This is a genomic window from Flavobacterium sp., assembly GCF_013822155.1.
GTDB lineage: Bacteria > Bacteroidota > Bacteroidia > Flavobacteriales > Flavobacteriaceae > Flavobacterium.
Window position 1 is genome coordinate 1 of record NZ_PNJW01000010.1, and the last position, 57,671, is coordinate 57,671.

General features: G+C 33.0%; 60 protein-coding genes (1 of these 60 running past the window's edge). 43 read left to right on the forward strand and 17 right to left on the reverse strand.

What is annotated here, in order from left to right; all coding sequences use genetic code 11:
- Positions 1–877: hypothetical protein (locus tag C0512_RS04130; RefSeq protein WP_290859127.1), on the reverse strand; the 877-nt coding region annotated here is incomplete at its 3' end.
- Between the two features lie 185 nt (positions 878–1,062).
- Here C0512_RS04130 and C0512_RS04135 point away from each other — a divergent pair.
- The 11 genes from C0512_RS04135 to C0512_RS04185 all read left to right on the forward strand — a co-directional run bounded on the left by C0512_RS04135 (position 1,063) and on the right by C0512_RS04185 (position 10,756).
- A complete protein-coding gene (locus C0512_RS04135; RefSeq protein WP_290859129.1) occupies positions 1,063–1,863 on the forward strand; it encodes a sulfite exporter TauE/SafE family protein in 801 nt (266 codons plus the stop codon).
- A 1-nt stretch (position 1,864) separates the two neighbouring features.
- Positions 1,865–2,482, forward strand: coding sequence for a class I SAM-dependent methyltransferase (locus tag C0512_RS04140; RefSeq protein ID WP_290859131.1), 618 nt, complete (start codon positions 1,865–1,867; stop codon positions 2,480–2,482).
- Positions 2,479–3,456, forward strand: coding sequence for a putative sulfate exporter family transporter (locus tag C0512_RS04145; RefSeq protein WP_290859133.1), 978 nt, complete (start codon positions 2,479–2,481; stop codon positions 3,454–3,456). Before C0512_RS04140 ends, C0512_RS04145 begins: the two co-directional genes overlap by 4 nt.
- Positions 3,457–3,553: 97 nt before the next feature.
- Positions 3,554–5,134 carry a L,D-transpeptidase family protein gene (locus C0512_RS04150; protein WP_290859135.1) on the forward strand — a complete coding sequence of 527 codons (1,581 nt, stop codon included), beginning with the start codon at positions 3,554–3,556 and terminating at the stop codon, positions 5,132–5,134.
- A gap of 36 nt (positions 5,135–5,170) precedes the next feature.
- Positions 5,171–5,953, forward strand: a complete 783-nt coding sequence (locus tag C0512_RS04155) for a DUF2490 domain-containing protein (RefSeq protein WP_290859137.1) — start codon at positions 5,171–5,173, stop codon at positions 5,951–5,953.
- 120 nt (positions 5,954–6,073) lie between these two features.
- Positions 6,074–6,607, forward strand: coding sequence for a porin family protein (locus C0512_RS04160; protein WP_290859138.1), 534 nt, complete (start codon positions 6,074–6,076; stop codon positions 6,605–6,607).
- Positions 6,608–6,822: 215 nt separating this feature from the next.
- On the forward strand, positions 6,823–8,238 hold the full coding sequence (locus C0512_RS04165; protein ID WP_290859140.1) for an MBL fold metallo-hydrolase: 1,416 nt from the start codon (positions 6,823–6,825) through the stop codon (positions 8,236–8,238).
- A gap of 137 nt (positions 8,239–8,375) precedes the next feature.
- Entirely contained in the window at positions 8,376–9,779 is a 1,404-nt protein-coding gene (locus C0512_RS04170) for a rhodanese-like domain-containing protein (RefSeq protein ID WP_290859142.1), read from the forward strand.
- A gap of 99 nt (positions 9,780–9,878) precedes the next feature.
- A complete protein-coding gene (locus tag C0512_RS04175; RefSeq protein WP_290859144.1) occupies positions 9,879–10,241 on the forward strand; it encodes a rhodanese-like domain-containing protein in 363 nt (120 codons plus the stop codon).
- Positions 10,242–10,264: 23 nt separating this feature from the next.
- The gene (gene trxA, locus C0512_RS04180) at positions 10,265–10,564 is read left to right on the forward strand and encodes a thioredoxin (protein ID WP_290859146.1); all 300 of its coding nucleotides are present in this window, start codon (positions 10,265–10,267) and stop codon (positions 10,562–10,564) included.
- Positions 10,565–10,756 (forward strand): DUF6132 family protein, encoded by a 192-nt coding sequence (locus C0512_RS04185; protein ID WP_290859148.1) that lies wholly within the window; start codon positions 10,565–10,567, stop codon positions 10,754–10,756.
- 81 nt (positions 10,757–10,837) lie between these two features.
- Here the strand turns inward: C0512_RS04185 and C0512_RS04190 are convergent, their stop codons facing one another.
- From C0512_RS04190 to C0512_RS04220, 7 genes are all read right to left on the reverse strand, one after another.
- Entirely contained in the window at positions 10,838–11,248 is a 411-nt protein-coding gene (locus tag C0512_RS04190; protein ID WP_290859150.1) for a cytochrome c, read from the reverse strand.
- A gap of 19 nt (positions 11,249–11,267) precedes the next feature.
- Entirely contained in the window at positions 11,268–11,816 is a 549-nt protein-coding gene (locus tag C0512_RS04195) for a hypothetical protein (protein ID WP_290859151.1), read from the reverse strand.
- Between the two features lie 7 nt (positions 11,817–11,823).
- Positions 11,824–13,200 carry an NrfD/PsrC family molybdoenzyme membrane anchor subunit gene (gene nrfD, locus C0512_RS04200; protein WP_290859153.1) on the reverse strand — a complete coding sequence of 459 codons (1,377 nt, stop codon included), beginning with the start codon at positions 13,198–13,200 and terminating at the stop codon, positions 11,824–11,826.
- Between the two features lie 19 nt (positions 13,201–13,219).
- Positions 13,220–14,161, reverse strand: coding sequence for a 4Fe-4S dicluster domain-containing protein (locus tag C0512_RS04205; protein WP_290859155.1), 942 nt, complete (start codon positions 14,159–14,161; stop codon positions 13,220–13,222).
- A 168-nt stretch (positions 14,162–14,329) separates the two neighbouring features.
- Positions 14,330–15,169, reverse strand: coding sequence for a DUF5777 family beta-barrel protein (locus C0512_RS04210; RefSeq protein WP_290859157.1), 840 nt, complete (start codon positions 15,167–15,169; stop codon positions 14,330–14,332).
- Between the two features lie 15 nt (positions 15,170–15,184).
- A complete protein-coding gene (locus C0512_RS04215) occupies positions 15,185–15,532 on the reverse strand; it encodes a cytochrome c (protein WP_290859159.1) in 348 nt (115 codons plus the stop codon).
- A gap of 112 nt (positions 15,533–15,644) precedes the next feature.
- The gene (locus tag C0512_RS04220; RefSeq protein WP_290859161.1) at positions 15,645–16,529 is read right to left on the reverse strand and encodes a c-type cytochrome; all 885 of its coding nucleotides are present in this window, start codon (positions 16,527–16,529) and stop codon (positions 15,645–15,647) included.
- 315 nt (positions 16,530–16,844) lie between these two features.
- Between C0512_RS04220 and C0512_RS04225 the strand changes: the two genes are divergently transcribed.
- From C0512_RS04225 to C0512_RS04240, 4 genes are all read left to right on the forward strand, one after another.
- A complete protein-coding gene (locus tag C0512_RS04225) occupies positions 16,845–17,048 on the forward strand; it encodes a hypothetical protein (protein WP_290859163.1) in 204 nt (67 codons plus the stop codon).
- Between the two features lie 207 nt (positions 17,049–17,255).
- The gene (locus C0512_RS04230; protein WP_290859165.1) at positions 17,256–19,373 is read left to right on the forward strand and encodes a ribonucleoside triphosphate reductase; all 2,118 of its coding nucleotides are present in this window, start codon (positions 17,256–17,258) and stop codon (positions 19,371–19,373) included.
- Positions 19,354–19,521, forward strand: coding sequence for an anaerobic ribonucleoside-triphosphate reductase (gene nrdD / locus C0512_RS04235; RefSeq protein WP_290859166.1), 168 nt, complete (start codon positions 19,354–19,356; stop codon positions 19,519–19,521). The genes C0512_RS04230 and nrdD overlap by 20 nt, the downstream gene beginning before the upstream one ends.
- The gene (locus tag C0512_RS04240) at positions 19,505–20,188 is read left to right on the forward strand and encodes an anaerobic ribonucleoside-triphosphate reductase activating protein (protein WP_290859168.1); all 684 of its coding nucleotides are present in this window, start codon (positions 19,505–19,507) and stop codon (positions 20,186–20,188) included. The genes nrdD and C0512_RS04240 overlap by 17 nt, the downstream gene beginning before the upstream one ends.
- A 1-nt stretch (position 20,189) precedes the next feature.
- On the opposite strand, the gene C0512_RS04245 is transcribed toward C0512_RS04240, so the two are convergent.
- The gene (locus C0512_RS04245; protein ID WP_290859170.1) at positions 20,190–21,434 is read right to left on the reverse strand and encodes an aminotransferase class I/II-fold pyridoxal phosphate-dependent enzyme; all 1,245 of its coding nucleotides are present in this window, start codon (positions 21,432–21,434) and stop codon (positions 20,190–20,192) included.
- A gap of 178 nt (positions 21,435–21,612) precedes the next feature.
- Between C0512_RS04245 and C0512_RS04250 the strand changes: the two genes are divergently transcribed.
- From C0512_RS04250 to C0512_RS04270, 5 genes are read left to right on the forward strand one after another with little or no spacing between them, the layout of a single operon-like run.
- Positions 21,613–22,047 carry an Rrf2 family transcriptional regulator gene (locus tag C0512_RS04250; protein WP_290859172.1) on the forward strand — a complete coding sequence of 145 codons (435 nt, stop codon included), beginning with the start codon at positions 21,613–21,615 and terminating at the stop codon, positions 22,045–22,047.
- Between the two features lie 40 nt (positions 22,048–22,087).
- Positions 22,088–23,020 (forward strand): quinolinate synthase NadA, encoded by a 933-nt coding sequence (gene nadA, locus C0512_RS04255; protein ID WP_290859174.1) that lies wholly within the window; start codon positions 22,088–22,090, stop codon positions 23,018–23,020.
- Positions 23,021–23,024: 4 nt separating this feature from the next.
- Complete coding sequence (nadB, locus tag C0512_RS04260) at positions 23,025–24,569, forward strand: L-aspartate oxidase (RefSeq protein WP_290859176.1); 1,545 nt, start codon at positions 23,025–23,027, stop codon at positions 24,567–24,569.
- Positions 24,553–25,002 (forward strand): cytochrome c, encoded by a 450-nt coding sequence (locus C0512_RS04265; RefSeq protein WP_290859178.1) that lies wholly within the window; start codon positions 24,553–24,555, stop codon positions 25,000–25,002. The genes nadB and C0512_RS04265 overlap by 17 nt, the downstream gene beginning before the upstream one ends.
- A complete protein-coding gene (locus tag C0512_RS04270; RefSeq protein ID WP_290859179.1) occupies positions 24,999–26,330 on the forward strand; it encodes a cbb3-type cytochrome c oxidase subunit I in 1,332 nt (443 codons plus the stop codon). Before C0512_RS04265 ends, C0512_RS04270 begins: the two co-directional genes overlap by 4 nt.
- On the opposite strand, the gene C0512_RS04275 is transcribed toward C0512_RS04270, so the two are convergent.
- From C0512_RS04275 to C0512_RS04285, 3 genes are all read right to left on the reverse strand, one after another.
- Positions 26,302–28,299 carry a TonB-dependent receptor gene (locus C0512_RS04275; protein WP_290859181.1) on the reverse strand — a complete coding sequence of 666 codons (1,998 nt, stop codon included), beginning with the start codon at positions 28,297–28,299 and terminating at the stop codon, positions 26,302–26,304. The genes C0512_RS04270 and C0512_RS04275 overlap by 29 nt on opposite strands.
- 54 nt (positions 28,300–28,353) lie before the next feature.
- Positions 28,354–29,193, reverse strand: coding sequence for a hypothetical protein (locus tag C0512_RS04280; RefSeq protein WP_290859183.1), 840 nt, complete (start codon positions 29,191–29,193; stop codon positions 28,354–28,356).
- Between the two features lie 162 nt (positions 29,194–29,355).
- Positions 29,356–29,718, reverse strand: a complete 363-nt coding sequence (locus tag C0512_RS04285) for a hypothetical protein (RefSeq protein WP_290859185.1) — start codon at positions 29,716–29,718, stop codon at positions 29,356–29,358.
- Between the two features lie 122 nt (positions 29,719–29,840).
- Between C0512_RS04285 and C0512_RS04290 the strand changes: the two genes are divergently transcribed.
- The 10 genes from C0512_RS04290 (at position 29,841) to C0512_RS04335 (ending at position 38,360) form a co-directional block, all read left to right on the forward strand.
- The gene (locus C0512_RS04290; RefSeq protein WP_290859187.1) at positions 29,841–30,326 is read left to right on the forward strand and encodes a c-type cytochrome; all 486 of its coding nucleotides are present in this window, start codon (positions 29,841–29,843) and stop codon (positions 30,324–30,326) included.
- Positions 30,327–30,362: 36 nt separating this feature from the next.
- Positions 30,363–32,339, forward strand: coding sequence for a Sec-dependent nitrous-oxide reductase (nosZ, locus tag C0512_RS04295; protein ID WP_290859189.1), 1,977 nt, complete (start codon positions 30,363–30,365; stop codon positions 32,337–32,339).
- A gap of 54 nt (positions 32,340–32,393) precedes the next feature.
- Positions 32,394–33,401 carry a nitrous oxide reductase accessory protein NosL gene (locus C0512_RS04300; RefSeq protein ID WP_290859191.1) on the forward strand — a complete coding sequence of 336 codons (1,008 nt, stop codon included), beginning with the start codon at positions 32,394–32,396 and terminating at the stop codon, positions 33,399–33,401.
- A 12-nt stretch (positions 33,402–33,413) separates the two neighbouring features.
- On the forward strand, positions 33,414–34,640 hold the full coding sequence (locus C0512_RS04305) for a nitrous oxide reductase family maturation protein NosD (RefSeq protein WP_290859193.1): 1,227 nt from the start codon (positions 33,414–33,416) through the stop codon (positions 34,638–34,640).
- Positions 34,637–35,344 carry an ABC transporter ATP-binding protein gene (locus tag C0512_RS04310; protein ID WP_290859195.1) on the forward strand — a complete coding sequence of 236 codons (708 nt, stop codon included), beginning with the start codon at positions 34,637–34,639 and terminating at the stop codon, positions 35,342–35,344. Before C0512_RS04305 ends, C0512_RS04310 begins: the two co-directional genes overlap by 4 nt.
- Positions 35,341–36,108: an ABC transporter permease subunit gene (locus C0512_RS04315; RefSeq protein ID WP_290859197.1), complete on the forward strand. Its 768-nt coding sequence runs from the start codon at positions 35,341–35,343 to the stop codon at positions 36,106–36,108. The genes C0512_RS04310 and C0512_RS04315 overlap by 4 nt, the downstream gene beginning before the upstream one ends.
- Before the next feature lie 19 nt (positions 36,109–36,127).
- Entirely contained in the window at positions 36,128–36,499 is a 372-nt protein-coding gene (locus C0512_RS04320; RefSeq protein WP_290859198.1) for a group III truncated hemoglobin, read from the forward strand.
- Between the two features lie 98 nt (positions 36,500–36,597).
- Positions 36,598–37,320 (forward strand): iron-sulfur cluster repair di-iron protein, encoded by a 723-nt coding sequence (gene ric, locus C0512_RS04325; protein WP_290859200.1) that lies wholly within the window; start codon positions 36,598–36,600, stop codon positions 37,318–37,320.
- Positions 37,321–37,416: 96 nt separating this feature from the next.
- Positions 37,417–37,857 carry a hypothetical protein gene (locus C0512_RS04330; RefSeq protein ID WP_290859202.1) on the forward strand — a complete coding sequence of 147 codons (441 nt, stop codon included), beginning with the start codon at positions 37,417–37,419 and terminating at the stop codon, positions 37,855–37,857.
- 68 nt (positions 37,858–37,925) lie between these two features.
- Positions 37,926–38,360, forward strand: coding sequence for an Rrf2 family transcriptional regulator (locus C0512_RS04335; protein WP_290859204.1), 435 nt, complete (start codon positions 37,926–37,928; stop codon positions 38,358–38,360).
- A 1-nt stretch (position 38,361) separates the two neighbouring features.
- Here the strand turns inward: C0512_RS04335 and C0512_RS04340 are convergent, their stop codons facing one another.
- From C0512_RS04340 to C0512_RS04355, 4 genes are all read right to left on the reverse strand, one after another.
- Positions 38,362–40,164, reverse strand: a complete 1,803-nt coding sequence (locus C0512_RS04340) for a hypothetical protein (protein ID WP_290859205.1) — start codon at positions 40,162–40,164, stop codon at positions 38,362–38,364.
- Between the two features lie 180 nt (positions 40,165–40,344).
- Positions 40,345–40,899 (reverse strand): fasciclin domain-containing protein, encoded by a 555-nt coding sequence (locus C0512_RS04345; RefSeq protein ID WP_290859207.1) that lies wholly within the window; start codon positions 40,897–40,899, stop codon positions 40,345–40,347.
- 85 nt (positions 40,900–40,984) lie between these two features.
- On the reverse strand, positions 40,985–42,199 hold the full coding sequence (locus C0512_RS04350; protein WP_290859209.1) for a hypothetical protein: 1,215 nt from the start codon (positions 42,197–42,199) through the stop codon (positions 40,985–40,987).
- A complete protein-coding gene (locus tag C0512_RS04355) occupies positions 42,199–42,795 on the reverse strand; it encodes a Crp/Fnr family transcriptional regulator (RefSeq protein ID WP_290859211.1) in 597 nt (198 codons plus the stop codon). The genes C0512_RS04350 and C0512_RS04355 overlap by 1 nt, the downstream gene beginning before the upstream one ends.
- A 119-nt stretch (positions 42,796–42,914) precedes the next feature.
- Here C0512_RS04355 and C0512_RS04360 point away from each other — a divergent pair, with 119 nt between their 5' ends.
- The 13 genes from C0512_RS04360 to C0512_RS04420 all read left to right on the forward strand — a co-directional run bounded on the left by C0512_RS04360 (position 42,915) and on the right by C0512_RS04420 (position 55,735).
- Positions 42,915–43,250 carry a hypothetical protein gene (locus tag C0512_RS04360; protein WP_290859213.1) on the forward strand — a complete coding sequence of 112 codons (336 nt, stop codon included), beginning with the start codon at positions 42,915–42,917 and terminating at the stop codon, positions 43,248–43,250.
- Between the two features lie 57 nt (positions 43,251–43,307).
- Positions 43,308–43,505, forward strand: a complete 198-nt coding sequence (locus C0512_RS04365) for a hypothetical protein (protein ID WP_290859215.1) — start codon at positions 43,308–43,310, stop codon at positions 43,503–43,505.
- A 75-nt stretch (positions 43,506–43,580) separates the two neighbouring features.
- Positions 43,581–45,179, forward strand: a complete 1,599-nt coding sequence (locus C0512_RS04370; RefSeq protein ID WP_290859216.1) for a hypothetical protein — start codon at positions 43,581–43,583, stop codon at positions 45,177–45,179.
- A gap of 153 nt (positions 45,180–45,332) precedes the next feature.
- Positions 45,333–46,328: a DUF3365 domain-containing protein gene (locus tag C0512_RS04375; protein WP_290859218.1), complete on the forward strand. Its 996-nt coding sequence runs from the start codon at positions 45,333–45,335 to the stop codon at positions 46,326–46,328.
- A gap of 44 nt (positions 46,329–46,372) precedes the next feature.
- A complete protein-coding gene (locus C0512_RS04380) occupies positions 46,373–46,837 on the forward strand; it encodes an isoprenylcysteine carboxylmethyltransferase family protein (protein WP_290859219.1) in 465 nt (154 codons plus the stop codon).
- 94 nt (positions 46,838–46,931) lie between these two features.
- Entirely contained in the window at positions 46,932–48,392 is a 1,461-nt protein-coding gene (locus C0512_RS04385; RefSeq protein WP_290859220.1) for an FAD/NAD(P)-binding oxidoreductase, read from the forward strand.
- 46 nt (positions 48,393–48,438) lie between these two features.
- Positions 48,439–48,567 carry a hypothetical protein gene (locus C0512_RS04390; protein ID WP_290859221.1) on the forward strand — a complete coding sequence of 43 codons (129 nt, stop codon included), beginning with the start codon at positions 48,439–48,441 and terminating at the stop codon, positions 48,565–48,567.
- A gap of 161 nt (positions 48,568–48,728) precedes the next feature.
- Complete coding sequence (locus tag C0512_RS04395) at positions 48,729–50,042, forward strand: TolC family protein (RefSeq protein ID WP_290859222.1); 1,314 nt, start codon at positions 48,729–48,731, stop codon at positions 50,040–50,042.
- Positions 50,043–50,047: 5 nt separating this feature from the next.
- Positions 50,048–51,127, forward strand: a complete 1,080-nt coding sequence (locus C0512_RS04400) for an efflux RND transporter periplasmic adaptor subunit (RefSeq protein WP_290859224.1) — start codon at positions 50,048–50,050, stop codon at positions 51,125–51,127.
- A 78-nt stretch (positions 51,128–51,205) separates the two neighbouring features.
- Positions 51,206–54,406 carry an efflux RND transporter permease subunit gene (locus C0512_RS04405; RefSeq protein ID WP_290859225.1) on the forward strand — a complete coding sequence of 1,067 codons (3,201 nt, stop codon included), beginning with the start codon at positions 51,206–51,208 and terminating at the stop codon, positions 54,404–54,406.
- Positions 54,407–54,448: 42 nt separating this feature from the next.
- Positions 54,449–54,754, forward strand: coding sequence for a hypothetical protein (locus tag C0512_RS04410; RefSeq protein ID WP_290859226.1), 306 nt, complete (start codon positions 54,449–54,451; stop codon positions 54,752–54,754).
- Between the two features lie 90 nt (positions 54,755–54,844).
- A complete protein-coding gene (locus tag C0512_RS04415; protein ID WP_290859228.1) occupies positions 54,845–55,033 on the forward strand; it encodes a DUF2892 domain-containing protein in 189 nt (62 codons plus the stop codon).
- 132 nt (positions 55,034–55,165) lie between these two features.
- The gene (locus tag C0512_RS04420) at positions 55,166–55,735 is read left to right on the forward strand and encodes a cytochrome b/b6 domain-containing protein (protein WP_290859230.1); all 570 of its coding nucleotides are present in this window, start codon (positions 55,166–55,168) and stop codon (positions 55,733–55,735) included.
- 63 nt (positions 55,736–55,798) lie between these two features.
- On the opposite strand, the gene C0512_RS04425 is transcribed toward C0512_RS04420, so the two are convergent.
- Positions 55,799–57,671, reverse strand: partial view of a TonB-dependent receptor gene (locus C0512_RS04425; protein ID WP_290859231.1) — the 3' portion only. 539 nt of this gene lie beyond the right edge of the window; only the last 1,873 of its 2,412 coding nucleotides appear in the window; its start codon lies beyond the right edge, outside the window; it ends in the stop codon at positions 55,799–55,801.

A 57,671-nucleotide genomic window follows, 5' to 3' on the forward strand; every position in this document is an offset into this window, starting at 1 on the left:
CTAAAAATGCAAGAAATAAAATAATGAAGAAATCAAAATGATTAAAAGCATAAAAGAGTAATAATAATATTTCCTTTTTAAGAGAATAAATAAATGTTGAAATAAAGTTTTCTTTTTCTTGGCTTTTGGAAAACAAGTTAAATTTTTTAGAAAATAATGCGTCGAGTTCGGTTCTTTTTAAATTATTAATTTCAATGATATCTGATTGTAAACTGAATTTAAATTTTGAACCCAATATTTCAAGTTTATGAATGCTGTCTAAACCATTTCTTAAAAGGGTATTGATTTCTTTATAATCACCATTTAATTGCATGAATTGATTAAAATAGATTGTTCTGGCAGCAGTATCTTTAGGCGAAATATAGAGTTCTTTTGAAGTGAATAAGGAATCGATTTTATTTTGACTACTACTTAAAACATCATTGTTTCCTTTTATTTTTATTAACTGATTTTCAATCCGATTTGAAATTTCGTTCAACATTAAGGAAGTTACTGTCAAATTTCGATAGGTTAAGTAATTTTCATCTTGATCAATAACACCCATTAGTGCGGACTTTTTAAGCTCCACAACATAATCTAATTCAAGTGTAAAGCCCTTATAATCAACGCCTTGTTTTAAAATGTTTTTTGCTTTTTGAATTTCTATTTCAATTAAATTGAATAAAATATTTTGATTTCTAATCAATAAATTATTGTCGTAATTTGATTGACTAGAAATCTTTCCTGCTTTTGTCAATTGATTTAAATCAAGATAATAATCTAATTTTAAATCATCTAAACTAATTTTAGAAGAATCTGTTTCATTGGTTTTATCTTGTGCTATAGCACTTAAAGAAAGGCATAAAAAAAGAAAAAAAAGCAGTTTATTTATTTTCATTGGTTACTAATGAATTTGGTTTTTTATTCGTTTATTTAACAAATAGATAGCTGAAAATAGGCTAAGAAAATTATTCCTTGTCTTCTTATTTCTATTCAAATTTAAGCTTTTTTTTATTATATTTATATGTAACAAAAGTTACTTTGAAAAAAAAGTAAACCTTTACTTTTGTTTAAACATTTTTTATGGATTTTTCTCAGTTTATTGGTTGTTTTTTAGCAGTATTGGTAGGTATTTCATTAGGTTTGATTGGAAGTGGCGGTTCAATTTTATCGGTGCCAATTTTAGTTTATATCTTGAAGGTGGAACCTGTTTTAGCAACAGCATATTCTTTATTTATAGTGGGTGTTACCGCTTTAGTAGGAGGCATTCAAAAGGCCAGACAAAAGTTAGTGGATTTTAAAAAAGTTCTTCTTTTTGGAATCCCAACAATCTTAGCTGTTTTTATTACTCGTAAATATATTGTTCCAAACATTCCGGATGTTCTTTTTTCCACTTCTTCTTTTTCCGTAACAAAATCAGTTTTTATAATGATTTTGTTTGCAATAGTGATGATTTTTGCCTCCATTCGAATGATAAAACCAATAAAAATAATTGATGTTGAAACCAAAAGAGAGATTAATTTTTTTCAAATCATTTTTCAAGGGTTATGGATCGGACTTGTGGCTGGTTTTGTGGGAGCGGGTGGTGGTTTTTTAATTATTCCGGCACTTTTTTTCTTGGCTAAAACACCCATGAAAATTGCGGTTGGAACATCTTTATTGATAATTGCATCACAATCATTAATTGGCTTTTTAGGTGATTTAAGTTCTAATCAGGATTTTGATTGGAATTTATTATTTTTCTTTTCTTTGTTCTCTGTGGTTGGAATTTTTATTGGTAATTATATCTCAAAATTTATTTCCGGTGAAAAATTGAAAACCGGTTTTGGTTGGTTTGTTTTAATAATGGGTTTTTATATCATTTTGAAAGAATTAGTTTTGTAATATGGAAAAAACAAGAAAACAACATTGGGAAACTATTTATGAAACCAAAAAATTTGAAGAAGTTAGTTGGTATCAGGCTGTTCCGGAAGTAAGTCTAACAATTATATCAGAGTTCGGAATAGAAAAAGATAGGGCGATTATTGATATTGGTGGAGGAGACAGTTATTTGGTAGATTTTCTTTTAAATCAAAATTATACTGATATTAGTGTGTTAGATATTTCAGAAAAGGCCTTGCAAAGAGTGCAGAATCGTTTAGAATCTAAAGCGGAAAAAGTCCATTGGATTACATCAGATATTACTGAATTTAAACCCTCCAAAAAATATGATTTTTGGCATGATCGGGCTGTTTTTCACTTTCTGACAGAACCTAACTATGTAAAAAAATATGCTGAAATTGCCGCTGACAATATTTCTGAAAAGGGAATAATGGTTATTGGAACCTTTTCAAAAAATGGTCCGTTAAAATGTTCAGGGATTGAAATAAAACAATATAATGAAAAGGAAATGAGTGCCGTTTTTGAACGTAATTTTGAATTGGTTAACTTCCGTGAAGTAATTCATAATACGCCTATGCAATCAGAACAACATTTTATCTTTTGTGTATTTCGTAAAAAATGATACAAAAAACGAATTTTTCCGGTATTTTATTTACACTTGCAATCGCAATTGTTGTGTTCATTTCAACACATTTTTTTTCTTTTTTAAACAGCATTCTTCTTGGGCTATTATTTGGAATTGTACTAGGAAATACAGTTAAAATACCGCTTTATTTTCAACCCGGAATTGCTTTTATGGGCTCTAAAATGCTTGAATTATCGATTGTTTTTTTAGCTTTTGGCATCAATTATACCCACATGGGAAAATTGGGTTGGGAAAGTTTTATCATTATTGGATTTGTCGTTTTTTCAATGTTACTTATTACTGTTTATTTGGCCAAGAAAATGAATTGTCCGAGCTCTGTAGGATGGTTAGTGGGGTTTGGTACTGCAATTTGTGGATCTAGTGCTATTGTAGCTTTAGCTCCCAGTATTAATAAAAATAAAGAAGATGTTGGGGTGGCAATGGCTGTTGTCAATTTATATGGCACAATAGGAATGTTAGTTTTACCTCTTTTGTTAACTGCTTTTTCTTTTTCAACGTTGCACAGTAGCTTGATTCTTGGAGGAACGTTGCATTCTGTGGGCAATGTAGTGGGAGCCGGATATGCTATGACTTCTGAAATTGGGGAACAATCATTGGCCATAAAATTGGCACGAGTAGCACTGCTTTCCCCTGGTTTAATTTTCTTTAATTATCTCACACAACGTAATTCCGGTAAAAATTGGAAACAACACCTGCAATTACCATGGTATTTATGGTCTTTTATGGCAATAACAATTATTGTTTCTATTTTTGATTTTCCAAAATTAGTTATTGACGGAGCTTCAGAAATTGGAAAAATAATTTTAACATTCGCAATGATTGCAATTGGACTTAGAGTTAGTTTTGCAGCATTGTTACAATCGGGTAAACGAGGATTGGTGTTTGGATTACTACTTTTTATTATTCAACTATTTTTGGTATTCATTGGTTTTTTATTGTTTAAGAATTAATGATTTCTTAGTATTTTTTTATTTGATAATAATCTTTTCAAAGAAAAAACTACAATAGAAATTTAGTTTGTTCTAATTTTATCAAAAAATTTAAACAATGCGAAATTTATATTTGTTACTCTTAATTGTAGTTTTAGGAATGCCAACAATTTCCTGTAACTCAAAAGACAAGAAAGAGTTAATTGCTAAAAATAGTGAAATAGCTTTTCAAAAAAGCAATATTCCGGTTGATAGTTTAACCATCAAATCTTTTTTTAAATCGTATCCAAAAGTTCAGCAGTATGAAAAAGATGTTTTTGAATTATACCAAAAACATCAATATAACCAGATTTGGTATGATGATAAGGGAATTATTGAACTTGGGAATACGCTTTACAGTAGATTTAAAGAACTTGATAAAGAAGGAGTCGTTGCCGTTTTTCCTTATGAAAGTATAATTGATAGTATTTTTGAAGAGACTGTTGACAATAAGTTATCACAAACAGATTCGGAGCTCTTAATTACCACGTTGTATATTTTTTATGCTGAAAAAGTAGTTAAGGGTATCGATGAAGAAACTTCCAAATCATTGGAATGGTTATTACCTCGTAAGCAAATTTCGTATACCAGCTTGTTGGATTCGATAATGCTTCATCCTGACGATATTAGTAAACAGAAAAAAGTACTATTTTATCAATACTACAAATTACGCGATGTACTTCAAAAATATCGTGAAATAGAAAAAAAAGGGGGTTGGGTGAACGTAGAAGTTAATGCTGATTTCAAGGTTTTTAAACCGGGTGATTCTGCTGTTGCAATTCGCCAAATCAGAGACCGATTATTTATAACCGGCGAACTCAAACAAAATAATCAGAGTACTATGTATGACAATGAATTGGTAGAAGCAATTCAGAAGTTTCAACAACAGAATGGTAAAAATCCAACAGATAAAATAGAACTTTCAACGATTAAATTATTGAACATTTCTGTTACTGAACGGATAAAAAAGATTTTGGTGAATATGGAACGTTGTCGTTGGTTATCGCCTGAAATGGTCAAAGCAAATGAATATGTGGTGGTAAATATTCCTTCTTATAAATTGTTTTTTGTTAGAAACGGTAAACAGGAATTAGTTTCGCCTGTCGTAGTTGGTAAGGCAATGAATAAAACCGTAATTTTCAGTGGCTCTATGAGTTATATTGTTTTTAGTCCGTATTGGAATGTACCAACAAGTATTATCAAAAAAGAAATTAAACCGGCTATGGCTAAAAACAAAAATTATTTGGCTTCCCATAATATGGAGTGGAATAATGGTAATATTCGACAAAAACCCGGTAAAAATAATTCGTTAGGTTTAGTTAAATTTATTTTTCCAAATTCCAATAATATCTATTTGCATGATACACCTGCTAAAAGTTTATTTGAAAAAGAAACCAGAGCTTTCAGTCATGGATGTATTCGTGTTGGAAAAGCAAGAGATTTAGCTCTCACCATTTTAAAAGATGATCCAAATTGGACAACGGAAAAAATAGATGCAGCTATGAATTCAGGGAAAGAGAAATGGTATACGTTAAAAAATAAAATTCCGGTTTACATAGGTTATTTTACGGCATGGGTGAATACAAATGGCGAAATTAATTTTTATGATGATATTTATGAAAGAGATAAACGATTATTAAAATTGATTTATACAGAATAAATAATATAATTATTGATTTTTAATAAATTAAATGTGATGATTAAAAAATCCTTACTTGTTTTCCATTTTAAAGCAATTAATTTTATTGTCATATTATTCTTTAGTTCATTCAATTTGTTTTCGCAAACTGAAAATCAATTTACCAATGAATTTCAGTTTAATAGAAATATTGGTAGACTTACGGCAATGGAATTTGATTTAGGTCAAGGTTTTACAAGTGGGGAAGAAGAGAACAATCCGTTTTATAAAAATTCACAAATTTCTGCTCGTCTTTGGCTTCATTATTTTGCCAATAAAAAATGGAAATTATCCGGATTTGCGGCTTTTTTCTATAATCGGGATGTACCTGAAATTTCTCAAAAAAAATCTCCAGAAGTTCGATTTGCTTTTCAAGGTATTTATTATATTAATAGAACCGATTATGTGCTTACCAATAGATTGCGGATAGAAGACAGAATACTCGGAAATGCAGAAGGAACTGTTGATATCGTTTATCGTTTTCGGGAAATGGTCAAATTAGTTTACCCAATTTCGTATGTGCAGATTGGGAAAGGATCGTTATATGGAATTGCTTCAGAGGAATTGGTTTTTAAAACCAAAGGCTCTACTACCGGCGAAGGTTTTTTTGACCGAAATCGTTTTACATTAGGATTAGGTTATTCGTTTACGGATACTATCCAATTTGAGTTGACTTATATGAATGAATATTTGCCAAGAAATGCAACCGATAAAATGTATAATGTTCTATCTACAACGCTAATTTTTAATGATTTAATTTATGCCTTGAAACGCAAAAGTGGAAGTATTCAGGCTTATTAAGTTGTTTTCAAAGGAAATTTTTCTTGAAGTTTGTAAACTTTTTATTTAAAAATTAGTCAACTTTTTATTACGATAATTTATTATTTACTATATTTGATAGAATCTTAAACAACAAATAGTATGAAAAAATTAATTTTTGCAATTATCGTTTTATTTTCTTTTTCTACGGTTCAAGCTCAAGTAGTTCAGTTTGGATTAAAAGGAGGTTATAACAGTGCTACATTATCTGGATTAGATGGCAATAAAGCCTTGTCAGGGTTTCATGTCGGTGCATTAGCTGAGATTGACATTGTGTTTATGTCTATTCAACCGGAGTTGGTTTATTCCACACAAGGTTCTGCTTTTGACGGTGGAGATGATGTAAAATTAGATTACTTAAATGTGCCAATTATGGCGAAATTAAACTTATTAAAAATTCTTTATTTAGAAGCCGGTCCGCAATTTGGATTTTTAATGAGTGCAAAAAGCGGTTCTGATGATATTAAAGACAGTGTTGAAACTACTGATATTTCAATTGGAGCAGGTTTAGGGGTAGAGTTATTTGATAAGTTTGATATAGGACTTAGATATAATTTTGGAACAACGGATGTCTTTAAAGAAGGAGATAGTGTAAAAAACAATGTATTACAATTTGGAATATCCTATAAATTTTAACCGGTAGTTATAAAGAAAATATTTTTTGATTATTACTAATTTAAAAGTTGTCTGAATTTATATTCAGGCGACTTTTTTTTTAATAATTTCCAAATAGCTATTTAACAAAAGTTACTAATTCAAAATAAGTAAAGTTTTAAATTTGTAAATAACAAACTGATTAATGTCATCATTTTTCAGATTAACTTATTTTAATTTTACATAAATTTTAAAACATGAAAATAGAACAAATTTATACCGGATGCATTGCTCATGCAGCGTATTATTTAGAAAATAATGGCGAAGTAGCCATTTTTGATCCTTTGCGGGAAGTTCAGCCTTACATTGATAGAGCTCGAAAAGACAATGCTAAAATAAAGTATGTTTTTGAAACTCATTTTCATGCTGATTTTGTTTCCGGACATTTAGATTTAGCTAAAAAAGAAGGAGCAACAATTGTTTATGGACCAACCGCTAAACCCGGTTTTGAAGCTTTAGTAGCGGAAGACAATCAAGTGTTTAAAGTGGGTAATTATCAAGTGAAAGTGCTTCATACTCCTGGGCACACGATGGAAAGTACGACTTATTTACTGATTGATGAAACGGGCAAAGAACATGGAATAATTAGTGGCGACACGTTGTTCATTGGTGATGTGGGACGACCTGATTTGGCTCAACATGTCATTGCAGATTTGACGCAAGATAAATTAGCCCGTCATTTGTTCCATTCCTTGCGAACTAAAATTATGCCCTTGTCTGACGATTTAATTGTATATCCAAATCATGGTGCCGGTTCTGCTTGTGGAAAAATGATGAGCAAAGAAACAACCGATACATTGGGCAATCAAAAGAAAACAAATTATGCTTTGCGTCCTGATATGACAGAAGATGAATTTGTAAAAGAATTGCTAACCGGATTAACTAATCCACCGGGGTATTTTCCAAAAAATGTTTTGATGAATATTCAAGGATATGAAAGTTTGGATTTAGTAATGGAAAGAGGTAAAAAAGCATTTAATCCTAATGAATTTGAAGTAGTTGCAAATGAAACGAGAGCTTTAATTTTAGATACACGTCGTCCCGAAGATTTTGCCAAAGGATTTATTCCAAACAGCATCAATATTGGTTTAGAAAGTAATTTTGCGATGTGGGTTGGAGAACTCATTGCGGATATAAAACAAGAAATTTTATTAGTTACTTATCCCGGTAAAGAAGAGGAAAGCATTATTCGATTATCCCGTGTTGGTTATGACCACGCAATTGGTTATTTAGACGGTGGTTTTGATTCATGGCTAAAATCAGGAAAGGAAATTGATCAATCAAACAGAATTACAGCAGAAGAATTAGCCGTTCAAATGGGACATAAAAAAGTCATTTTAATTGATGTGAGAAAGAAAAGTGAATATCTTTCAGAACATGTTGAGAATGCCATCAATATTCCACTAAACGAAATTAGTAATCGAATGGCAGAAATTCCAAAAGACAAACCGTTTGTGTTGAGTTGTGCCGGAGGTTATCGAAGCATGATTGCCGCTTCCATTTTAAAACAACGCGGATTTGAAAATTTCACAGACGTGATTGGCGGTTTTGGTGAAATTAAAAAAACAACTGTTCCTATCACGGATTATGTTTGTCCAACAACGCTTTTATAATTATAAATAAAACATAATATAATGCTAAAGCTCTGTCTGTTTAGATAGAGCTTTTTTAATTTTCGTTATATTTGTAACTAAAGTTACAGCACATATTTTTATTGTATTGTAATTTTACATTTCTTAATAAAATTGATATGAAAATAGAACAAATTTATACCGGTTGTTTAGCACAAGGAGCTTATTATATTGAAAGTAAAGGTGAAGTAGCAATCATTGACCCATTGAGAGAAGTTCAACCTTATCTTGATAAAGCGGAACAAAATAACGCAAAAATAAAGTACATTTTTGAAACACATTTTCATGCAGATTTTGTGAGTGGTCATGTTACTTTATCAGAAAAAACAAATGCTCCAATTATTTTTGGTCCAACGGCAAGCCCAACTTTTAAAGCTCATATTGCTAAAGATGGTGAAGTTTTTAAATTAGGTGAAATTACAATCACAGCTTTGCATACTCCTGGTCATACTATGGAAAGTACAACATATTTATTGAAAGATAAAAACGGTAAAGATTATGCTATTTTTAGTGGAGACACTTTATTTTTAGGCGATGTGGGCCGACCCGATTTAGCTCAAAAAGCAGCCGATATGACACAAGAACAATTAGCCGGTTTATTATATGATAGTTTGCGAACTAAAATAATGACCTTAGCAGATGATGTAATTGTTTACCCGGCTCACGGTGCAGGTTCTGCCTGTGGTAAAAATTTAAGTAAGGAAACCGTGGGAAGCATAGGCGATCAGAAGGCAACCAATTATGCTTTACGGGCAAACATGACTAAAGAAGAATTTGTTAGGGAAGTAACGGATGGTTTATTACCACCACCGGCTTATTTTCCAATGAATGTTCAAATGAACAAAGAAGGTTATGGTAATGTGGAGAATATAATCAATGAAGCTAAAGCTTTTGAGCCAAAAGTTTTTGAAACCGTAGCCAACGAAACGGAAGCTTTAGTGTTAGATGTTCGCCATCAAGATGATTTTGCTAAAGGGCATATTCCAAAATCAATTTTTATTGGACTGGATGGTGGTTTTGCTCCTTGGGTAGGTGCTTTGATTTTAGATTATAAACAGCCTATTTTATTGGTAACTCCGGAAGGGAAAGAAAACGAAACCATCACCCGATTAGCCCGTGTGGGATACGATAACACCATTGGCTATTTAAAAGGTGGATTTGAAACATGGAAAAAAGCAGGAATGGAATATGATACCGTGTCAACCGTTGATGCAGAAGTTTTAGAAGAAAACATGAAACTTCATGTTCCTGTCTTTGATGTAAGAAAACCGGGTGAATATGCGTCTGAACATATTGTTGATGTGCCTTCAGCTCCTTTGGATTTTTTAAATGAACATTTGGTTCAGTTTCCTAAGGAAGAACCGTTTTACATTCATTGTGCCGGAGGGTATCGAAGTATGATTGCAGCTTCCATCTTAAAATCCAGAGGATATCATAATGTAATTGATGTGAAAGGTGGCTATGCAGCCATAAAAAATACAACGATAAAACGGACAGCTTATGTTTGTCCAAGTACTTTGTAGAATGTGCTGAGTTACTGAGGCACTAAGGTTCTAAGGTTTTTTTAGACACCGCTTAGTACCTCAGAACCTTAGTGCCTTAGAACCTAAAAATAAAAAAATATGAAAAAATTAGCCTTATTGTTAGTAATTGCTATAATGACAATTTCATGTCAATCGCAAAATAATTCTAAAATAAAAGTAATTCCGGTAACAGAATTCAAAACTGAAATTGCAAAAGGAGAAGTACAACTTATCGATGTTAGAACACCTGAGGAATTTTTAGAAGGAGCCATTCCAAAAGCTTCAAATATAAATGTAAATGATGAATCATTTGAAGCAGAGATTCAAAAATTAGACAAAACCAAACCGGTTTATGTCTATTGTAGAAGTGGTGCCAGAAGCCAAAAAGCTGCAAAAAAAATGATTGAATTAGGATTTATTCAAGTGATTGACTTAGAAGGCGGATTTTTGAGTTGGAAATAAATTTTAAAATAAAAGTTTAACTTATGAAGACTTTTCAGGATATAATCAATTCAGAAACACCTGTTCTTGTTGATTTTTTTGCAACATGGTGTGGACCTTGTCAAATGCTTGCACCAATTTTAAAAGAAGTTAAAGATAGTTTAGAAGATCAAATTTCGATTATTAAAATTGATGTGGATAAGAATGAACAGTTAGCGGCACAATACCAAGTGAGGGGAGTTCCTACGATGATGCTTTTTAAAAAGGGTAAACAATTGTGGCGACAATCCGGGGTGTTATCTAAAGAACAAATTATTCAAATTATACAGGAAAAAAGCAATTAAATGAACAAAAAAGCAATCATAATTACCGCTATTGGAGTACTAGTCGGTGCAATTTCCGGTTATTTATATTATCATTTTGTAGGTTGTGCCAGTGGAACTTGTTCCATCACGTCTAAACCATTGAACAGTACATTATATGGAAGTTTAATGGGCGGACTGTTGTTTAATTTGTTTGTGAAAACTGAGAAATAATTTAAATAATAAAAAAAGCTCTTTTGATTATTCTTCAAAAGAGCTTTCTAATTTCAACTTAATTAACGAAGGATTTATTTCTTATAATGTTCTCATATAAGCCACTAACTGCCAACGTTCAGTATTACTTAATTTTTCTTTGAATGAAGGCATTGGTTTTCTTCCGGCAGTAGTATAATAATATAATTCACCGTCTGTTTTTGCTTTAAATTCTTTTGAAGTAAAATCACCACAGGAGATATCAATTTTTTCTGCTTTTGTTCCGTCACCTAAACCTTTTACTCCGTGACAGGATTTACATTCTCTTGCCCAAATTGCTTTTCCTTCTTTAATTGCATTTTCATCCGCTTTTATTGGACTTTTTAATTTTGCATCTGCTGCAGGAACTTTCCATTCTTTTCCTTTTGGTTTTGCTTGAGCATTGTTTGTTTGACTAACGAACAAGGCAGCAACAAGTGTAAATCCGAAAATAATCTGTTTTAATTTTTTCATTTGTAATTTATTTATTGGGTTAATCTTTATTTATTGTTCTTAATTTTCTAATTCTAAAAATTTGAAATACGGCATAAAATAATGTTCCCCATACAATTCCGATTGCTAATAATGACGCAACTATAAAATATATCGGAGCTTTATCCCTTCCTCCTGAAATAGAACGTTCACCTACATTCGAGTTATCACTTGCAATTATCATGCCCCATTTTATTTCACTTTTTGTTTCAGTATTCATGTAGTTCTCATCATCTTCGATTTTTGCAATGAAAACTAACTTACCATCAGGTGAAGGAATATCTTGTGGTACTTCAAAACTGGCTTCACCGATAGAATCTGTTGCAATAGGCTCGCCAATAGCCAAATTACTATATAATCTTTTTACAAATAAACCAACGCTAACTTCCTGGACAGGTTTACCTTCTGAAGTGACTAATGCTTTGCAAACATTAACAGAGTCTACTTTTTCAAATGACAGTGTAATAACAGCTTCTTTTTCTTGTCCAAAGACACTTGCAATACTCAAAAACAGAGCACAATTTACTAAGAAATATTTAAATTTTTTCATCTCTGGATTATTTATAGTTAAAAATTTCTTCTTTTCCTTCTAATTTACCTTCAGCAACTTCCCAAACGGAAATGATAGGAAAATATCTTGAAAATAGTGTAACAATTAGTAACATCGCAGCAAAGGTTGAAGCAACAATTGTCCATTCAATCAAACTAGGACTATAATGGGTCCAAGAAGCTGGGACATCTTGAATAGGTAAATAGGGTGAAGATAATCCAGGGATTACAATTAGATAGCGTTTCCACCACCCGGCTATAAATACAGCAATTGCTATGATAGTAAGCGGTAATGGTTTTCTCATTGCTTTGAATAATGGAAATATACTGGGAACTACAATACCAAAAAACACAACTGACCAATAAAAAAGAGCTTCTTCACCAACAAATAAGTTCAACAAATGATTGGCATGTAATCCTGACATTTTATAGGCTGGAACTAAATATTCATTGATATTAAAATAGGCATAGATTAATCCCATCAAGACCATCGCTTTTCCTAATTTATCAAAATGCATATCTGTAAGATATTTTTCTAATTTATATGCCTTTCTGAAAATGAATATTGCAATAATCATTGCGGCTACTCCTAATAAAAAGGCTCCGGAAACAAAATAGGCTCCAAAATTTGTACTATCCCATTCAGATCGTAACGTTGTGGCAAAAAGCCATGCAGTAACAGTGTGAATCGATATACCTAGCGGAATAACTAAAATAGTCAATACTCTAACTGTTTTTTTAAGTATTTTCCATTGTTCAGGACTTCCTTCCCAACCAAATGATAGAAAACTATACATTTTTAATTGCCATTTTGGTAAATTTTTCAAATGATTTTTGCAAGTTGACAAAGAAGGTATTAATGGAATAAACAGTAAGATTAAACTTGTCACTAAATAGGTCATAATGACTATAATATCCCAAATAATAGGAGATTGAATCCGGCCATGTGTGACTAAAAAATACAATCGATCGGGTCTTCCCATAGCAGCAACAATACTTACACCAGCGAGCATAATTGCTCCTACTGCAATAACTTCTGCAATTCTCGAAAGCGGTCTGTACCATTCAAAATGAGTGAGTTTCAACACTGCTGACATCAAAACACCAACTAAACTTAGGGCTACAAAAAACACAAAGTTTGATATATAAACGCCCCACATGGTATAATCTCTTAGTGAAACAGTTACATATTTACTTTTGGTTTCTTGAATATAATAGGCATATACTCCCGCTAAACAAACCAGTAGAAGAAAACCAATCCATATTTTACCGGCTTTACCAATTTTTTCAATTGGGCGAAGTAAATCATTTTTCATAACCATATACTCTTCCTGTGTAAAGGTTTCGTATTGTGTTGAATCTGTTTTAATAATATCTTTAGACATAATTTAAATTTTTAAAGATTTACTCTTTGGTATTATGAGCTTCAGTGGCATCTTCAAACGGGAAATTACGTTTTACCGGAGGTAAATAATAAACCCTTGGTTTTGTTCCCAATTCTTCAAATTGTCGATACCCGGCTCTGTCTTCTAATAATTTTTTAAGTCTAAAGGTATCTTCACCGTTAGTGACAACATCTTCTAATTCATCTCCATGAAATATTGCACCATTAGGACATTCAACAACGCATGCCGGAAGTAAACCTTGAGCGGAACGGTCTGTACAAAAATCACATTTTGCAACAGTCCCTTCTTGTGCATAAGGAGTTGCACAGAAATTTTCAGCCGAAGTGTCATTTTTGTGCTCTTCAGTAAATTTAACTTGTTCGGGTCTTCCAAAATTGAAAGTACGGGCTGAATAAGGACAAGCTGCCATACAAAATTTACAGCCAATGCATCGATCTGCATCTACCGCAACAATACCATCTGAACGTTTAAATGTTGCATCTACGGGACATACTTTTGTACAAGGTGGATTATCACAATGATAACACATGGTCGGGAACCAATAAGGTGAAGCCAAAGGAGAATCCTGCATTTTTTTTACCTTAATGTATTCAATAGGAGCTAAGATATGATGAGCAGTTTGACATCCTTCAATGCATTTTCTTTCATTGGCACATCTACCTAAATCAATTACGCGTATGAATTTTTTACCTTCAATTCCTTGCCGAACTTCTTCTTTTGTAAATTTATCATTTGCCGCATGGTGATCAACATGTGAACTATCGATTTCTATCAATTTACCATCAGCGGTTAGCACTTTAACTTTTTTGCCGGTAGTTTTTGGAATTTCATTATCAGAAATAGCACTTGTAATAGCCGTTCCGGCTAATGCAATTCCTCCCAAGGCTCCTAATTTTAGGAAATTCCTACGGTTTGATTTGTTGTTATCTTCAGTTGCCATAATTTTATTGATTAGTATTGAATTAATTTCTATTGAGCTGAATTTGGTATTCAAAAAATTCAATTTTAGATTTGAACGCTCAATATTTTTTTAAAAAAACAATTCAGCAAAAGAAAATCGATTTGAGTAAAAGTTAGATTTCTTTTGCTGAATTATATGAATTTTTGACTACCAAGATTTCATAATGTTGAAGCCTATCATGAATTCACCATTAAAAAATTCGTTTTGGTTGTACATGATATTTTGTTGGTTTACAATACCTTTTGAATTACTTATGAATAATTGAAAGGCATGTTGAACAGCACCATATTCAATCCCGATTCCAAAACCTGGTTTAGGTGTGTTTTGCTCATACTTCATTAAAGGAGTTGTAAAATCTACGATAATTGATAAATCTTGCATAAACGTATATTTACCTCCGGCTCCTAAAGCCAACATGTCGTTTTGCATTGTACTTTCTACTAAATTGTAGTGAGAGTAACTTGGGGCCAATAGAAAGGATACTGATTTGCTCATCCTTCTGGTAAGTATTAACTGGTTGAAAAATGACCAACGGTCTGAAGTGTATTCAAACTCTTCTTTTGGAAGTGCACTAACAGTCCAATTTCCGTAATAGGTCAAGTTAAAAGGCATTTTACCATTAACAGTTTGTTTGAAAATTGCCGCTTTCAAGTTAAAATCTTGTAAACGGTTTTCTTTTGATGTTCCAAAACCTACTGTAATTCTGTCTGTTACAGCATATGTTAATGCCAATCGAATGTTGGCAACACCCCAAATACCTATCATATCATTAGACCCATCAACCATTCCGAAACGGTGGTTCATGATAAACTCAACAGTACCTTTTGAATATACTCTATCAGTTTGATTGTCTACTAATGATGAACTTTCAAAAGCTGCTTTTTCATATTCTACTTCAACAGGTACAATAGTATCAGTTGTTTCCTGTGCAAAAATGCTCAAAGGAAAAAAAGACAAAACTGCAACGAATAATTTATATAATTTCATGATTATCTTATTAAATTAGTTATTAAGTGCTCCTTGATTAATCCATTTTTGAACTAATGTTATTTTTCCATCACTCAAAGCACCATTAGGGGGCATTAAAGGAGCACCATCACCAATTAATGATTTATATAAATCACTTCCATTTGCATTTTCAGGGACAACCCAACCCTCATTAATTAGTATATTATACGAATTAGGATTAGTTAAATCTGGTTCGACAGAACCTGGATTGTGACACCCAATACAACTTTGATTAAAGATTGGTTGGATATCAGTACTATAAGAGACAACATCCGGGATGACAATATTTTCAGGAGGTAATTCATCATAGTAACAAGATGAAAAGGAGAGAGGGAGTACCAATCCTATAGCAATTATTAATAGTTTTTTCATTTTTTTCATTTTTAAGTTTTTCAATACTATTCTCCTTATTCAATTAATAAGGAGAATAGTTGATTTAGTTTACTATTTGTAATTAATTAGGATAAGCAACATTATCGTTCAACGCTTTAAGTAGATTTTTCATTTCACTTAAAGAGGTAGGAGTGTGGCCCATTGCAGTACCAAGTTGTCCGGAAAGCACTTTAAACTGCAATTCGTATGGTTTAGTTCTAGCAAACTTACCTACTGAAGTAGTTCCACCAAAAAGAATAAGTTTACCATCTGTTCCATGACAACTGGCACATTTATTTGTGTAAAAAGTATTTCCGCTTGCTGCATTACCATCTCTACCTATGTCACTAAAAGCTAAAGTTCCGCTTGGATAAGTTCCTGTAGTGTTTATTTGATATAATTGGTCAGTATCTAAAGCACCTTCTTTTAAGAATTTAACTAAATCCCAAATTTGAGCATCGGACAAAATCACACTATAATCCGCATGATTGTTTCCGCCTAAAGCAGGATTTAAACCGTCAGCTGTTCTTGCAGGATCAACGGCAGGCCCGCCAAGGTTTTTAATTTTGTCAAAAATGACTCTTTTATCAGAATATTGTAAATTAACGAGTTGAATAGCAGCCACATCAGGTCTGGCAGCTTGGGGACCTCTGTTGATATAAGAACCGTATCTTCCTTTCAAATCCCAACCGTGACAAGATTTACATCTGTAAAATTCATTATAGTCATTAATGTGTGCTGGATCAACAGTAGCATCGTTTGGAACAAAATCATCTGTGCTTCCGGTTTCCGCTTTTCTAAAATCATTAAATAATTTATAACCACTTACTACATCAGCAGCTTCATAGCTAGCTAAATCCGGATCAACAGGTACAGTTGTATCTGTTCTGTCATCATGAGTACATCCCACGAATGCTAAAGAGAGACCAATCATTAAAAACACTGGAATTTTAAAAAACGTTTTCATATTAAATTGAATTAAGTTGATATTTATTAGTTAATTCTTAGGTATCAGAATTATACTTCAAATATAGTTTAACAAAATATTATGAAATATGATATATATCATATAATTTTAAATCATAATTATCAGATTTACATGAAAAGACATTAACTACATAAAAAAAGTTGATTCTTAATTTTCAATTGGATTAAATCTGAACAAAAGTAATTAATAGACTAAATAACTTAAAATTCTATTAAAATAGTTGTCAAATGTTCGATGGTATTCAATAAATTATATATTTGTACTAATCATTTGTAAATAATTAAAACCTATATCATGAAAAAATTAGTTTCCTTAATGGCTGTTGTTGCATTTTTATTCACTTCAAGTGCTTTTGCTGGAGAGCCAAAAGAAAAAGAAAAGAAAAAAGAGAAAGCTAAAACTGAAAAGTCTTGTTCAACTGAAGAGAAAAAATCTTGTGGAACAGAGAAAAAAGGTGGATGTTGTTCTTCAAAGAAAACGGAAGAGAAAAAAGCATAATAACTTAAATTGTTATTTTAAAGTGTTCGAGAAATCGAGCACTTTTTTTTGTAGTTATTTTATTCTTAATCTAATACGATTTTATAAATTATCAACAAAAAATAACTATAACTTGTTCATTACTTTCTTTTCAAAACGGATATAAATATCCTATTAGGATTAAATTTGTCAAAAGCATTTCGTTTAATTCTCACCAAAACAAGTTATATGGAAAAATATGTTATCAAAAGAAACGGTGCCTTTAAACCGTTTGAAGCTTTCAAAATAGAAGAAGCCATTCAAAAAGCATTTCAGAGTGAATCACAGGAATATGACCAAGCAGTTTTAAATAAAGTAGTTATTTTATTAGATAGGAAAGAAACTTGGTCGGTTGAAGAAATTCAGGATACAATTGAAAAAGTATTATTTGAATTTGGACATTATAAGGTGATGCGTTCGTTTATGTTGTATCGTCACACCCGAAAATTACAACGGGAACACATACTTGGATTAAATGACGACACGACCTATGTTGACAGTACTCAAACCATAGAAGAATATATCAGTCAAACGGATTGGCGAATTAATGCTAATGCCAATACATCTTACTCTAATGCGGGCTTGGTAAACAATGTTGCAGGAAAAATAATTGCCAATTATTGGTTGGACAAAGTGTACTCTAAAGAAGAAGGATATGCTCATCGAAATGGAGATGTCCATATTCACGATTTAGATTGCTTGACGGGTTATTGTGCCGGTTGGAGTTTACGCGTTTTATTGAATGATGGTTTTAACGGTGTTCGAGGTCGTGTGGAAAGTAAACCACCTTCCCATTTTAGGGAAGCTTTAGGTCAAATGGCTAATTTCTTAGGAATTTTGCAAAGTGAATGGGCAGGTGCTCAGGCGTTTAGTTCATTTGATACCTATTTAGCTCCCTACGTTTTTAAAGATAATCTAAATTTTGAAGAAGTTTTGAAAGCGGTTCGCAGTTTTGTTTATAATTTGAATGTGCCAGCCCGTTGGGGACAATCGCCGTTTACAAATATTACGTTAGATTGGGTCGTTCCTGCCGATTTGAAAGAGCAAATTCCTACTCGTAACAATGAACATTTATTTTTAAACAAGCAAGTAAATGATTTAGAGATCAGAGCAAAAAATAGGGGAGTAGATTCCGTTATCGAAATGCGATACGAACATTTTCAGCCGGAAATGAACCTTATTAATAAAGCTTATTATACCGTAATGACTGAAGGTGATGCAAACGGACAACCATTCACCTTTCCAATTCCTACCGTTAATATTACAGAAGATTTTGATTGGTATGGTGAGAATACAGATATCTTATTTGAAAACACAGCTAAAATAGGTTCCTCTTATTTTCAAAATTTTATAGGAAGCCAATATTCAATTGATGAAAATGGTCAAAAGGTTGAAAATCCAAATGCGTATAAGCCCAATGCTGTTAGAAGCATGTGTTGTCGTTTGCAACTTGATTTACGAGAATTACTTAAAAGAGGAAATGGATTATTTGGCAGTGCAGAAATGACCGGAAGTATTGGAGTAGTAACGATTAACATGGCTCGATTGGGTTATTTAAATGCTGATAACATGCTGATGTTGTACCAACAATTAAATCGATTATTGGAAATTTCAAAATCAACCTTAGAAAAGAAAAGAATATTTATTCAGGAAATGTACGACAGAGGATTATATCCTTATACCAAACGTTATTTACCTCATTTTCGTAATCATTTTTCAACCATTGGAGTGAATGGAATCAATGAAATGATCTTAAATTTCACGAAAGGCAAACACGATATTACCAGTTCATTCGGAACAGAAATGGCCACAGAATTGTTAGAATTCATTAGAAATCGAATGAAGGAATTCCAGGAACAAACGGGTAATTTATACAATTTAGAAGCCACACCGGCCGAAGGAACGACCTATCGCTTTGCCAAAGAAGATAAAAAACGATATGACGATATTATTCAAGCCGGTGAAGGAGAAAATATTTACTATACCAATAGTTCTCAAATCCCGGTTGATTTCACAGAAGATCCGTTTGAGGCTTTATTGATGCAAGATGATTTACAGTGTAAATATACCGGAGGAACAGTTTTACACCTATATATGAATGAAAAAATAAGTACACCCGAAGCTTGTCGAAATTTTGTCAAAAAAGTGATTACGAACTTTAAATTGCCATATATTACCGTTACTCCCGTGTTTAGTGTATGTGCCGTTCATGGTTATTTAAACGGTGAACACGAATACTGTCCAATATGTGATGAAATCTTAATAGAAAAACTTAAAACTGAAAAAAATGAACACAACTGCCGCTAAAATTGTTTTGGAACAACACAATGAATTACGAACCAAATGCCTTGTTTATACTCGGGTGATGGGTTATCACCGGCCTGTTGAAAGTTTTAACATTGGCAAAAAAGGCGAACACAAACAACGCACACATTTTAATGAAACTAAGTGCTAAAAAAATAATTCATAGTATTACTGCTTTTACATTATTGGATTACCCTGATAAAACCTCCTGCATACTTTGGTTTGCCGGATGTAATATGAAATGTAGTTATTGCTATAATCCGGAGATTGTTTTCGGGAAAGGAAGTTATTCCTTTCCCGAAATAATTTCTTTTTTACAAAAACGTAAAGGGCTACTCGATGCTGTCGTTTTTAGCGGGGGTGAATGTTTATTGCACAAAGAATCCATTGTATTAATGCAAGTTATTAAAGAAATGGGTTTCTTGATTAAGGTGGACACAAATGGGAGTAAACCAGCCCGATTAGCTGAAGCTATAGAATTAAAGCTAATAGATTATGTTGCTCTCGATTTTAAATCAACTAAAGAGAAGTTCAAATCTATAACCGAATCAAATTTATATGAAACATTTTTAGCTAGTTTAGCTATTTTAAAACAATCAACAATTCCTTTTGAAATAAGAACAACGGTTCATTCAGAACTATTAAACCAAAATGATTTGGAAGAAATGATATCGGTTTTACAAACGAATAATTATGCCGGAAACTATTTTATACAACCTTTTCGCAATGGAGTAGAAACCCTAAAAAAAATGAACGCCTCAAAATATGAAGCGTTCAATGATTTATCAACTGCTGATAATTGGATTCAAATGCGGTAATTTAAGAATGAATTGCCATGGAGTTTTTAAGTTTCTCCAAAAATAAACTCAAATGATCTACTTCAACATGTTCCATTAATACGATTTTATACCATTCATTATCAGCATTATGTTTTTGTGGAACTAAATCAAATTGATGAGCCAATTCTTCCGGAATATAGCTTGATTTGATAGTCACTATATTCATGTTTGGTTCTCTAAAATACGGAATGTTCAAATCTGTTAATTGTTGGCATAACCAATCGGTTCGCATTTGTAACACTTTTACTTTTTCAAACCAACCATTTGGTCCGTAAGTAGCTAAAATCATCCAAACGGCAACAGCATTAGCTCCGGAACGGCTTCCTGACAAAGTTAAATCCATTCCTTCTACATATTCTGCTTCTTTGGTTAAAACATTTTCAATTAAGCCTTTTCTACATAAAAAAATACCGGTACCATAAGGTGCTTGCAACATTTTATGTGCATCAACAGTAATGGAGGATACTTTTGGATTTCTAAAACTTAAGGTAGTCTCCTGGGATAAAAAGGGGTATACAAATCCACCATAAGCCGCATCAATATGGAGTTTATAGTCAAGATTGTGTTTTTCTAAAATTGTTGTATAATCAGTTGGGTTGTCAACAGAACCAAACATGGTAGTTCCCATATTACAAACCACAATAAAGTATTTTTTACCTTTTGAAATAGCTTCAATTAGTAAATTTTCAAAGGCAACTGTATCAATTTTTCTATTTTCAAATGCGACAGGCACATTAATCCAATCAATTAACAATAAATTGGAACCTTTTGCAATTGAATAGTGTGTGTCCTCCGAAGCTATTATAGCAATTTCTGAAGGGTTTGCACCAAATGATTTCATGAAATAATTTCGATATAGCCACAACGCCTGAATATTTGCTTCAGTTCCGCCCGAAGCAATATAACCGTCATATTCTTTTTTTGCAGAGCCAAAAATATCGATTGCTAAAATATCAAGTGTTTCTCTTTCAATTTCTTGAGTGCCTTTAAAAGCAGTTTCTGAAGTTCCGGTTGTATGGCAACCAATGTGATTTGGATTTGCAACATATGTCATTAATACCGGAGCATCCTTCAAAAATGGAGCATCGTCATAAAATACTTTTCCATCTAATTTTGAAGCCGGATAACCCAATGAAGCATCTTTTGAAAAATCAACATTTTGACGTAAAGCTTCTTGAATGCGAGCAATTCGTTCTGTAGCAGTTAGCTTTTTCCAATAATTCATAAATATCCAATTTAGAGGACAAATTTCAGTTTTTTAGTCATTAATCAATATGATTTAAATCATGTTTTTATTTAATTAATCAGAATATTTTTGGCGAGTAAATTTTAGTACATTTAAAATCATTGGCTACTATTTCTTTTAAAAAAGTAGAAATAGAATTATCTTTGATAAAAAAAATATGTTTTCAAAAACGTGTGAGTATGCCATTCGGGCAACCATTATAATAGCATTAGAATCCCAATTAGGAAATAAAGTGAGTTTACGTGAAATTGCCCGTAAGATTGATTCACCTGAATCGTTTACGGCTAAAATTCTACAAAAATTAGCTAAAAATAAGTTGGTTGAATCATCTAAAGGCAATGGAGGAGGATTTTTCGTTTCGAAAGAAATGTTGTCAAAAGTTAAACTGGGACAAATAGTTTTAGTTTTCGATGGTGATGCATTATATAATCGTTGTAGTTTAGGTTTGCAAGATTGTTCAGAAATTAAACCTTGCCCTTTTCATAACCAATATAAACCTATCAGGGAGCAATTAAAAAAAGCATTGGATTCTACCGATTTGACTAATTTAATATCAGGTTTAAAAATAGGCGAGACATATCTTAAAATTTAAAAAATTTATTCTTTAATAAGACAAAAACATCCTATTACAAATGAAAGTGATTGACAAATGGAGCGATAAAATAAAGAAGTTACAAAAAGAGAAAAATGCAGTTATTTTAGCACACTATTATCAGCAACCTGAAATTCAAGAAATTGCAGATTTTGTTGGTGATAGTTTGGAACTTTCTCGCAAAGCTGCCGAATCAAAAGCGGATATCATTGTTTTTGCCGGAGTATATTTCATGGCGGAAACAGCTAAAATTCTAAATCCTTCAAAAAAAGTTCTTGTACCGGATGTCAATGCCGGTTGTTCTTTGGCAGATGGATGTCCGCCTGATCAATTTAAAGATTTTCTTAAAAATTATCCAAATCATACCGTAATAACTTATATCAATTGTTCGGCAGAAATTAAAACATTGAGTGATATTGTTTGCACCTCATCCAATGCTAAAAAAGTAATTGAATCAGTACCAAAAAAACAACCTATTGTTTTTGCTCCTGATAAAAATTTAGGTAACTATTTAAATAAAGAAACCGGAAGAAATATGGTTTTGTGGGAAGGTTCTTGTATTGTTCACGAAGCTTTTTCATTGGAGAAATTAATTGATTTATATCAAAAAAATCCTGATGCAGTCATAATTGCTCATCCGGAATCGGAAGCTCATATTTTAAAAACGGCACAATATATTGGTTCAACTTCCGGAATGATAAATTATGTAAAATCATCACCCGAGAACAAATTTATTGTGGCAACCGAAAACGGTATCTTACACAAAATGAGACAAGAAGTCCCTGATAAAATTTTGATTCCGGTACCATCTAAAGAAGATAATACGTGTGCGTGTAGCGAATGTGCTTTTATGAAATTAAATACCTTAGAAAAACTCTACCAATGTTTGTTAAATGAATCAAATGAAGTTTTATTGGAAAAAGAAATAATGGAAAAAGCTAAAATTCCAATTCAACGAATGCTTCAACTTTAAGATTATGAAAACGTGTGATGTTTTAATATCAGGAACCGGAATTGCAGGACTTTCATTGGCTCTTCAGCTTAATGAAAAACGACCTGATTTGAAGATTGTTTTAATGACTAAAAATGAACCTGATGAGACAAATACTTCTTTAGCACAGGGTGGAATTGCAGCTGTTTGCGATCGAATTAGGGATAGTTTTGATGAACATATTCAAGACACTTTAAATGCAGGTCAAGGTAAATGTAATCCAAAAGTGGTAGAAATGGTTATCAAACAAGCTCCACATCGGTTACAGGAATTAATCAAATGGGGAGCAGAATTTGATACCGAAAAAGATGGTCATCTTGCCATGGCTTTAGAAGGCGGACATAGTCATAATCGGGTAGTGCATTACAAAGACAAAACCGGTTGGCATATTCAAGAAGTCTTGTGGGCAAAAATTAAAACTCAACCCAATATTGAAGTGATTCCACATGCTTTTTGTGTTGATTTATTGACTGAAAATCAAGAGGAAGATAAACAAGTAATAGGAATGTCTTATATAAAAGATTCAAATCCTACGATTGATATCATTTTTGCAAATACCATTGTTTTGGCTACGGGAGGAAGCGGACAAGTATTTCAATTTACGTCTAATCCGGAAATTGCCACCGGAGATGGAGTTGCTTTGGCTTTTAGAGCAGGAGCATCTATCAAAGATATGCAATATGTTCAATTTCATCCTACGGCATTATATGAAGAAGATAAAAGCAATTTATTTCTAATTTCTGAGGCAGTCCGAGGCTTTGGCGGATATATTGTCAATAAAAAGGGAGAACGTTTTTTATTTGAATTCGATTCCAGAGGGGAATTAGCTACCCGAGATATTGTTTCAAAAGCCATCACAAACGAGTTAGATAAATCGGGTGATGAATTTGTTTATTTGGATCTTAGGCATTTAAATCAGCAAGAATTTCAAGCTCATTTTCCAACAATTTATGCCCGGTTTATAGAAGTAGGATTATATCCGGAATCAGATTTAATCCCAATAGTTTCTGTAGCTCATTATCAATGTGGAGGTATTGAAGTGAATGAAAACGGACAAACTTCACTTAAAAGTTTATATGCTTTAGGCGAATGTTCTTGTACTGGTTTGCATGGTGCTAATCGTTTGGCTTCTAATTCATTATTGGAAGCATTGGTGTTTTCCTATAATGCATCAGAACGAATAATATTTGAAAATAAAGTTTCTACTAAACGGTACAAACTATCCCAAATCAGAAGTATTGAAACCCATGAGATAATAAGTCCATCTGTGTTGGGTGTTTTTAAGAATAAAGTTAAAAGCTTGATGAATTATAGCGTTTTACACGGGACAGAAGTTGAAAAGCAAGAAGTAATAATTCAACTCACTAAAATTCATTTTGATTTATTAGAATGTGTAGATTATTATTTTCGATGCCGAAACTGTTGTGAACTGGAAAATATGTTACAAACATCTTTAATTATCATGAATCAATCTTTAAATTTTCCTTTATCTAACAACTCAAATTTGAATGACCATGCTTGTATTTGTTAAAAAAAGTAGTGTATTTTCACCAATCAGAATTTTCATTTTTTTAAGTGTTTTGTTTATAATCTATTCTTTTTCTATCTATTTGAAACCATTGCGAGAAAAAGATAATATAAATGTAAAAAATTCCAAACAAGCTGCTGCAGGTAAAGATGTTTGGCAAAAAAACAACTGCCATACGTGTCACCAATTGTACGGCTTAGGTGGCTATTTGGGTCCGGATTTAACCAATGTAACATCAAAACCAGGTTATTCGGAGGTGTTTTTAAAAGCAATAATTAGTAACGGAATAAGTCGGATGCCTGCTTTTGATTTGACAAATCAGGAAATGGAGGACTTACTTGTTTTCTTGCAAGAAATTAATGAAACAGGAACCGCTAATCCACAAGATTACTCTCCACAATTAAACGGAACATTTACATTAGATAATTTAGAATGAAATCAGGAACTTGGCTACTTCGTTTAGCATTACTATTGCTTTTTTTAGGGCTATTATTTGGCTTTTTAGCTTCGTTTGCCTACCGTTTAACCGATGCTAAATCTGGAATATTGGGATTTCTCACTTTGCGACCCTTGCACGTTACCAGTGCCTATTTTGGAGTGGTTTTAGGTGGATTAGGTTGCGTAGCTTTGGCTATTCAAAAAGAATCCATCAAACGCATTTCCTTCCATCTTTTAAAAATACATTTGTTGTTGTGGTTGATCGCTTTAGCAGGAATATTTTACGGCTACTTTACCGGTGATTTTGGAGGTAGGGAGTATTGGGAATTCCAACCCATTTGGGCGTTACCCATTCTGATTTCTTATTTTGTATTTCTACTGTTTTATTTAAAAAATGCCGGTTCCTATAAAAATTGGCCGGTTTATAAATGGATGTGGTTTACCGGACTTGTTTTTTATGCCTTTATTTTTATTGAAAACTACCTTTGGATTTTCCCTTATTTCAAAGAACATTTAATGGCCGATATGACCATTCAATGGAAAGTAAACGGTTCGATTGTGGGAGCTATCAATCAAATGATTTATGGTTTGGCGTTTTATTTAATGACTAAGATTTCAGGTGATGAAAAAATGGCTACGAGTAAATTAGCTTTTGCCATGTACTTTTTAGGATTTTTTAATTTGATGTTTAATTGGGGGCATCACATTTACATTTTGCCCACTGATCGTTACATTCATCATATTTCATATATCGTAAGTATGACCGAATGGATTATTTTAATTCGTATTTTCTACCATTGGAACCAACAATTGAAAGAAAATAAAGCACATTATTACTTTTTTCCTTACCGATTTTTAATGGCTTCTGATTATTGGGTAATGATCAATTTGGCGATTGCTTTATTCATGTCAATTCCCGCTTTCAATTTATACACACATGGCACGCAAATTACCGTTGTTCATGCCATGGGAACAACCATTGGAATTAACACTATGATTGTTTTAGCCGGTGCTTTTTATTTCATTAAACCCGCTTTTGAAAGCTTGAAAGCCTTGAAAAGAATGTCGATACTCTTTTGGACTTCGCAAATAGCTTTGCTTCTTTTTCTTTTTACATTATCCGGAATGGGTATTCAACGAGCCTTGTGGCAAGCCGGAATCACAGAAGGTGTTTTTGGGCAAATGATGCAAAACAGTCGTCCCTGGATGATTGGATTCATCATCACAGGGACGCTTTTGTTTATTAGTTTGGGAAGTGTGGTTTTATATTTACTTTTTTATTCCTTCAAAGGAAAAGTTAATTTCCGATTGCATAAGAGAGATTGATAAATACATTTCGTCCCATTCTGGGAATGTTATTCCAATCGGTAAAAGTTGAATAATACTTATCGAAAATATTTTCAACACCTGCATTGACTAATAATTTCTGTGAAGTCCATTTAAAATTGTAACCGGCAGAAAAATTTAAAATAGCATAATCCGGTGTACTGTTTTCTCCATAATACGGACTGTAATTAGTTTGTGTGGCATTGCCACGAACGTTTATTTCCGTTTGAAACAGATTCTTTTTATACTGAACTTGACTTTGGTATTGCAGCGGACTGATAAAAGGCAGATTTCGTTCTTCGGAATCTTTTCCATAACTGTATTGCAATTTATTATTCCATGTGAGATAATCGGTCAATCGATAATCAAATTGAAATGAACTATGCATTAAATTGGCATACGAAAGTTGATTGTAAATTTTCACTCCACTAGCTCCGATAGTCATGGGTAGTATATTGTTATCCGGTATTCCAATAATATAATCCAATAGATGAAATGCAGAAAAGGTAATGCCGGTTTTTATTTTTTCGTTTTTAAACCAAACATCAAAACTTCCTTCAATCGACTTTTCGTTAGATAAATTTGGATTTCCAATATAATCAAACAAATCAAAACTATTGAAAATATAAAATGCATAACCTTCCGTTACAGAAGGTGCCCGTTCGCCATAGCCGGAACCCACTGAAAAGTTCCAGTTATTGATTTGATGTTTGTATTGCAACGAAATACTTTTCAATAATCGATTCTGTTGGTCGGCCATTTCAGGATAGAAAATTTGTAAACTTTCCAGTCCAAATTCATTCGCAACTTTGTTTTGATGATAGCCAAAAGAACCATTCAATTTTAGCGAGTTATGGCAAGAAAATTCCAATTCATCTTCTAAATAAATACCGTTATAAAGTGTTCGAACATCCGGCCAAGTATACATAAACATGGTATTTTCATTCGGATCGTTCGGATACATAGTCATTTCGGCAATGGAACGATTGTAAAAACCATTCAAATTAAATTGCATATGATGCTTGTTTATGGTTGCTTTTCCTTTTGAATAAAAACCGTAGGTATCACTCCAGCCTGGCATATCCATTCGGATAGGAACATCAGGTCGTTTGGAATCATCCATAAAATGGGTAATGGTGTTGTAATACAACTTATTTTCCCAATGATTGATGAGTCCCGATTTTGGAACTACTTCGTATTTAAAAGAAGTGATTAATGCACGTGCCAACGAAATATCCATTGGTAAAGCTGGATAACCCACATCATTGGCTTCATCAAAAATAACCGAACCTTCAATTAATTTATTTTGAAATTTATAACCGGAAACTATAGAAGCATTCATTTTTTGAAACTGTGAATACATAATTTCTTTATCATTTCCTGCATAATAATTGTCGGCTTTTCGATAGGTTAGATTGGCATCGGCATACAGTGAGCTGTCTTTGTAATGTACCATTCCGCCTAAAATGCGTTGTTTGTTGTTGAATTCAAATCCACTGCTCAAACTTCCGGACCAACCTAAATTGGCTTGATTGCTGCGAAGTCGTTTTAAATCCAATGAACCGCCAATGGTTGGTCCGTGACAACTTCCTTCTTGACCGGATGAAATTGTAGCTTCCGAAAGATTGGAGATTTCTACATACGAAGTTACAGGATCCATTTTATCGGTACAAGCTCCAAATATCCGCATGCCATCAATGGTGACAATCGTTCGCTCAGTTGCCATGTTGTTAATCATGGGTTCCCAAGCATAACTTCCACGTTTAATCATATCTATTCTACCCGATTGTTGAAGGTATTCATCTAAACTAGCTAATGGTTTTACTTGTTTTTCATTTAATTGCGTAGGTTTTCCAATAAGAATTACTTCAGTTAGATTTACGGGCAAAATGCTATCTTTCACTTGTTCTTGTGCCAAACTCAAGGTTGTAGTCAAAAGAACGAATACAACATAAAATTGATTTTTCATGGAAAGGAGTAAAAGGCCAAAAGTTTATATAACTTTTGGCCGTTAATACTGTATTTAAAATTCTATATCAAAATAGATACTACTTTCAGTTGTAGTTTCAGTAATTGCTTCCCCTTTTAAAACTTCATTGGAATCATTTAACAATTGAAGATTAATTTTCCAGTAACCCGTCATGGTTAGTGATAGTTTACCATGATAAAATTCATCAGAGGCAGATTGGGTTAAATCTACATTATTTGGTGAACCATGATTTCCCATGCTCGGCATTCTTGGATCAATTTTAAGTTTGTAGTTATTAACTACCGGAAAGCTCATCATGTTTTCCATTTTAAAAATAAGTGCTGTCATATCGTTTATTGCCACTTTTGGATGATGAGGTTCAACATAGGCAACAATATATTTTGCATTATCTGATCCGGTAAAAGATTTAACTCTCACATCCGTAGATGCAGGAACATCAATAACCGAAGTAGCTGTATAAGCTGCTCCATCAATGGTGTAATCTAATTTTAAATCCCAGAATTCAGTTGCATTTTGAGGCATTTGAAACACAATATAGCCTTCATATAATGTGCCTTCCGGAGTGATTTTTTCAACAGCAGATTTTGGACATGAATGGGTCATCATCATCATATGCATTAGTGGCATCCATTCAATAGAGGCATTTTTAATGTATTCGTTGGTTGAATTGTTTTTAATTCGTAGAGATATTTCGTTGTAACCTTGTTCCAAATAACCAAGATGCGAATACAATTCGATAGTATGTGTGTCGTTAGTAATTTCTTTGAATTTAGTCAAACCATCTAATTCGTTAACCGGTGTTGAATCATCATCAGAAGAACAGGAAGCAAATAAAGCTAGAGCAAAAAGGAAAAATATTTTATAAAGTTTCATTGTAAATTTAATTTTGAGTTATAGAAATAGTAACCACAAGCCCATAAAGCAATGAGTTGGAATTCACCGATTTTATCGGCTTATGGTAAAAATAAAGTACTAGTATTATAGTTGGATTAGAATTTAATCCGGTTTAGAAATTTTAAAATACTAAAAGGAAGATTACACAGTGGGCGGATGAAAAATGCTGGTACTATGTAATCGAAAGTATAGTCTGGAATAAGAAATAGAAACCTGATGTTTTTCAACATAAATTCGATTGAATTTAAATTCAGGAATGGTTTCTAAGAATAATAATTCTAAGGTAATATTACTTTTTGACTCTTGTGAAGCCGGAATATTTTCTTCAGATGCTTTGGCTAACTCTGCTTTTAAATGACATTTACCATTACAATTTAATGCCGGTTTTGCCTTGTTTTCACACAATTCTTTTGAGATATAATCATAATTCACCACATAATTCAAAACCGGAAATATCGGTCTGAATAAAAAGAAGAAGGTGACTATGATAATAAAATATTTCAAAACGAGCTATTAATTTATGGGGCAAAGATAATAGTAAAAAAAACATGATTTGTATGATTGCAATCATAAATTTTCGAATAATTACTCAGGAAATTTGTGTCATAATTTTTAACTTAAATAATATGAACAAATTGTATGCATTAGTATTTGGATTACTCTTATTCATCTCGTGTGGAAAAGATAAAACCAATGCAGGAGAGGATTTCTCAAAGTCTTCTTCAACAGAAACTTCTTCTGAAACATCTTCAGATCCCGCTTCTTATGATCCAAAACGTGGTGAAGGTAAATTTACTACCGTTGATTTGGGAACCGGTTTGGATGTTGCAATGGCTGCAGAAGGTGAAAAAGTAGCCGGCGTAAAATGTATGTCTTGTCACAAATTAACCGATGAACGTTTAGTAGGACCTGGTTGGAAGGGTGTTACAGAACGCAGAACTCCGCAATGGATTATGAATTTTGCTACTAATCCAGACCCAATGATTGACAAAGATCCTGAATTACAAGCCCAATTAGAATTGTGTTTGTTAAGAATGCCTAATCAATCAATTACGGATGATGATGCTAGACATGTTTTGGAATATATGCGTCAAAATGATGGCGTGAAGTAATTTGAATTAATTAAAATCAATATAAATCGAAAGTATATGAAAACAAATTTTTTAAAAATTACTTCTGCAGTAGTTATGATTGCTGCATTCATGGGTTCTTGTAAACCCAAAAATACAAGTGATACAGTTAGTGGAGATGCAGCTCAAAAAGCATACGTTGCTCCAGGTAAATATGACGAATTTTATAACTTTGTTTCCGGTGGATTCAGCGGACAATTAAGTGTTTATGGACTTCCAAGTGGAAGATTATTTAGAGTAATTCCGGTATTCTCTGTTGACCCTGAAAAAGGATGGGGATATAGTGAAGAAACCAAACCCATGTTGAACACCTCACACGGATTTGTGCCTTGGGATGATTTACATCACACCGAAATGTCGCAAACCAATGGTGAAGTTGATGGACGTTGGGTTTTTGGTAATGCCAACAATACGCCTCGTATTGCTAGAATTGATTTAAAAACATTCAAAACCGCTGAGATTATAGAGTTGCCTAACAGTGGTGGAAATCACTCTTCACCATTTATTACTGAAAATACAGAATATGTGGTTGCTGGAACACGTTTTAGCGTACCCGGTGATTATGAAAATGGTGATGTGCCAATCAATACCTATAAAGAAAATTACAAAGGACACATCAGTTTTGTAAAAGTGGGCAAAGAAGGTGAAATGGATATCGCTTTTCAAATTATGACGCCCGGTGTAAACTTTGACTTATCGCATGCCGGTAAAGGTAAATCTCACGGTTGGTTTTTCTTTTCTTGCTACAATACTGAACAAGCCAATACTTTGTTAGAAGTTAATGCTTCACAAAAAGATAAAGATTTCATTATGGCTGTTAACTGGAAAAAAGCAGAAGAGTACGTAAAAGCCGGAAAAGGCAAAAAACAAAAAGTACGTTATGCTCACAATACATGGGATGAGGCTACACATTCTGCAAAATCAGAAATTAAAACAGAAGTTTTAGTGTTAGATGCTGCTGAGTTAAAAGATATTTGCTATATGATTCCTTGTCCAAAATCTCCTCACGGTTGTGATGTGGATCCAACAGGGGAATTCATTATTGGTTCAGGTAAATTAGCTGCATTAATTCCTGTATTCAGTTATGATAAGTTGCAAAAAGCCATCAAAGACAAATCATATGAAGGTGAATATGGAGGAATTCCGGTTTTAAAATATGAATCAGTTTTACATGGTGAAGTGCAAAAACCGGGTCTTGGGCCATTACATACTGAATTTGACGGAAAAGGAAATGCCTATACAACCATGTTTGTATCTTCAGAAGTGGTTAAATGGGATATTAAATCGCTAAAAGTATTAGACAGAGTTCCAACGTATTATTCTGTTGGTCATTTATGTATTCCTGGTGGGGATAGTAAAAAACCATTTGGTAAATATTTAATTGCCTATAACAAAATTACCAAAGACCGTTATTTACCTACCGGACCTGAATTGGCTCAAAGTGCTCAGATTTATGACATAAGCGGTGATAAAATGCAATTGATATTGGATTTTCCAACGATTGGTGAACCTCATTATGCTCAAGCAGCACCCGCCGATTTAATTCGAAACAACGGTCAATTGAAATTCTATAAATTGGAAGAAAATAAACACCCGTATGTCACAAAAGGTGAAAAAGAAGCCAAAGTAGTTCGTGAAGGTAACAAAGTGCATGTTTACATGACATCTATGCGTTCGCACTTTGCACCGGATAATATTGAAGGTGTGTTTTTAGGTGATGAGGTTTATTTTCACGTAACTAATCTAGAACAAGATTGGGATGTACCTCACGGATTTGCAGTAAAAGGTGCCGATAATGGCGAACTTTTAATCATGCCGGGAGAAACCACAACTTTGAAATGGGTTCCGGACAGAGTGGGAACATTCCCATTCTATTGTACCGATTTCTGTAGTGCATTACATCAAGAAATGCAAGGTTACCTCCGTGTATCTCCAAAAGGTTCAAACGTTCCTTTACAATATAGTATAGGTACAAATTTACCGGCTAGTAAATAATTTTATTTATAGGGAGCATCTGTTTCCGGATGCTCCCTTTTTTATCAAATCAAAATGAAAACAATCAAAATATCTTTACTTTCAAAAGTGCTACTTTTGATTGTAACAGGCTTGTTTTTGGGTTCGCTCTATTTTCCAATGTGGCAAATAGATTTAGATGCACCGCAATATCCGGAAGGTTTAAATTTAAAACTTTATGCTAATAAAATTGGAGGTGATGTAGAAATTATTAATGGTTTAAACCATTATATTGGTATGGCAACACTGCATACCGAAAACTTTATTGAATTTAAAATTTTGCCCTATATTATTGGGGCTTTCGGTATATTTGCTTTATTAGCGTCTTTAATTGCTAAGAGAAAATTTGTCGTAGCTTTATTTGTTTCTTTTATACTTTTTACCATTTTAGCAGGTGTCGATTTTTATAGATGGAATTATGAATACGGACACAATTTAGATCCGAATGCTGCAATCAAAGTACCCGGAATGTCTTATCAACCACCACTTATTGGTTATAAACAATTATTGAATTTTGGAGCTTATTCTGTTCCTGATATTGGTGGATGGATGTTAATTGGTAGTGGTTTGTTAATTTTTATTGTATTGACATTAGAATTTAAATGGTACAAAAGGTTTATGAAACCAAAAGCTGCCCTGTTACTAATTCCTATTTTTTTTCTAACAGCTTGCGGAAGCAATGAAGCACAACCAATTAAACTAAATGTAGATGCCTGTGAATTTTGTAAAATGCCTATTTCCGATGGAAAATTCGGTGCAGAAATTCAAACCCAAAAAGGTCGCTATTACATGTTTGATGATATTACCTGTTTAGTGAATTATTGTGAAGAAAATGAATCAACTGAAGTTAGTAGTTATTTTGTGCATGATTATACGCAAAACAATCAATTGATTGATGCTGCCAAAGCTTTTTACATCAGCGGTGGAGAAATTAATAGTCCGATGCATGGGAATATTGCTGCTTTTAACACTTTTTCCGATGCACAGAATTTTGGTGATAAACTAAAAGCCCAAGTCATTAGTTGGAATGAAATTTTAAAATAAAAACGCTATTTAATGCGACTACTTTTCATTTTACTGCTTTGTATTTCTTCTCTTCAAGCTCAAAAGTTAGAAGTGGGAACCAATAAACCGTATAAAACCATCAAACAAGCTTTAAAAGCTTCGAAAGATGGCGATACTGTCTTGGTTCACAAAGGAATTTATAAAGAAGGGAACCTTCGAATAGACAAGAAAATTGTTTTCCTTGGAAAAAATTTCCCGGTTTTAGACGGACAAAAAAAAGTAGAAGTCATTTCAATTCATGCTGATAGTGTAGTTGTAAAAGGATTTAGAGTAATTAATTCCGGTTTTGCAGCCTTAGAAGATCCATGTGGTATTAAAGTTTACAACAAATCTTTTGTACTTATTGAAGGAAATCAATTGGATGATAATTTCTTTGGTATTTATATTCAAAATGGAAGAAATTGTGTGGTTAAAAACAATACCATTATTGCTTACGGAAAAGAAGAACAACAAATTGGAAACGGCATTCACGCCTGGAAAAGCAATGATTTACAAATCATCGGTAACACCATAAAAGGGCATCGAGACGGAATTTATTTTGAATTTGTTTATGATTCAGTAATCTGGCGAAACATCGCGACACATAATATTCGGTATGGATTGCATTTTATGTTTTCTTCTAATGATTCCTATATCACAAATATTTTTAGAAACAATGGGGCAGGAGTTGCAGTGATGTTTTCTAAAAATGTGACGATGATGAATAATTATTTTGATGAAAATTGGGGAACTTCTTCCTATGGACTTTTATTAAAAGAGATTTCTGATAGTTATATTTATACAAACCATTTTAAAAATAACACTTCCGGCATTTATATGGAAGGAACCAACCGCATCAAAATGGAAAAAAATGTATTTGAAGGCAATGGTTGGGCCATGAAAATTCAAGCCAGTTGTATGGACAATGAAATTGTAAATAATAATTTTCAAGGCAATACTTTTGATATGGGAACCAACGGAAGTTTAGTATTAAATACCTTCAACAACAATTATTGGGATAAATATGAAGGTTATGATATCAACAGAGACGGTTTGGGCGATGTTCCTTATCATCCGCTGAGTTTGTTTGCTGTTTTGGTAGAAAAAAACCCTTCCGCTATGTTATTGTTTCGCAGTTTCATGATAACCCTTTTAGACAAATCTGAAAAAGTATTGCCCAGTATCACACCTGATAATTTTGTAGATAATGAACCTTTGATGAAGCCCCTGAAATTATGATAGAAATTAAAAACTTAACTAAAAAATTTGGAAAGTTAAACGTGCTTCATGATGTTTCGCTTTCCTGCAAAAAAGGCGAATGTATTGCTTTAATTGGTCCGAATGGTTGCGGAAAAACCACGTTGATTAAAACGATTTTAGGAATGGTTTTACCGGACAGTGGTTTCATAAAATTTAATAAAAAAAGTATTGTAAAAGAATATTTATACCGTTCATCCATTGGTTATATGCCGCAAATAGGTAGATATCCCGATACTATGACCATTGGTGGTGTGGTTGAAATGATTAAAGCTATTCGAAACACCAACGAGGAATTGGATGAAGAATTATGGCACAGTTTTGAGCTGGATAAAATGGCAAATAAACAAATGCGAACTCTTTCCGGTGGAACTACTCAAAAAGTAAGTGCTACGTTAGCTTTTTTGTTCAATCCTGATGTGTTGATTTTAGACGAACCGACGGCTGGTTTAGATCCGTTGGCATCTGAAATATTGAAAGATAAGATCATCAAAGAAAAAGAAAAAGGAAAGTTAATTTTAATTACGTCGCATTTGTTGAGTGAGTTAGACGATTTGGTTACCGAAATTATTTTTATGCAAGAAGGCAACATTCATTTTCATAAAAAAGTGGATGATTTAAAAACGGAAACCAATGAAACGAAAATTTCTAAAGCCATTGCGAGTATTCTAAAACAAAAGAAATGAACAGAATCATCAAAATTATATTAACCGATATCTTAAAAAACAAAATTGTTTTAGTCTACACTATTGTTTTAAGTCTATTGTCCTGGAGTGCTTTTGGTTTAGAAGACAATAGTGCTAAAGGACTTTTAACGATTTTAAATGTAATTTTATTTACAGTTCCGTTAGTATCTATTTTATTCACAACTATCTATTTATACAACAGTTCCGAATTTATCGAACTGCTTTTGAGTCAGCCCATCAAGCGAAATAAAATTTGGCAAAGTTTATTTTTTGGTTTGAGTGCTTCAATGGTTCTGGCTTTTTTCATTGGAGCAGGTATTCCTTTGTTAATCAATGCACCGAATTCCGTTGGAATGATGATGATTTTAATAGGATGTTTGATTTCGGTAGTTTTTATAGCGTTGGCCTTTTTATGTTCCATTTTAACTCGCGATAAAGCAAAAGGAATCGGATTTGCCATATTAACTTGGTTATATTTTGCTTTACTTTTTGATGGATTAGTATTGTTTTTATTATTTCAACTTTCTGAATATCCCATCGAAAAAGCTATGGTAGCTGTAACGGCTTTTAGTCCGATAGATTTAGCCCGAATTCAAATATTACTTCATTTAGATGTATCGGCTATGATGGGGTATACCGGAGCAATTTTTAAAGATTTTTTTGGAACAACTGTCGGACTATTTGCTTCTTTCGGATTGTTGGTACTTTGGGTAGTAATTCCCTTTTATTTATCGTTGCGAAAATTCATCCGAAAAGATTTGTAATAACCTAATTTGACAAAAGATGAAAAAAGATATACATAACCGAAATGACATTATCCGATTAGTGGATACGTTTTACGAAAAAATTAAAACAGATCAAGTAATAGGATTTATATTCAATGAAGTTGCCAATGTAAACTGGGAAAGTCATTTGCCTAAAATGTATGATTTCTGGGAAAACGTATTGTTTTTTACCGGTAACTTTGATGGAAATCCGATGCAAAAACACAAAGAATTGCATAATAAATGCCCACTTTCGCATGCTCATTTTGATCATTGGAATGAAGTTTTCAGGTTAACTGTTGACGAACTTTTTGTAGGCGAAAAAGCGGAAGAAATAAAATTGAGAGCAAAGAGTATTTCAGATGTCATTATGTATAAAACAATTCAGTAATTAAAAAATTTTAAATAGAAGTCTTCTATGATTGAGGTCATAAACAAAAGAAAGCAATCACATTATCTTTGACATATAATTAAAAAAAATTACTTCCAATGAATACATTAGAACAATTAACCGTTGGCGAATATGTTGCCAATGATTTTAGAACGGCAGCTTTATTCTCAAAATACGGAATCGATTTTTGTTGCAAAGGCAATCGAACTTTAGAAGAAGTTTGCATCAAAAAAAATATCAATCCGACCGAATTAGAAAAAGAAATTCAAACTGTTTTAGAAACTAATAATGAAAATTCAATTGATTTTAAATCGTGGTCACCAAACTTATTGATTGAATATATTATTGATAAACACCATACGTATGTTGAAGAAAAATCATTAGTATTGCTTCAATTTTTAGACAAATTATGCAAAGTGCATGGCGAACGACATCCGGAGCTGTTTGAAATTAACTCTTTGTTTAAAATGAGTGCGAGGGATTTAGCCCAACACATGAAAAAAGAAGAGTTAATTCTTTTTCCTTTTATCCAAAATATGGTGAAAGCACAAAAAGAAAATCAACCCATCCAAGAACCTCATTTTGGCACGGTTGAAAATCCAATTGCTATGATGAAAGACGAACACACGATAGAAGGAGACCGTTTTGCAATGATTGCAACTTTAACAGATGGTTTTACACCACCCGAAGACGCCTGTTCTACCTATAAAGTTACTTATCAAATGTTGAAAGAGTTTGAGCATGATTTACACAAACACATTCATTTAGAGAATAATATTTTATTTCCAAAAGCGATTCGGTTACAAGCAGTTTTTGAATAATCCGAATTTAATTTTAAATACCACTTTACTAACTCTATTTACCGAAATTTGACTGTTTTTTTTGGCAGTCATTTTTCAATTTAAACTATAAAACAGATGAAAACACTAGCGAAACTTTTACTGACATTGGTAATTCTGGGAATATTCTCTTGCCAACAAAAGGAAAGTCATAAAAAAGCCGTTGTTGAAACAGTGATGGAACAAGAAGAGGATTTTCAGTTTCCGGCTGTTTCCTTAAATGCAGGCCAATTGTGGGAAGCAAATACCGAAACTACTCAAGGCATTAAAAATATGCAACAATTATTGGATAGCTATCCCAAAGAGAATGATAATCCTGAAGAATTAATAGCCGGATTAAAAGCTGAATTTGGCATGATTTTTAAAAAATGTACCATGAAAGGCGAAGCCCATGAACAATTACACAATTATTTAATTCCGTTAAAAACTAAAATTGAAAGTTTGTCAGAGCCAATTAGTGATGAAAACACAAATGATCTCAAAATGTATTTAGAAGATTATTTTAACTATTTTCATTAATCACAAGTAATTTGGCAGAGGGGATTTTAATTGTCAATTATTAATTAATATTGCAAAAAAAAGAAGCTATGTTTTCAAAATCATGTGAATATGCCATTAAAGCTGCAATTTTTATTGCTAACAATTCTTTATTGGATAAGAAAGTCGGTTTTGTTGACATTGCCAAGGAGATTGATTCTCCCGAAGCATTTACTGCTAAAATACTTCAAAAATTAACCAAAGATGGTGTTATTCAATCGGTAAGAGGTGTAAACGGCGGTTTTTATATTCTTAAAAATTTAATTTCAAAAGTTAAATTAGCTCACATTGTTCATTCCATTGATGGTGCGGCTGTTTTCAAAGGTTGCGGATTAGGCATGGAAAAATGCAATGCTAATCAACCTTGTCCCTTGCACGAAAAATTTATGTCCATTCGAAATGACTTACGACAAATGCTCGAATCTACCAATTTAGAAGAATTGGCATTGGGTTTAAAATCAGGTGAAACTTTTTTAAAACACTAAGCTAAACCAATACTTCTTTTTCCTTTTTTAATTCTAGTTCAAACTGATTCAGTTCTTGGAAAATTTTACTTTTTAAATCAGTAAAATAGTGTGTTTTTTCAAATAGTGTTTTATAATAAGTAATGCCTTCTAATAGGTTTGACTTAAATTGATTTACTTTTTTTAGTTGTTGCGAAGTAGCTTCTTCAAATACATCAATTTCTTTTTTAAAGTAATCTACATAAAGGGACAATTCTTTGATAAAAAAATTAGGTCGGTTTGCCGGTACTAATTTATTTGTTTTTCCATAAATATGTTGTACCATTTCAAAAAGCGACACTTCTTTGTTGAAATAGGCTAAATTAGGTCCTGGACAAATCACAACGCCTTGTGACTGACCTTTAATAGGAATACCTAACTCTAAATAACCTGAATTGGAAAGACCAACACACAGACACGATTTTTCTGTAATTTGGTTAAATTCTTTTTGAAATTGCTCTGCTGAAATTTCATTTTTTCGTTCATTCAACAAATCTAATTTGATATCCTGGTATTTTTTAGAAGCAGTACAACTTCCGGTAGGATCATATTCTTTACTCAAGGCCAAAAACTTTTTTGGACAAGAACTTCCGGCTTTATCAGCTTCAATTCGTTGATTTTTATAAAAGTCATTGGTTGTTCCTTTGACAGTATTGAATGGCACACCAAGTGGCGAAATGTTACTGAGATAAAAATCTTCTTCTTTCGCTTTTGCTAACAAATCACGTGTTTCCTGATCTACCGAGGTTGCTTCCGGAACTAATAAAAATGGAGAACCCCAACCCACAGAATCTACTTGATAATACTCCAATAAAAAATCATGTTCTTCTGCCGTTCCAACTCCACCTTGAACCGTAATTTTTAAGGATAGAGGTTGTACCGGAACTACTTTTTCTTTGGCCAAGAGAGCTTTGTTTAGCAAATCGGTAGTCGATTGAATTAATTCAGATTTTTTTTGTTTGAATTCTTCCAAAATCGGACCAAGCAATAAACCATCAGTTGCAAAAGCGTGTCCGCCACAATTCAAGCCGGATTCTATTCTATATTCAGATACCCAAATTCCTTTTTTAGCCAATAAATTTCCTTGGATTAAAGCCGAACGATAGTCACTTACTTTTAAAATAATTTTCTTTTTTAGGAAACCTTCAGCTGTTGGATAGAAAACGTCAAACTGTTCCATATAACTGAACAATCGTGGATTCATACCTGCCGATAAAACCAGTGAAGATTCTACAGTAGAATTTACAAACCCACGCAAAGCAGCATGTGCATCATTAAATTCGACTGGCAATTGTTCATTTCCATCAAAATTATCTTTGTCTAATTTAGTCATGATATTTACATCAATACTTCCCGGAAATAAATTTTTCTCCAAAAAGGTTTTGAGCTGAGATGGACAAGAAATTCCTTCGGATAAAAAGGTATCTAATTTGGTTTTTAATTCAGATTTAGTTGGCAACATAGCGATAAAATGTTCCAAACTGGTTTTGCTGTGGGCTAATTCTGTTTTGTATAGTTCAAATTTTTCTTTCACAACCGTATCCACCAAATTTAAATAGGATGTAATTCTTTTAGCACGATAATCTTGTATTTTTTTTGTTATCTCCTGATAGGGAATTTGAAATTTTTCAGCATAAAATGCATTCATTTTTTCAATTAATTCATCGTCAGCAATGGAAATAACTGAATCTATGCCATATTGAGCCACTCGAATGGGACTGTCAATAGTAAATGCCAATCCCATAACAGGAATATGAAACGAATGAGTAGGAAGTTGGGTTGTCATTAAATGATGTTTTTAGTATAAAGTCACAAAGATGCTTTTTGTAGTAGGAGTAAAACATGATTTTAATCATGTATATTCATATTTAACAAAACTATAATTGGTATTTATAAAAAAAGCGTGAATACGACTGTTCACGCTTTTTTTCTGAATTAAAAATTATAGTAAGAAGAAAAACCAATTTTATTTCGGTAATAATACATCGCCAATTACATGAATAATTCCATTGGATGTTGGAATACTGGCCACAATTTCAGAACCATTGACAAACGTTTTATCGCCTTGTTTGGTGATTTTAACTTTGCCACCAAAAACCATATCAAATTCTTGACCATCTTGCATGTATTCTGTTTTTAATGAACCAACGTAAGTGTGATACCCTAAAATGTTTTCTAAATCGCCTTTTTTCTCCGGTTTTAATAAGTCTTCTACAGTTCCTGCAGGAAGTTTATCAAAAGCGGCATTGGTAGGAGCAAAGACCGTGAAAGGTCCTGCATTGCTTAAAGAGGTTACTAACCCTGCGGCTTTTACAGCGGCAACCAATGTGGTGTGATCTTTACTGCCGGAGGCAACTTGAACAATATTCGGATTGGACGTTTCATCTACAACTCCTTCTTGTCCAACACTTAAATCCACACCATTTTCTGGAGTAGCAGCTTGAGGAGTTTCATTGTTTTCTTTGCAACTAAACACCAGTAAGGAACCGGCTAAAACGAGAAGTTGAATTGTTTTTTTCATAATTAGGGTGTTTTAAAATTTCTGATTCAAAGTTCAAGTATTTAACAAATCTATTTTATGAGTGAAATCATAAGAATGTACTTTTTTAGACTTTTTTTCGATTAAAATACACTATTCCGGAAATGCCTATTAAGAGAATAATTGCTACTATAAAAAGCATTTCGTTGGCATAGGGTATCAAAATATATTCAAATGAGAATATACCTTGAAGAGCCAAAAGCAATTCGTTTAAAAAGATTCCTATAATAAAAATCACTAAAAAAAGTACTGTTTTTGAAGATCTATGAACCAATTCGTTGGTATATAAATAGGCCAACAAAAATCCACTGATAATTGCCAATAAAACCAAATGAAGATACGCGATAACAATCGGCCTGAATCCAAAAGCTAATTTGCTCACAGCAGGAAATACAGAACCGAATTGCAACAATAATTTCAACGTGACACAAAAGGCAATTCCCTTAAATAGGATTTTTAAAAAGGCCGAAATACGTGGATTTACCTTAAAAATAGCTCGTGATAATTTCACTAGCTTAAACCAAGCAATTACTTGAACAATAGCTGAAATTACCGCAAGTGCATAAAGCCAAACGGGTAATTTTAACCATAAAACCGATAGCAAATAGGCTGGAAGACAACTCCAAGCAAATAGTTGAAATACCGTTTCATTTTCGCGAGTATTCGTCAAATTTGGTTGGAGTAAGCTTACTAATAATCCGGTACAAGCAAACCAAAACCAACCGTTGTATTGAAAATGCAAATAGAAATAAATAGAGGATAGATATATATCTTGTGGCACATTTTTGGTTGCCATCATATAAGCTAGAATAAACGTACCAATTGATGAGAATACGCTAAAAAGTAAAGAAACTAAAAACCAATTTTTACTCAAGGAATAGGAGGGAATTTCTTTAGAATCTTTGTAAAACCAAATAGCAAACCAAACAAATACAAAAATACTGATGGTTGAAAAGAGTATGGAAACAAAACCATAACCTTGGATTATAAAACTAATCAGCATAATATAGGCTCCAATAATATTGATCCAAAAAAGTGTATTGTATTTTGAAATCTTTGATTCAGAAGTATAATAGGATAAATAATGAACCATTAACACCATCAACAATTGCGTGACCCAACCTGCAAAAGCAAAATGTGAATGAGCATGTTGGATGTTTTTTTGAGCTAAATAAGGTAATTCAAAAGCAATTTTATACCGCATTAAAACACCCAAAAATGCAACAATGAATAAACTGAAAAGTGAAATTTTTATCCAATTGTTAATTGATAATTTTTTCATTAAAAATATAATTTATGCTTGTCAATAATTACTTTATTCGCTTTATTCATTTCTGAAAGTGTACGAATTACAGTTTCTACACGTAAACCCGTAAAATCAGCAATTTCTTGTCTGGTGTACGGAATAGGAGATTTTTCGGTGTAGCAAAGCTGGTTTTGTTTTTTGTAATTTTCTAAAAATGATTTAATGCGGTGTTCCGGTTTTTGATTAATTATTTGTTTGGTTGATATGGTTTTGTTATAAATCCGTTTGGCCATTAGTTCCAAAAAAGAAAGTTTTACAGATGGATAATCTTCCAATATTTTCATCAATTTCTCTTTAGATAGTTTGATTATAACACTGTCTTTTGCAGCAACCGCTGTTGTTGGATAGATTTCATTTATAAACAATGGAGGTTCACCAAAACTATTTCCATTACAAAATATACCTTGTGTAAATTCTTTACCTTCATCGTTTGTATTATACATGCGAACGGAACCTTCAATAATTTGATAATAGAATAAAGCCAAGTCATCTTCGTAAAAAATAACATCGTTTTTTTTATATTTTTTGGCTATAGCTCCCCAAGTGAAAAGTAGATCTAAATCTATTTGCATGGTAATTTTAATTAAAGATACAAATATCTTTAATTAAAAAATAGATAAAAATGATAATTGTCATATGACTGTGTAACAATAGTTACATAAAAATAAAAAAATTACACTAAATTTGTAGTATGAGATATTTTATAATCTTACTTTTTTTGTATTTTTCAGCTTTAACCATCTTGCCATCCGTAAGAGCTTTGAAGTTGCATTTTACTGAAAATTGTCAAAGTTCTTGCCAAAATGAAAATCCTGAAAACGAACCTGCAAGTGGATGTCAAAAAGAAAAATGTCTTTTAAATTTTAATTTTAATACCTCCTTTTTTTTAGTATTTACTTCAACTTTTGAATTACAAAAAGAATTATTTTTTAATTTAGAAAAAGCAAATACGCATTATCACAAAAATTTTATTTACAATTTTAATGTAACTATTTGGCAACCACCAGAACTATTTTTTATTGTTTAAATGTTAATCGTAATCTAATGGATTACAAATTCTTAAATTAATTTAAATTACACAATAATGAAAAAAATAGTTTCAATATTATCAGTCGTTGCTTTCCTAGTTTCAATCAATGTTTCAGCTCAACAAGAGCCAAAACAAAATAAGAACAAAACTAAAACCGAAAAATCATGTTCCCCGGATGAAAAAAAATCATGTGGAACTGAGAAAAAAGGTGGGTGTTGTTCTTCGAGTAAAACTCAGGAAAAAAAATCATAAATTCTTAAATTTATAGTTTATACAATGCCTATTGAATAGGCATTGTATTGCTATTGCTTATTTTAAATTTTACTTATGAAAACAATATATACTATTGTATTTCTGTTTATCACTTGCCTTGCATTTCCGCAATCAACTTTTGATTATCAGGTACAATTAAATCCTATCACAATTCCAAATTTTCCAGGGATTCATTCCTATGCATTTGGTCAACATAATGGAAAATGGGTTATTATTGGCGGAAGATTAGATGGTATTCATGCTCGACAACCTTTTAATGCTTTTCCGGCAAATAGTAATAATACCAACATTTATGTGGTCGACATCAACACCAATCAGTTCTGGACAGCTTCCTTGAATACCTTATCTACTTCTTTAAAGGAACAATTACAAGCTACCAATTTTAACTTTTATCAAGACGGAACAACATTATATGTTTTAGGAGGATATGCTTTTTCGACTACAGCAGATGATCACATAACGTTTAATAAATTAACGGCAATAGATGTTCCAAATTTAATTAATGCGGTAATAAGCGGGTCTTCCATTTCAAGTTATTTTAAGCAATTGGCGAATGAAAATTTTGCCGTCACTGGTGGACATCTTGCAAAAATTGAGGATACATTTTATTTGATTGGCGGACATCGTTTTGACGGAAGGTATAATCCGATGAATAACCCAACTTTTGTTCAAACTTATACCAATGCCATTCGAAAATTTTCCATCGACAATTCCGGAACGCAATTGAGTATTTCTAATTATGAAAGCATTTCTGATGCTGTACATTTGCACCGACGTGATTACAATTTATTACCTCAAATTTTTCCGGATGGTTCAAAAGGATATACCATTTCTTCCGGTGTTTTTCAAATCAATGTTGACTTACCTTTTTTGTATCCGGTTGATGTTAAGTCTGACGGATATTTTCCTCAAACAACTTTCAATCAATATTTAAGCAATTATCACAGTGCCGTTTCAAGTTTATATGATGCAACTGAAAATAGAATGCATAATTTGTTTTTTGGAGGAATAAGTCAATATTATTACAATGGAACCACATTAATTCAGGATAATACAGTTCCTTTTGTAAATACAATCAGTAGAACGACTCGTTTTGCCGACGGTTCTTTACAAGAATACCAATTACCGGAAACAATGCCTGCTTTAAAAGGAGCGAGTGCTGAATTTATTCCTAATGAAAGTTTGCCACATTATGACAATGAAGTTATCAAATTGAATGATATTACAGAGGATGAATTCGTCATTGGACATATTGTGGGAGGAATCACTAGTCCGAGTACTAGTCCATTTACAAATAATCAGACGAGTTCAACTTCTGCAAATGCTACAATTTATGAAGTGAAATTAATTAAAAACACACCCTTGGGAATACATGAAATAAACGGAAAAAATCCATTTTCGATGTCTGTTTCACCTAATCCAACAACAAGCGGAAAAGTCAGAATCAATTTTTCTATGCCTTATGTCACAACAGTCGATTATTTTGTTTCTTCATTAGATGGTAAAATCATTTCCGATGGAGAAATTAGTGAGGCTAAACAAGGTGAAAATGCAATGAATTTTGAATTGGATAATGTTTCAAATCAGGTCGTCATTATTACTTTTATTTTTGACAATAAATTTTATGTGTCTCAAAAGGTAGTTGTAAATTAATAAAATCTCAATCAAATTATTCGCAGGAAACTCATTGATTATTGAGTTTTCTGCGATACTTTAATACACTATAAAATAGTAAACTTAAAGTAACATTAGTTGCAAATTCATTCTAACTGAAAAAGTAACTTTACATTTTAAATCATATTCATCATGAAATATTTAATCATATTCATAGTTTTTATGAGTTTTTTTTCTTGCCAACAAAAGAAAGAAGATTCAGATTATTCAATTCAGCAAACAAATCAATTAGCAATTGAGGATGGGCAATCCGGAAAAAAATTAGTAGAAACTCATTGCTATGTATGTCATAATCCTACCATTCCTGATAGTTTAGGTCGAATTGCTCCACCGATGGTTGCCATAAAAGCCCGTTATTTAATGAATTATACAACAAAGGAAGAATTTGTCACTCACATTGTTCAATTTGTAGAAAATCCAACTGAAGAAAATGCCATTATGTATGGAGCAGTCAATCGCTTCAAAGTTATGCCCAAACAAGTATTTCCTGAGGGTGTAGTTGAAAAAATTGCCAGCTATATGTTTGATTACCAAATTGAAGAGCCCTCTTGGTTTAAAAAACATTGGGAAAGTAACGGACAAGGAAGAAGAAAGGGAAAAGGCGAGTGGGTGCAACCCGGTAAAAAATTGGTAGTTGCTGAAAAACCAAAAACCTATGAAGAAATTGGATTAGAATATGCTTTGGGAACTAAAGCAGTTTTAGGTAAAAACTTAATGGGAGCCATACAATCCAAAGGAACGATGCATGCCTTGGAATTTTGTAATAGTCAGGCCATTCCGTTAACAGATAGCATGTCAACTCATTATAATGCTAAAATCAAACGTGTTTCCGATAAAAACAGAAACCCCAACAACAAAGCAAATGCAGAAGAATTGAATTATATCGCTCAATTCAAGGCGGATGCGGTTGCCAAAAGAGAATCTAAACCGGTTGTGATTGAAAAAGGAAATCAAGTGCAATTTTATTACCCCATTCAAACCAATACGATGTGTTTGCAATGCCATGGAAAGCAAATTAAACAGGATGTTCTACAACAAATTTTAAAATTATATCCTAAAGATTTAGCGGTCGGTTATAATGAAAATGAAGTGCGAGGAATTTGGAGCATCACTTTTGAAAAGAATTAATTATAACATTGAGCAAGTGTGGTTAGATTTAAAGCCACCAAATTATGAAAATTAACTCCAAAGATATTATTTTGGTTAGCATTCAATTGGTTTTGTTTATTCTATATACATTTCCTGTCGCTTGGTCTTTGGAGTTTTTTTCATGGTTCAAAAATGTAGGTTTGATGCTAACATTTATTGGATCTATCGTACTTGCTTTAGCTCTTTTACAATTGAATAAAAATTTGTCACCTTTTCCAACACCAAAAGATAGTGCGGTTTTATTACAAAATGGGTTGTATGCTTGGGTTCGCCATCCGATATATTCCGGAATCATAATTCTTTTCGTAGGTTATGGGATATACCAAGATTCCCTATTTAAATTAATGATTACTATATTTCTTTGGGTATTATTCTATTTCAAAACCCAGTATGAAGAATTGCAATTGCAACGAAAGTTTCCTGAATACAAGGTTTATAAAAGTAAAGTAGGTCGATTTTTTCCAAATTTTGATTTATCACTAAAATAGTTGTTAATTTCTTTAAAATTTTATTTTCTTGTGTAACAAATGTTGCTTTCTATCTTTTTGATTCATTATACTTTAGTACAATATTTTAGAAAATATGTCAAAAATAGTTGTACTTGGAGCAGGAATTGCGGGACATACCGCTGCGGCTCATTTAAGAAGAAAATTATCCAAAGAGCACGAAGTATTGGTGGTTTCACCCAACCGAAATTACCAATGGGTTCCATCCAATATTTGGGTGGGAATTGGTCGGATGAAACCTAAAGATGTTATTTTTCCCTTAGAACCTTTATACAAACGAAAAGGTATTGGTTACAAACAATCAAAAGTGGTTTCTTTTCATCCGGAAGGTGATGCTACAGAAAATAAACCTTTTGTATTAGTAGAAGGTGTTTATGGTGATACTTTGGGTAAACAGGAAAAAGTGACCTATGATTATTTGATTAATGCAACCGGACCAAAATTAGCATTTGACATGACCGAAGGATTGAATCCGGGAACGAATAAAGCGTATTCGGTTTGTACTTATGATCATGCGATTCATGCTTCTGATGCTTTGCATAAATTGATTAATCAAATTAAAAAAAGTGATACAAAAGTTAAAATTCTTATTGGAACCGGACACGCGAAAGCCACTTGTCAAGGTGCCGCTTTTGAATACATATTGAATGTAGAAAAAGAATTGCAAAAATTTGGTGTGCGTGATAAAGCTGAAATTACTTGGATTTCCAATGAATATAAATTAGGTGATTTTGGAATGGATGGAATGCTATTGGATTATGGAGGCATCAACATGAAATCCTGTGAAATGGTTGAGATGATTTTTGAAGACCGTGATATCAAATGGATTTTAGGTGCCGGCGTTCGAAAAGTAGAAGAAGGACTAGTAGAATATGAAAATTTAGAAGGTGAAATTAAAACTGAAACGTTTGATTTTGCCATGTTGATTCCAGCATTTTCCGGCCATGGATTTAAGGCATTCGATAAGGAAAACAAAGATATCACCGATAAATTATTCAAAGGTTTTATGATTGTTGATGCCGATTATACACCCAAACCGTATGAAGAATGGACGGTTCAGGATTGGCCGGAAACGTATCAAAATCCAAGCTATCCCAATATTTTTGCACCGGGAATTGCGTTTGCACCACCGCATTCTATTTCAAAACCTAGAAAAAGCAAAAACGGTACCGAGATATTTCCATCGCCACCCAGAACAGGAATGCCATCAGGAATTACCGCTAAATTAGTTGCCGATAATATTATTGACTCAGTTAAATCGGGTAAAATTTCGTTACATCACAAAGGTTCGTTGGGAAATATGGGAGCTGCTTGTATTGCTTCTGCCGGTTACGGAATGACACAAGGGAGTGGAGTAAGCATCACAACTTATCCAATCGTCCCCAATTATAAAAAATATCCCGATACTAGTGGAAGAGATATCAATAAAACCTTTGGTGATATTGGTCTAGCTGGGCATTGGGTGAAACTCTCGTTACACTATGCCTTTTTGTACAAAGCAAAAATGAAACCGTTTTGGTGGTTAATTCCGGAGTAAAATAATTAGTAATTGCTGAAAATAATTCAGTTTAAAAAATATAAACATGCAAAGAATTTCCAATTCGCAAAAGCGAAAAATGCAGAATCCTATTTTACAGTTTTTTAAATTCATTTATTTAAACATTCGAATTTTAAAAATTGTTGCGGGTGGACACGGAGGCACCCGAGCCTAATATCATCTTATGGAGGTTTGATGATTGTTATTGATTGTTGAAACAAGCATTTCTGAAAAGAAATGCTTGTTTTTTTTGTTACATAATTCCTACTGTAACATTTGTTACTTCCTAGGCTTTTTTTGCGATTTAAATTTGCACCATAATTCAGTAAATAAATTATGAAAAGAATAAATGAAATTTTTATTACGGGAAGTTTACTAGTTGCCTTCTCGGTATTTGGTCAGGATACTATACAAATTTCCAAATCGGAAATTGTACAAAAAATGTCCGATCAAAACCTACAACTCAAAATAGCAAACAAATCGGTTGAATCAGCTCGATCAGATTATCGTCAGTCTAATTCTCTCTTTTTGCCTAACATTTCTGCCTCTCATACAGCTATTTCAACCACTAATCCATTGATGGCTTTTGGTTCAAAATTAAATCAGGAAATTTTAACGGCTTCCGATTTTAATCCAGCTCTTTTAAATGATCCAAGTCAAACGCAGAATTACGCCACTAAGATTGAAGTGTTGCAACCAATTCTAAATGCAGATGGATTATATGAAAGAAAGGCTGCTAAAGCAAAAATTGAAGCATTTCAACTACAAACGGAAAGAACCAAAGAATATTTGGAACTTGAAGTGAACAAAGCATTCATGCAATTACAGTTAGCTTACAAGGCTGTTCAGGTTTTTGAAAAGGCTGATGCTACAGCAAAATCTAATTTAAAATTGGTTGAAAATTATTTTAAACAAGGAATGCTTCAAAAAACAGATTTATTAGCTGTTCAAGTTCGAGTAAATGAAATTGCAAACCAACTGCAGTATGCGAAAAGTAATGTTAGAAATGCATCGGATTATTTAGCTTTTCTATTGAATGAAGATACTAAAGGTGGTATTTATAAACCTACTGAAGTTTTGGAAAATGAAATTTCAATAACAAGTATGTCGACAGGATTTACAGCGAATAGAAAAGACATTCTTGCAATGGAAAAATCATCGGAAGCTTATAAGCAAATGATGCAATCAGGTAGAATGGCTTTTTTACCACGTTTGAATGCTTTTGGAGCTTATGAATTATATGATACTGAGATTTTTCAGTTTGGTGCAAGCGGATATACTGTTGGAGCACAATTATCTTGGAACTTATTTGATGGTTATAAATCCATTGGAAAACTTGAAAAATCAAAAGCTGAATTTCAAAAATCAGAAGCAGAAACAGAACAATATAAAAAACAAAGTCAGTTAGAACTCAACAAAGCTTCTCGACAATTAACAGATGCTGAAAACAAAGTGAGTTTAACTAAATTGGCCTTTGAACAGACTCAGGAAAGCTATAGAATCCGTCAAAACAGATTTACACAAGGGTTAGAGAAAACTACAGATTTATTAACCGATGAAACTCAATTAGCTCAAAAAGAATTAGAATTCTTGCAAGCAGTTTTCGAATATAATTTTACTAAACAATACATCCAATTTTTAACTAAATAAAACCTATGAAAAAGTTTATCATACCAATATTGACACTATCGCTTTCTTTGCTTTTTTCTTGCGGAAGTGATCAAAAAGAAGTCAAAACCTTAGTAGCCATTCCGGTTAAAGTGAGCGGAATAGTGGAAAATACGAACAGTCCGTTTGTAACCGCTAGTGGTAAAATTGAAGCTGAAAACAGTGCCAACGTGAGTACCCGAATGATGGGATATGTAACGAAAGTCCATGTAAAAGTTGGACAAAAAGTAGGTGCCGGACAATTGTTAGTGAGTATCAACAATTCCGATTTACAGGCTAAAAAAGCTCAGGTTGACGCTTCTATTTTGCAAGCAACTGCCGGATACAATAATGCAAAGAAAGATTACGATCGTTTTGTAGCTTTATTTAATCAACAGAGTGCTTCACAAAAGGAGTTAGATGATATGACCGCTCGTTTTGAAATGGCCAAAGCCGGATTAGAAGGAGCGAAACAAATGCGAAACGAAGTAATGGCCCAATTTAATTATGCCAATATCACAGCACCTTTTAGCGGAACAGTAACCAATTCTTTTGTAAAAGAAGGAGATATGGCAAATCCCGGAATGCCATTAGTCAGTGTTGAAGGTGTTTCAAGACTTCAAGTAACTGCAATGGTTTCTGAAAGTGATATTTCAAATATCAAAAACGGAATGCCTGTAAATGTGATTATCAAATCGCAAAACAAACAAGTTTCAGGAAAAGTATCCGAAGTAAGTTTGTCGGCCAAAAATACAGGTGGCCAATATTTAGTGAAAGTGACTTTAGATAAAATGGATACTTCTATTTTATCAGGAATGTTTGTCAATGTACAATTTCCAATCGAAAAGAAAACCACAACAACTGCAAAAAGTGAACAGGTTTTAGTACCCGATACGGCTTTAGTTCGTCAAGGTCAATTGACCGGTGTTTATACAATAGCAAACAATACAGCCATTTTACGTTGGTTACGTATCGGTAAAACCTACGGCGATAAAGTAGAGGTATTATCAGGTTTAAACGCCGATGAACCTTATATCGTTTCTTCAGAAGGAAAATTGTTCAACGGAGCAAAAGTGAGTGTTCAGTAAGCAGTTCGTAGTGTTCAGTTTGGAGTTTGAAGCAACAACTTTAAACTTTTAAACCATAAACTTTTAAACAATTTAATTATGCAAGAAGGTATCTCAGGAAAAATAGCCAATTTCTTCATCAATTCTAAACTGACCATTTTATTAATGGTGGCTTTGATGGTGATAGGCGTTTATAGTTCATTTCTCATTCCAAGAGAAGAAGAACCACAAATTAATGTACCAATGGCCGATGTAATGATTGGTTATCCGGGAGCTACTCCGGCAGAAGTAGAAAGTCGGGTCATTAAACCGTTAGAAAAAGTTTTAGCCAATATAAAAGGGGTGGAACATTTGCACAGTATGGCCATGAATGGTCAAGCAATGATTATTGTACAATTCTTTGTAGGTGAAGATATTGAGCGTTCTTATGTAAAGCTTTACGATGAGTTAGCCAAACACGAAAATCTGTTTCCGCAAGGCGTTTATAAACCCATGGTAAAAACGCGTTCCATTGATGATGTTCCGATGTTGGGATTGACCTTGTGGAGTGAAAAATACGATGATTTTGAAATTCTGCAACTGGCAGAAGAAGTTACTTCGGAAATCGAAAAAGTTAAAGATGTTGCCATAACCAAAGAAATAGGTGGAAGATCACGTGAGTTAAAAGTCATTTTAGACAAAGACAAAATGGCCGAAAACAAAGTAGATGCGTTGGGAATCATGCAAATGATTCAAGCGAATAACGGTGCGTCGCAATCCGGAAGTTTTGTGCAAAATGATACAGAATACTTAATTACAACCGGACGTTTTTTGGAAACAGCCGAAGATGTTGAAAATTTAGTGGTAGGGGTCAATCAAAACATGCCGGTTTATTTGAAACAAGTGGCCAAAGTTCAAGACGGACCCGGCACTGCAAAAAGTTATGTGTCGTTTGGTTATGGAAAAGCTAATGAAAAATTCAGTACCAATCCTTCTGAATATGCTGCTGTAACTATTTCCATTGGAAAAGTAAAAGGTGCCGATGCAATGAAAATCTCCGATAAAATCATCGAACGGGTAGAGCATTTAAAAACAAATCTGATTCCTGACGATGTACATGTGGAAGTGACCAGAAATTATGGCGAAACTGCTTCACATAAAGTAGGAGAGTTGTTATTACATTTAGGTGTAGCTATTTTAGCCGTTACTATTTTAGTGATGTTAGCTATGGGATGGAGAGGTGGATTAGTTGTGTTTTTCTCAGTTCCATTGACTTTTGCCTTAACCTTATTCAGTTATTACTTATTGGGTTATACGTTAAATCGAATTACGCTTTTTGCTTTAGTTTTTGTGGTGGGAATCGTGGTTGACGACAGTATTATTATCGCCGAAAACATGCACCGGCATTTCAAAATGAAACGATTGCCGTTCAATCAAGCCGCTATTTATGCGATTAATGAAGTAGGAAATCCAACCATTTTAGCAACGTTTACTGTTATTGCAGCGATTTTACCTATGGCTTTCGTTTCCGGAATGATGGGACCTTATATGAGTCCGATGCCCATTGGTGCTTCTATTGCGATGATATTATCATTATTTGTAGCTTTAACCGTAACTCCTTATTTAGGGTATCATTTACTTCATGAAAAAGAGGAACAAGAGCACAAAGAAGAACAAGGATTAGAAACCTCCCGTATTTATAAACTCTACAACAAATTAGAGCGTCCGTTTTTAGATAGTTCAAAAAAACGAATGGTGATGTTGGGTATTACGGTGGTTCTTTTAATTGGTTCTGTCTTAATGTTTTTCACAAAATCGGTAGCCGTTAAAATGTTACCTTTTGATAACAAAAACGAATTTCAAGTAGTAATTGATATGCCGGAAGGAACTACATTAGAGCGAACCGCAGCCGTTACGAAAGAAATTGCTCAATATCTTTCAACAGTACCCGAGGTAGTTGATTATCAAAATTATATTGGTGCTTCTGCTCCAATAACTTTTAATGGTTTGGTGCGTCATTACGATTTGCGAGGAGGTAGTAATATGGCGGACATTCAAGTGAATTTGTTGCACAAAGAAGATCGTGATTTACAAAGTCATGATATTGCAAAAATCGTCCGTCCGGAAGTGCAGAAGATTGCCAAAAAATATGGTGCTAATGTAAAAATTATTGAAGTTCCACCGGGACCTCCTGTATTATCAACGTTGGTGGCTGAAATTTACGGACCTGATTATGCTGAGCAGATTAAAGTGGCCAAACAAGTGAAAACAATTTTAGAGACAACTCCTGATATTGTGGACATCGATTGGATGGTGGAAGATGCTCAAACGGAATATAAATTGGAAGTAGATAAAGAAAAAGCCATGTTAAACGGAATTGCTCCGCAACAAGTAGTGGGTAATCTAACGTATTTATTGCGTGAAATGCCGGTAACGAATTTGTATGACGAGCGTTCCAACAATCCGGTTGGTATCGTGATGGCTTTAGATGATCAGGATAAAACATCGTTGCAAGATATTCAAAACCTAAAAATTAAAGGTTCACAAGGTAATGTAGTTCCCGTAAGTGATTTGGTGAAAGTAAACGAAACCGAATTGCAAAAAACAATTTACAGAAAAGACCAAAAACGAGTAGTTTATGTAACCGCAGACATGGCGGGAGATTTGGAAAGTCCGGTGTACGCCATTTTGGGAATGGAAGAAAAATTACAAAAAATGGAACTACCCAAAGGTTATTCGGTGAATGAATTATACATGAAACAACCTTCTGATGAAAGCAATTTTACTGTAAAATGGGATGGTGAATGGCAAATTACCTTAGAAGTATTCCGTGATTTAGGGGTTGCATTTTTAGTGGTAATTTTAGTAATTTATATGTTGATTGTGGGATGGTTCCAAAACTTTAAAACTCCTATTGTGATGATGTTGGCAATTCCACTTTCATTAGTCGGAATTGTATTGGGTCACTGGATTCTTGGAGCTTTCTTTACTGCTACTTCATTCATTGGTATGATTGCCTTGGCGGGAGTAATGGTTCGAAACTCGGTCTTACTAATCGACTTTATCGAAATCCGATTGAATGATGGAATAGAACTCAAACAAGCCATCATCGAGGCAGGAGCAGTGCGAACCACACCAATTTTGTTAACAACCGGAGCTGTGGTTATTGGAGCTTCGATTATATTATTTGACCCGATTTTCCAAGGCTTAGCCATTTCATTGGTAGCTGGAGCAATTGTATCAACATTGTTAACGTTAATTGTGGTTCCGCTGATTTATTACATCACCGAACGCAAGAAATGGGAAAAGAAAAGTGAATAACATTCAGAATGTCAACTCAGCAACTCAGAAACTCAAAAAATAATGAAACTAGTATTATTAACCGCTGTTGTTTCTTTCAAAAAAGAAATTCAGCACATGCTTAAACAAGCCGGAGTAAAAACCTATTCCTACCGCGATGTCACAGGTTTTAAAGACTTTAGTGAAGAAGCCTTAGCATCGAACTGGTTTGGAAGTGAAATGCACGAATATGAGTCCATCGCATTTTATGTATTTGTACCCAAAGAAAACATGGAAATATTAATGCATTTAATTACAGAATTTAATCAACAATTGGAAACACGTTCAAAAGTGCATTTAGCTTCTTTTCAAATTGAAAATTATTTATAAATAAGTGGCTGAGTAGCTAAGATTCTGAGTAGGTAATCATATTAATATCTCAGTATCTCAGTTACTTAGAAACTCAGAAACTCAAAAAAAATGAAAAACAGAATCGTACGCGGCATTGCAGGAACATTTATCCTCATCAGTATTTTATTAGCCATTTATGTAAACATCAATTGGTTATGGTTTACTGCTTTTGTGGGAGCCAATTTATTACAATCATCCTTAACCAAATGGTGTTTGATGGATGATATTTTAACAAAAGTATTCAAGGTAAAAGACTAAGTACCTGTAATCTTTTATCAATTCTAACCCTATGCAATTGTGTAGGGTTTTTTTATTAATAAAAGTGCAGTAGACTAAATAATCTTGTGTACTTTTGATTGTGTTTTAAAAATGAAAAAATAATTACATCTAATGGAAAACAGAACCTATACTACCATTTACAGAATCATGCATTGGGCTATTGCCATCTGTATGATTTTACTTTTATTGACTATTTTTCTTCGACTAACATGGATGAATAAAAACAATGTTTCTGCGATTATTCAAAATTTTTTGGCAACAACCGATCTAACTTTATCAGAAGATCAATCAATTTTGCTAGCTAAACAAATCAGAAAACCCATGTGGGATTGGCATATTTATCTAGGGTATGTTTTAGTTGGATTATATAGTATACGATTAGTGCTACCTTTCTTTGGTAAAATGAAGTTTTCTAATCCATTTAATAAAGAACTTTCTTTTAAAACTAAATTTCAATATGCTTTGTATTTGTTTTTTTATACTTGTGTGGCTATTTCATTAATTACAGGATTAATTATCGAATTCGGTCCTAAAAATTTAAAAACACCAATGGAAGAAATACATGTACTATCTATTTATTATTTAGTAGCTTTTATTATACTTCACATTGGAGGCGTTTTATATGCTGAGTTTACCACAAGTAAGGGAATTATCTCTAAAATAGTAAGTGGAAATAAATAATAAACTTTAGTTATTTAAAAAAATCTGTTAAACTGTTTTTCACAGCATAGCTAATTGAAAACATTAAAAATCAGCTCTAAAAGAAAGAACATAATTTCTTCCGGGAGCGGAAATACCGGAGCTATATAAACGATAACGTTGGTCAGTTATGTTTTCAACTCCAGCATTAACACTGAAGTTTTTTGTTAAAACATACATTCCTTTTAAATTTAAAGTATACCAAGAGGGAGAATAATTATTTCCATTAGCATCCTTTGCATAAATTTCATCTTTGCCTTGTTCTTCGAAAGCTAAATCTTCAAAATTGCGTTTAGCCTGATAGGAAGAATAAAATTGTAAGTTTAATTTTTCGGCTTTATAATTCAAACTGGACATTCCAAATAATGGAACTGCATGACGTAGCGGACTCGTTGTGCCATCATCTAATTCTTCATCTCCTTTTTGGTAATTTAAATCAGATGAAATACTGAATCCGGCAGGAAGATTTACTTCTAAACCCAGTTGAATACCATAAACTTTAGCATTAGCGGCATTTTGGACTGCTTGTATTTGACTTACTTCGCCATCATAAATGATACTGCTTTCCCCATTAAGTTGGTAATCTCTTTTCACCATCGCATTTTGTAAAATGGTATAAAATCCGGTAACATCAACTTTAATAACATTACTGATTACTTTGGCAAAACCTAAATCAACATTATATGCATATTCTGCTTTTAAATCAGGATTTGGCACTGTTAGAGTCCCGGGAGCAGAATCAAACACTTTTCCCACATCATCAACATTAGGTGATCGGAATCCGGTTCCGAAATTAGTACTGAAAACCCATGAATTTAAAGTACGGTAAACGGCTCCAAGACTACCGGTTATGGCACCATCATTGATTTTAGCAGAATCAAATGGAAAAGGATAAAAAGCCAGATTATTTGTAAAATCTGAATCTAATTTATAATAATTGTATCGAAGACCGGTTTGCACCGAAAATTGATTCGTTACTTTAAATTCATCATTCACATAGGCTGCCATTGAGCTCCAAGTAGATTGCGGGTATCGTGATGGTCCCGTTGTATTTTCACCCGTTGAAATATCGGTTATATAACCACTCGATTGAACATCATTAAAAACATATTCCAATCCGTAAAACAAAGTATTCTTTTGATTTATTGCTTTATTAAAATCAAGATTAACTGAATAGGCTTTGACTTTTTCTGTTTGTGTATTTCTACTATCATTATTCAAAGAACGATCGATTCGACTTTCTTCAAACGATTGTTGAGCAAGGCGTAATGTCATTTGGTCATACAGTTTAGCATTACCGTTGTAGTTAACAGTCAGGTTATTCATCATCCATTTTTGAGGACCATAATTCCATTCAGCGTAACGGGCTGTTCCGTTTCTAACCCGGTTATGACGATCATATCGGCCATAGGTTGAAGTTTCTGAATAGTGAAAACCATATTGTAAATCCCATTTTTCAGTAGGTTTAAATCTAATTTTTTGCATTAAATTCAATTGCGAATAAGCCGAAGGAATTTGTAATAATGGATCATCCTGTGTTACCACTACGTCAATACTGTCTTGCCGTTGCACATAATAAGGTTTGATATAATCATCCGGACCATGACTTCCTTGGCGTAAATGATCAAAATCCCATGTACTGAAACTTGTTACAATTGCCCATTTGTTCCAACCAACATTCACATCAAAATGCCCTGTTTTTTCTTTATTAGCAGATGAAGTTCGGGTAACCGCTTTTCCGGTTATAAAAGGTTTATCCGTTAAGGAAAGTTGAGGAGTCAAGGTTTGAAAACTCATCACGCCACCTATGGCATCGCTTCCATAAATTACGGAACCTGGGCCAAAAAGAACTTCAGTATTTTCAATCGTAAAAGGATCTTGGTTAATTACATTTTGAATATTACCAGACCGAAAGATA

Coding starts and splice junctions, on each gene's coding strand:
- C0512_RS04230 (WP_290859165.1), top strand. CDS start 17,256: ATGGAAAAATATGTTATCAAAAGAAACGGTGCCTTTAAACCGTTTGAA.
- nrdD (WP_290859166.1), top strand. CDS start 19,354: ATGAACACAACTGCCGCTAAAATTGTTTTGGAACAACACAATGAATTA.
- C0512_RS04170 (WP_290859142.1), top strand. CDS start 8,376: ATGAAAATAGAACAAATTTATACCGGTTGTTTAGCACAAGGAGCTTAT.
- C0512_RS04315 (WP_290859197.1), top strand. CDS start 35,341: ATGAACAGAATCATCAAAATTATATTAACCGATATCTTAAAAAACAAA.
- C0512_RS04350 (WP_290859209.1), bottom strand. CDS start 42,199: ATGAAAAAATTATCAATTAACAATTGGATAAAAATTTCACTTTTCAGT.
- C0512_RS04415 (WP_290859228.1), top strand. CDS start 54,845: ATGAAAAACAGAATCGTACGCGGCATTGCAGGAACATTTATCCTCATC.
- C0512_RS04205 (WP_290859155.1), bottom strand. CDS start 14,161: ATGGCAACTGAAGATAACAACAAATCAAACCGTAGGAATTTCCTAAAA.
- C0512_RS04160 (WP_290859138.1), top strand. CDS start 6,074: ATGAAAAAATTAATTTTTGCAATTATCGTTTTATTTTCTTTTTCTACG.
- C0512_RS04345 (WP_290859207.1), bottom strand. CDS start 40,899: ATGAAAAAAACAATTCAACTTCTCGTTTTAGCCGGTTCCTTACTGGTG.
- C0512_RS04210 (WP_290859157.1), bottom strand. CDS start 15,169: ATGAAATTATATAAATTATTCGTTGCAGTTTTGTCTTTTTTTCCTTTG.
- C0512_RS04385 (WP_290859220.1), top strand. CDS start 46,932: ATGTCAAAAATAGTTGTACTTGGAGCAGGAATTGCGGGACATACCGCT.
- nosZ (WP_290859189.1), top strand. CDS start 30,363: ATGAAAACAAATTTTTTAAAAATTACTTCTGCAGTAGTTATGATTGCT.
- C0512_RS04340 (WP_290859205.1), bottom strand. CDS start 40,164: ATGACAACCCAACTTCCTACTCATTCGTTTCATATTCCTGTTATGGGA.
- C0512_RS04360 (WP_290859213.1), top strand. CDS start 42,915: ATGAGATATTTTATAATCTTACTTTTTTTGTATTTTTCAGCTTTAACC.
- ric (WP_290859200.1), top strand. CDS start 36,598: ATGAATACATTAGAACAATTAACCGTTGGCGAATATGTTGCCAATGAT.
- C0512_RS04155 (WP_290859137.1), top strand. CDS start 5,171: ATGATTAAAAAATCCTTACTTGTTTTCCATTTTAAAGCAATTAATTTT.
- C0512_RS04275 (WP_290859181.1), bottom strand. CDS start 28,299: ATGAAAAATCAATTTTATGTTGTATTCGTTCTTTTGACTACAACCTTG.
- C0512_RS04380 (WP_290859219.1), top strand. CDS start 46,373: ATGAAAATTAACTCCAAAGATATTATTTTGGTTAGCATTCAATTGGTT.
- C0512_RS04165 (WP_290859140.1), top strand. CDS start 6,823: ATGAAAATAGAACAAATTTATACCGGATGCATTGCTCATGCAGCGTAT.
- nadA (WP_290859174.1), top strand. CDS start 22,088: ATGAAAGTGATTGACAAATGGAGCGATAAAATAAAGAAGTTACAAAAA.
- C0512_RS04150 (WP_290859135.1), top strand. CDS start 3,554: ATGCGAAATTTATATTTGTTACTCTTAATTGTAGTTTTAGGAATGCCA.
- nadB (WP_290859176.1), top strand. CDS start 23,025: ATGAAAACGTGTGATGTTTTAATATCAGGAACCGGAATTGCAGGACTT.
- trxA (WP_290859146.1), top strand. CDS start 10,265: ATGAAGACTTTTCAGGATATAATCAATTCAGAAACACCTGTTCTTGTT.
- C0512_RS04395 (WP_290859222.1), top strand. CDS start 48,729: ATGAAAAGAATAAATGAAATTTTTATTACGGGAAGTTTACTAGTTGCC.
- C0512_RS04310 (WP_290859195.1), top strand. CDS start 34,637: ATGATAGAAATTAAAAACTTAACTAAAAAATTTGGAAAGTTAAACGTG.
- C0512_RS04355 (WP_290859211.1), bottom strand. CDS start 42,795: ATGCAAATAGATTTAGATCTACTTTTCACTTGGGGAGCTATAGCCAAA.
- C0512_RS04265 (WP_290859178.1), top strand. CDS start 24,553: ATGCTTGTATTTGTTAAAAAAAGTAGTGTATTTTCACCAATCAGAATT.
- C0512_RS04280 (WP_290859183.1), bottom strand. CDS start 29,193: ATGAAACTTTATAAAATATTTTTCCTTTTTGCTCTAGCTTTATTTGCT.
- C0512_RS04175 (WP_290859144.1), top strand. CDS start 9,879: ATGAAAAAATTAGCCTTATTGTTAGTAATTGCTATAATGACAATTTCA.
- C0512_RS04225 (WP_290859163.1), top strand. CDS start 16,845: ATGAAAAAATTAGTTTCCTTAATGGCTGTTGTTGCATTTTTATTCACT.
- C0512_RS04195 (WP_290859151.1), bottom strand. CDS start 11,816: ATGAAAAAATTTAAATATTTCTTAGTAAATTGTGCTCTGTTTTTGAGT.
- C0512_RS04370 (WP_290859216.1), top strand. CDS start 43,581: ATGAAAACAATATATACTATTGTATTTCTGTTTATCACTTGCCTTGCA.
- C0512_RS04190 (WP_290859150.1), bottom strand. CDS start 11,248: ATGAAAAAATTAAAACAGATTATTTTCGGATTTACACTTGTTGCTGCC.
- C0512_RS04290 (WP_290859187.1), top strand. CDS start 29,841: ATGAACAAATTGTATGCATTAGTATTTGGATTACTCTTATTCATCTCG.
- nrfD (WP_290859153.1), bottom strand. CDS start 13,200: ATGTCTAAAGATATTATTAAAACAGATTCAACACAATACGAAACCTTT.
- C0512_RS04145 (WP_290859133.1), top strand. CDS start 2,479: ATGATACAAAAAACGAATTTTTCCGGTATTTTATTTACACTTGCAATC.
- C0512_RS04305 (WP_290859193.1), top strand. CDS start 33,414: ATGCGACTACTTTTCATTTTACTGCTTTGTATTTCTTCTCTTCAAGCT.
- C0512_RS04335 (WP_290859204.1), top strand. CDS start 37,926: ATGTTTTCAAAATCATGTGAATATGCCATTAAAGCTGCAATTTTTATT.
- C0512_RS04390 (WP_290859221.1), top strand. CDS start 48,439: ATGCAAAGAATTTCCAATTCGCAAAAGCGAAAAATGCAGAATCCTATT.
- C0512_RS04245 (WP_290859170.1), bottom strand. CDS start 21,434: ATGAATTATTGGAAAAAGCTAACTGCTACAGAACGAATTGCTCGCATT.
- C0512_RS04420 (WP_290859230.1), top strand. CDS start 55,166: ATGGAAAACAGAACCTATACTACCATTTACAGAATCATGCATTGGGCT.
- C0512_RS04240 (WP_290859168.1), top strand. CDS start 19,505: ATGAAACTAAGTGCTAAAAAAATAATTCATAGTATTACTGCTTTTACA.
- C0512_RS04400 (WP_290859224.1), top strand. CDS start 50,048: ATGAAAAAGTTTATCATACCAATATTGACACTATCGCTTTCTTTGCTT.
- C0512_RS04250 (WP_290859172.1), top strand. CDS start 21,613: ATGTTTTCAAAAACGTGTGAGTATGCCATTCGGGCAACCATTATAATA.
- C0512_RS04405 (WP_290859225.1), top strand. CDS start 51,206: ATGCAAGAAGGTATCTCAGGAAAAATAGCCAATTTCTTCATCAATTCT.
- C0512_RS04135 (WP_290859129.1), top strand. CDS start 1,063: ATGGATTTTTCTCAGTTTATTGGTTGTTTTTTAGCAGTATTGGTAGGT.
- C0512_RS04410 (WP_290859226.1), top strand. CDS start 54,449: ATGAAACTAGTATTATTAACCGCTGTTGTTTCTTTCAAAAAAGAAATT.
- C0512_RS04140 (WP_290859131.1), top strand. CDS start 1,865: ATGGAAAAAACAAGAAAACAACATTGGGAAACTATTTATGAAACCAAA.
- C0512_RS04300 (WP_290859191.1), top strand. CDS start 32,394: ATGAAAACAATCAAAATATCTTTACTTTCAAAAGTGCTACTTTTGATT.
- C0512_RS04375 (WP_290859218.1), top strand. CDS start 45,333: ATGAAATATTTAATCATATTCATAGTTTTTATGAGTTTTTTTTCTTGC.
- C0512_RS04365 (WP_290859215.1), top strand. CDS start 43,308: ATGAAAAAAATAGTTTCAATATTATCAGTCGTTGCTTTCCTAGTTTCA.
- C0512_RS04185 (WP_290859148.1), top strand. CDS start 10,565: ATGAACAAAAAAGCAATCATAATTACCGCTATTGGAGTACTAGTCGGT.
- C0512_RS04220 (WP_290859161.1), bottom strand. CDS start 16,529: ATGAAAACGTTTTTTAAAATTCCAGTGTTTTTAATGATTGGTCTCTCT.
- C0512_RS04320 (WP_290859198.1), top strand. CDS start 36,128: ATGAAAAAAGATATACATAACCGAAATGACATTATCCGATTAGTGGAT.
- C0512_RS04330 (WP_290859202.1), top strand. CDS start 37,417: ATGAAAACACTAGCGAAACTTTTACTGACATTGGTAATTCTGGGAATA.
- C0512_RS04270 (WP_290859179.1), top strand. CDS start 24,999: ATGAAATCAGGAACTTGGCTACTTCGTTTAGCATTACTATTGCTTTTT.